Genomic DNA, 57,671 nt, shown 5'->3' with positions numbered 1-57,671 from the left:
CGTCGCTCCCGAGGCGAGCAGGGCCGCGTGGACGTGTGCCGCCAGCAGGGCCGGCGTGGGATGGTCGAAGACGACGCTCGGGGCGAGCCGTACCCCGGTGAGCGCGCTGAGGCGGTTGCGGGCCTGCACGGCGGTCAGGGAGTCGAAGCCGAGGTCGGTGAAGGCGCGGTCGGTGGGGAGCGCGACGGCGTCCGGGTAGCCAAGGACGGTGGCGATCTCCGTGCGGATCAGATCGGCCAGCCGTGCTTCGCGTTCCGGCTCCGGGACGGCGGTGAGCCGTTCGGGCCAGGCGCCGGGTGGCTGCGAGGCAGGGACGGTGCCCTGCGCCAGTGGGTGGCTGCTTTGTCCGGTCCGGGGTGCGGGGGCCGGCAGCAGGTCGGCGAGGAGCGGGGACGCGTCGGAGCGCGTCGCGGCGCGGTCCAGCGGGACCGGCATCAGGACGGGTTCCGGTGTCCGCAGCGCCGTGTCCAGGAGGGCGATGCCCTCGCGTTCGGTGACGGGCAGAAGCCCTCCCTCGGCGATCCGGCCGGGCGCGACCCGGCCGGCCATCCCGGCCTCTCCCGCCGTGGTCCACGCTCCCCAGGCCAGCGCCTGCGCGGGCAGTCCGCGGGCCGCGCGGTGCCGGGCGAGCGCGTCGAGGAACCCGTTCGCGGCGGCGTAGTTCGACTGACCGGGCCGGCCGAGCACCCCGGCCGCCGAGGAGTAGAGCACGAAGGCGGACAGGTCGAGGTCGCGTGTCGCCTCGTGGAGGTACCAGGCGCCGTCGGCCTTCGGCGCGAGCACCGCCGCGAGCCGCTCGGGTGTCATGGTGTCCACCACGCCGTCGTCGAGCGCACCGGCGAGGTGGAAGACCGCAGTGAGGGCCGGCCGGCAGGATGCGACCAGGGCGTGTACGGCGTCGCGGTCGCCCATGTCACAGGCGGACACGCGCACCTCGGCCGGTACGTCGGCGACCCAGTCGGGAGCACGGCCGCTGCGGTTGGTCAGCAGCAGGTGCCGTACTCCGTGGTCGGCGACCAGATGCCGGACCAGGCTCGCACCGAGCGCGCCGGTGCCGCCCGTGACGAGTACCGTGCCCTCCGCATCGAGTGCGGGCGGCGCTTCGGCGGGCGGGTCGGCGGGCGCCAGCCGCGGTACCAGTACCGTGCCCGAGTCCAGGGCGACCTGCGGTTCACCCGAGCGCAGGGCCGCCGCGAGATCCTTCTCCGAGGCAGGAGTGCCACACCGGTCGGCCAGCACGATCCGGCCGGGGTGCTCGGACTGGGCGCTGCGCACGAGCGCGGCGACCGCCGCCTCGGCCGGGTCCGGGTCGTCGCCGGTCGCGTTGTGGGTGAGCACCAGCAGACGGCCCGGCCGGGTGCCGGAGGTCCAGTCCTGCACCCGTTCCAGCACGGCCGACAGAAGACCGCGTACCCGGTCCGGCATGCCGGTCGCGCCGGTCGCGCCGGGCGGGACGGTGGCCAGGCGGGCCAAATCCAGCACCTCGTGGTCCAGGTCCAGCACCTCATGGCCGGAGTCGGAATCAGAGCCGGAGTCGGTATCGGAATCGGAGCCGGAGTCGATGGAGCCGGCGGCCGGTACTGCGGGTCGCCAGGTCAGGCGGTACGTCTCGGTGGAGGCCGGCATCGCCCGCGTGACGACGGACGTCACCTCCGCGAGCAGGCGCCCCGCCGGATCGCTGAGCGTGACCTGGAACTCGTCCGGGCCGAGCCGCCGTAGCACCGCCCGCGCGGCGGAGGCGCCGGTCGCGTGTACCGTCACGCCGGTGCAGGCGAGCGGGACGCGGGGCGTGGCCGGTGCCGGGCTCTGTGCCTCGGCCAGCGCTGCCGCGTGCAGGGCCGCGTCGAACAGCGCCGGGTGCAGGATGTACGCGGTGGCCGTGGCCGCCTCGCCCGGGGGCAGGGCGAGTTCGGCGTACACCTCGTCGTCCCGCTGCCACAGCGCGGTCACCGCGCGGAAGGCGGGGCCGTAGTGCAGGCCCTGGGAGGCCAGGCGCGGATAGTCGACGGGGACGGGCCGGGCACCCGCGGGGGGCCATGTCCCGCCCGGACCGGCGGGCGGCGGCGATTGCGCCGGAGAAGCGAGCGTGGCCGTGGCGTGCCGCGTCCACTCGGCAGTTCCGTCGGCGGGGCGGGCCCAGACCTCTACCGGCCGTTCGCCGGACGCGTCCGGGGCGTCGGTCACCACCTGTACCCGCATCGGCCGCGCCGGGGGCAGCACGAGCGGCTTGTGGAAGGCCAGCTCAATCAGCCGGACCGGTCCGTCGGTGCCCGTGGCGCTGGCGGCCAGCTCGGCGAGGAGGGTCGCCGGGGCCAGTAGGCGGTCGCCGACGCGGTGGTCGGCCAGCCACCGGTGGCGGGTGGTGGAGAGTACGGCGGTGTGCCGGATCCGGGGGCCGTCGGCGTCGGGCTGCGGGTGCCCGATCAGAGGGTGGCCGGCCGGGACCGGTTGCCGTACGGCGTCCAGCCAGTAGCGCTGCCGCTGGAAGGGGTAGGTCGGCAGCGGGCGGCGGCGGGCACCGCTGTCCGCGTACACCGCCCGCCAGTCCACGTCCACGCCGTGCACGTGCAGCGCGGCCAGCGTCTCCAGCGTCGTACGCGGGTCGGTGCACGAGGTGAACACCGCGCCGGCCTCGACCGGCACGCACTCCTCGGCCGCGGCCGCGAGGGAGGCCGACGGACCGACCGCCATGAACAGGCCGGCGCCGTCCTCGGACACGTGCGCCACCGCGTCGGCGAAACGGACGGTCTCGCGAACCTGCCGTACCCAGTGGTCGGCGGTGGCGAGTGCCTGCGTCTCGGACCGACCGGTCAGCGTCGACACCACCGGGACGGCGGGCGGCCGGTACGTCACCGACTCGGCGACCGCGCGGAACTCGGCCAGCATGGGATCCATCAGCGGCGAGTGGAAGGCGTGACTGACCCGCAGCCGGCGGGCGGGCCGGCCCAGCAGGCCGGCCAGCGCGCTCACCGCTTCCTCGTCGCCGGAGAGCACCACCGAGGAGGGGCCGTTGACCGCGGCGACGGCGATCCGGCCCGGTACGTCCCCGAGCCGGGCCGTCACCTCGGCCAGCGGCGCACGGACCGCGGCCATGGCTCCGCCGCCGGGCAGGGCGGCCATCAGCCGGCCTCGGGCGGCGACCAGCCGCACCGCGTCGGCGCGCGAGAACACCCCGGCGACATGGGCGGCGGCCAGTTCACCGACCGAGTGTCCGGCCAGGTGGTCCGGCCGTACCCCGAACTCGGTGAGCAGCGTGTGCAGGGCGACCTCGAAGGCGAAGAGGGCGGGCTGCGCGTAGTCGGTACGGTGCAGCAGGCCGTCGTCGGGAGCGTCGATCACCTCCAGCAGCGGCCGGTCGAGCCAGGGCGTGAACTCCTCGCACAGGGAGGTGTACGCCGCGTCGAAGGCCGGGAAGGCCGCGCGCAGTTCGCGGCCCATGCGGGACCGCTGGGCGCCCTGCCCCGCGAACAGCAGGGCCGTCTTCGGGCGGGTCCGAGCCGTGCCGCGCAGCACCGCCGGACCGTCGGCGCCGTCGGCGAGGTCGTGCAGTCCGGCGAGCAGGCCCTCGGTGTCGGAAGCGACGACGGCGGCCCGGTGGGACAGCGGCGCCCTGGTCGTCGCCAGCGAGTACGCGACGTCCAGTGTGCCCTCCTCACCGGCCAGCTCGTTCGCCAGGACGGCCGCGTGGGCGCGCAGGCCCGCCTCGTCACCACCGCCGACCAGCCAGGGCGTGACCGGGAACCGGCGACGCTCCGGCACCGGGCCGGGGGCCGGCTCGGAGGGCTCCTCGATGATCACGTGGGCGTTGGTGCCGCCGATCCCGAACGACGAGACCGCCGCACGGCGCGGCCGGTCGCGGCGCGGCCAGGGCCGGGCCCGGTCGAGCAGCCGTACCGCCCCCGAGGACCAGTCGACGTGCGGCGACGGCCGGTCGGCGTACAGCGAGGCGGGCAGCTCGCCGTGACGCATCGCCTCGATCATCTTGATCAGTCCGGCGATACCCGCAGCGGCCTGGGTGTGTCCGAGATTCGACTTCACCGAGCCGAGCCACAGCGGCAGTCGCGGGTCACGGCCTTGCCCGTAGGTCGCCAGCAGGGCGCCGGCCTCGATCGGGTCGCCGAGCGCGGTCCCGGTGCCGTGTCCCTCGACGGCGTCCACATCGGCCGCCTCCAGCCCCGCGTCGGCCAACGCCAGCCTGATGAGGTCGCGTTGGGCCTCGCCGCTGGGAGCGGTCAGGCCGTTCGAGGCGCCGTCGGAGTTGACGGCGGAGCCGCGCAGCACCGCCAGCACCGGATGGCCGTTGCGCCGGGCGTCGGACAGTTTCTCCAGCAGCACCAGGCCGACGCCCTCCGCCCAGGCGGTGCCGTCGGCGCCCGCGGCGAACGACCGGCAGCGGCCGTCCCGGGACAGGCCGCGCTGACGGCTGAACGCGATGAACGGCTGCGGACCGGACAGCACCGTCACCCCGCCCGCCAGTGCGAGGGTGCACTCCCCGGCGCGCAGCGACCTGGCGGCCAGGTCGAGGGCGACCAGCGAGGAGGAACAGGCCGTGTCCAAGGTCATGGTCGGGCCGCGCAGCCCGAGGACGTAGGAGATGCGGCCGGAGGCCACACTGCCGGTGGAGCCGGTGCCGAAGTACGACTCCAGCTCGTGGGGCGGGACGCCGGTGTCGTAGCCGAGGTGCATCAGGCCGACGAAGACGCCGGTGGCCGAGCCGCGCAGAGCCGGTGCGGGGATGCCCGCGCGTTCCAGCGTCTCCCAGGCGACCTCCAGCAGCAGCCGCTGCTGCGGGTCGGTGGCGAGGGCCTCGCGGGGGGACATGCCGAAGAACAGCGGGTCGAAACCGGCCACGTCGTCCAGGAACCCGCCACGGCGGGCGTAGGTGGTGCCGAGCCGGTCGGGATCGGGGTGGTACAGGCAGTCCAGGTCCCAGCCCCGGTCGGTGGGGAAGTCACCGGTGGCGTCCACGCCCCCGGCCGCCAGACGCCACAGGTCCTCGGGTGAGTTCACCCCGCCCGGATAGCGGCAGCCGACGGCGACGATCGCCACCGGCTCCGCCTGCGGGCCGCGCGGGCGGGGTGATGTTCCCTGCGCGGCGGGTACGGCTGTCCCGTACAGCCGGGTGTCCAGGTAGGCGGCGACGGCGGCCGGGTTCGGATGGTCCCAGACCAGCGTGGCGGGCAGGCGCAGGCCGGTACGCAGAGCGAGCCGGTGCCACAGCGTCATCGCGCCCATCGAGGTCAGCCCGAGGTCGGCGAACGCGGCGGCGGGCTCGGCCGGCGTCCCGAGGATCGCCGTGGTCTCCTCGCACACCAGGTCGGTCAGCGCGGCCCGCCGCTCGGCGGGCGTCCGGTCGGTCCCCGGCGAAAGGACCGGGCCGGCGTGATGCCCGGCGAGAGCCTCGCGCAGCAGTGCCCGGCGCGGCTTGCCGGCCCCGGTGCGCGGCACGGCCGGGGTGAACAGGATCTCCTCGGGCACCTTGTGGGCGGAGAGCACCTTCGCACAGGCCCGCAGCAGGCCTCCGGGATCGATGTCCCGGTGCTCCGGTACGACGAACGCCACCGGGACCTCGCCCAGCAGCGGGTGGGCCCGCGCGACCACGGCCGCGTCACGCACCCCGGGCAGGTCGCGCAGGACCCGCTCGACCTCGGCCGGGTCGACGTTCTCGCCGCCGCGCACGATGCGGTCGCCGGCCCGCCCGATGACGGTCAGGCAGCCGTCCTCGTCGAGCCGGCCCAGGTCGCCGGTGCGATACCAGCCGTCGCGCAGGACCTCCGCGGTCTCCTCGGGCCGGTTGTGGTAGCCGAGCATGAGGCCGGGGCCACGCACCCAGATCTCGCCTTCGCTCGCGTCGGTGAGGTCCGCTCCACGCCCGGGCGGGACATCGTCTTCGCCGGCGCCGGTGACGTCCGCCGCGGTCGCGGGCGGGGTGATCCTGACCTCCATACCGGGCAGCGGCACCCCGCTGCCACCGGGCACCCTGGGCCCGTCCGGCGACTCCATGGCGATCTTGCCGCAGGTCTCGGTGCTGCCGTAGCCGTCGAGCAGCGGGGCACCGAACCGCTCCTCGGCCCGCGCCCGCAGCTCGGGGTCGCTGGGCGCCCCGGCGGTGACACAGAACCGCAGTGAGGGGACCGTTCCCAGGCCGGTGTCGAGCAACTGCTGGTAGGTCAGCGGGACACCGGCCAGGACCGTCGGCGCGTACGCCTCCACCAGGCGGGCCAGCGCGGCCGGCTCGGCGTGCGCGGTGATCCGGGCGCTCGCCCCGGCCACCGTGGTGCCCAGCACGCACAGCGAGTGGGCGTAGGTGTGCGTGAGCGGCAGCGGCCACAGCACCCGGTCGGACTCCGACAGACCGAGCCGCGGCAGATAGCAGGCCACCGACGACCACAACGCGGACCGCTGGCTGGAGACCGCGGCCCGCGGCGTGCCGGAGGTCCCGGACGTGTAGAGCAGCCAGGCCGGTTCGTCCAGACCCAGGTCGTCCGGCGGCGCGGCCGAGCATACGGCGGTGAGGGCCTCGTAGCCCGTGGCGCCGGCCGGCAGGGGGCCCTCACCGGTCACCACCAGCCGGATCGCCCGGCCCGCAGTCATCCGGGTGACGCGCGGCAGGTTCCGCCGGTCGGTGACCAGCACGGCCGGATCGCAGTCGGCCAGGAGCGCGGCGAGTTCGGCGTCGGTGCCGCGCGCGCTGAGCGGCACACCGACCGCTGCGGCCCGCACCGTGGCCAGCAGTCCCTCGACCAGTTCCACGGCGTTGCCGAGGCAGAACGCCACCCGCTCGCCCCGGCCGACACCAAGCCCCACCGCCAACCCGCCGGTCCTGCGCTCCAGTTCGGCCCAGCTCACACCGCGCCGGTCGTCGGCGTACGCGACCTTGTCACCGTGCCGTGAGGAGTTCTCGCGCAGCAGCTCCGTCAACGGCCGCACCTCGTACGCTTCTTTCGCACCTGCCACGCTCTTCCCTCCCGCTCAGCCACACAGGTAGGTGGCTTGGGTTCGCCGGTTTCCTTGGCCAGGACAGTCAGACAGCCGGACAGTCCGGTCCCGAGACGCCCCCACTGGCCATACAACGGCATTCAAATCAATAGATGGTGAAGGGGGGCATTGCGTTCTCGGACGGCGGCCGCCGATTCGTTACGACAGTCAGGCCCTCCCGGATCGGCCCCTCCCGGACTCCAGTGGTCGGCCCTGCGTGCCCTGCCTCGCTCGGTGCGCTTCTTCCTCGTCGCGCTGGGTCCGGGCGGGGTGGCACTGCTCGCCGCAGCGCAGACCGATGACGGTTCCCGTTCAGGCCGCGAAGCGCACCGCGGGCACTATGGCGCGGCGTCCGACCCATACCGCACAGGGACCGAGATCACCGAGAGCGAGTACGACGGCGTCGGCAAGCAGAACCAGCGAATCATGGTCGCCGTGTACGGTCTCATCGCTGCGGGCGGCGGCACTTTCACTCTCGTCATCGCTGAGCTGGACGCCGCTTCACGGCTTCCGATGCCACCTGCCGGTGAGCCAACTTGACCGGGGGCGTCCGCCGGGTGATACCGGGGGGCTTCGTTGCCGTGGCCCCATACCAGGAGCGTTCGAGGAGTTCCTTGCCCGGCAGGCATCCCTCGATGCGCAGTCACGTGCCGGCTCGTGCTGCTTCGGTCCGCTCCGGGGGTTGGCCAGCACCGCTGGATTGTGTTGAGCGTCATGCCGAGCTGCCGTGCGACGGACCGCTTGCTGTTCTCTGGCACGCTGCCCACGCCCACCTCATCCACCGCGACGACGTGAACAACCGCACCCGGGCTGTGGAGAGACGGTACTGGCTCGCCACCTCCGCCACGTGCTGCCGTCCCGGAGGCCGGGGGCCGGGGCCGGGGCCGGGAAGGCGCCGAGGCCGTCCCGCCGGCAGGCCGCCGAGCACGGCCACACCGACGCCCTGCACCCCCTGGCGGTAATGGCAGAGGAGGCTGTTGTGGGTTCAGCTCAGGTCTGTGGCGTATGCCGCCTCGCGGACGTCCTGTTGCGGGTGGTGGCGCAGCGTGACGATGGCTGTGCGGCAGGTTTGCGGCCAGTTTTGGCGGGTGCCGAGGGCTGTGGCGAGGCTGACGGCGAGGAGGCCGGCGGTCAGGCCGCCATCGTTGCTGAGGGCAGTGATCGTGGCGAGGACGGCGGTGGGGTCGCTGAGCGGGGTCCCGTACCGGTGTGCCTCCTCCAGATCCTCGGCCACCCGGACCGCGAGGACGGGACGGCCTTCGATCGCGGCGATCAACTCGCGCATGGCGAGCGAGAGTTCGAGCTCGGTGGCCTGCAAGTCGATCGATCGTACGAGGAGGGCGGTGCGCAGGGCCGTGAGCGCTGGTTCCGTGGCCAGTCGCCGGGCCAGGGCCGCACATATCCGGCGGTCTTGGACCGGCGAGTTGAGGAGGGTCTCCAGGCGGCGGCGTGCGGGTAGGTCGCCACCGTGCGGGCCGCCTTGGGGTTCACCGGCCGCGATGAGTTCCAGAAGCCGGTCGACGACGTCGCGCAGCAGGCTGCCGGGTTCCACGCCACCTATGGGGTGGGGCAGGCCGGACTGGGCCAGCTCCGTCAGTCCGTGACGTGCCCGCCAGATACTCAGCGGCGAGGTGAGGTCGGTGTAGACCTTGGCCAGCGTCGTGCCGGCTGCGGGCGTGTACTGTGCCCAGTCGCGGAGGCTGAACAGGGCCTGATCGGCCGTCTGTTGGTCTGCGGTGAAGGGCAGTCGGGCGACGAGCTGTCCGTATCGTGAGCGGTGGGGGGCGGCCAGGTCTGCCGGGTTGAGGTCGAGGAGCGTGCGCCGGGCGGGGTCCGGCCCGTCGGTGGCCGCCGATTCCAGCAGGGCCCACATGTCCTCGCTCGGCAGCAGCGTGGTGGCCAGCGCGACGACGGCGGCTTGTACGTCCGGGTGGACGCCGGGGGTGCGGGCCACGGTGGACAGCAGTGCGGTGGCGGCGGCTGGGGGCAGGTGGCGGGCGGCGAGCCGGGCGGCCGCTTTCCTGACGGTGATCTTCACTGCGCTGTCGCGGGTCAAGACGTCATGGAGCAGGGCCGCCAGCCGCGTGGGGCGGGCGTGGGCGGCGGCGCGGGCGGCGGCGGACCAGGCGGCTGCCGCGCGGTCGTCGCCGGCGTGCTCGAGCAGGGTCCCCAGGGCCGCGGCCGGGTCGTCCGTGTGTGCGGCCGCGTCCAGGGCCGCCGCCGTCAGAGCCGACTCGGCAGGGCGTGGCGTGGACGTGACCGCGTCTTCGGGCCCGGTCGTGGCCGGCGAGGAGGCGGTGTACTGCCGCAGCAGGGACCTCCCGTGCTGCGGCACCGGGGCCACCGCACGCAGCAGCGCGGCCCGTTCGCCGATGCTGCGGCCGGGCTCGGCGATGGCGGTCGCGGCCAGCCGGACCGCGGCCTGCTGCTGCCGGGGCAGCCACCGGTCGGCGTGGCGGAAAGGGGGCAGTGGCCGGGCGGTGCCGGGCACGGGGAAGCGGCCGCCCGGCGGTGGCGTCTCGGTCAGGGCGTGGTCGAGCAGGTCGGTTCGCTGCGCGGCGAGTACGGCGAGCACCTGCGGCAGGAAGACCGCGGACGGCTCCCGTGCCAGCAGGTCCGCCACGCGGTCGCCGCGGGGCACGGGGGCGGCCAGCCAGGCCGCGGCGACCTCACCGAAGTGGCTGTCCGGGCAGGTGCGCAGGGCCTGTTGGAGCCGGTCCTGAAGCTCTGGGACCTGGTGCGCCCGGTGGCCGCAGGACTTGACCAGTGCCAGCAGCGGCCGGACGTCGCCGTGGGCGGCGGCCCGGTCCAGCCACGGGCCGAGGGCCTTGAGCACGGCGCGTATCCCGCTGACGCGCAGCTTGTCGTCCAGGCGGCCGAGTTCCACGGTGGCCGTGTGAGAGGTCAGGGCCTGTATGAGGCGTACGGCAGTGTCCATGGCAGCGCTGCCGAGGGGGCCGGCGTGTGCGTTGGTGGTCGTCGTGCCGGCGGCCGGGGCCTCGTCGGCAGCGGTGGCGAGCAGGGTCACGGCCAGGGTGCGGATGGTGTCCCGGGTGCCGCGCGAGCAGTCCCGGGCGCCCAGGGCGTCGAGGCACAGCCGTTCCAGGGATGCGGAGCCGGTGCGGCCTGAGGCCGACGCGTCGGCCTCGAGGGCTGCCGCGAGCAGGGACGCCGGCAGGTCGGCGAGGGCGGACAGGGCCTCCCCGCGTACGGGGTCGCGCTCGTTGGTCAGCCGGTCGGCGCCCAGCGCGAGAACCTCGGCGACCTGCTGCGGATCTCGGGTGTGTCCGGCGTTGGCGGCCAGCTGGTTCCAGATCGTTCCGCGCTCCTCGGCGTCACCGGAATGGAGGGCGGCCAGCAGTTCGGCGCGGGCCTCGGCGGGCGGCAGCAGGGCGAGCAGGCCCCACAGGTCCCAGCCGGAGTGGCGTCCGGCACGAAGTGTCTCGATCGCGGCGCGGGCACGGACGCGCCGCTCGGCGGCCGGCAGCAGAGCGAGCACCCCTTCGTGAGCGCGGACGTTGGGGCGTGCTTCGCCCGCGGTGACGACGGCGTCCAGGAAGCCGGGCCGGCGCGCTGGTGGCATCGAGCGCAGCAAGGAGTTGAAGGCCGTCCGGTGGAACCACCGGGCTCCGAGGCTGGGCAGAGACGGCGGATCTGCCGTCACCAGCTGGCGCATGACCGCCCTGCCGGGTGTCCGTTCCCACCGTGCTGCCGCCCGGCCGGGGTCGGCGAGCCAGCGAGTGACGCGCTCGGCGTCCACGGCGACGAGGTCGCCCAGCCGGTCGTGCACCGGGCCCGGCAGGTCGTCGGGGCCGTACCGCTCCAGCATGTCGAGCACGCGCCCCGGCGCGGCGGGCAGGGCGGCGGCGATTCCGGTGGCGTGCCGCTGCCACCAACGATTACGCAACCGCTTGGGGAGAGAGCCGAGTTCACGCTCCATGTGGTCGAGGACGGCGACGGGATGGCGCCTGGCCAGCGTGCTCCAGTCCTCGTACGCGAGCGCCCCGGCGAGTTCGGGCAGCAGCCGCGCGGTGAACTGTGCGGAGCAGCCCGGCAGCAGGCGGGCCGCGTCCACGTCTCCGTACTCGGCGCGTACACGCGGCACCAGCCGCTCGGCGAGTGCGGGCCGCCGCCCGTCGCGCAGCAGTCGTGCGAGGTCGGCACGGACCACGGCGGGCGCGTCGTCGTAGGCGGCCTCGACAGCGCAGTCCGGCACCGGCAGCCGCCGGGCACCGCGCAGCGCATACCGGCGAACCACCGGGTCCGGGTCGCCGAGACGGGCCTCCAGGTATCCCTGCTCCCCGGCGGCAAGGGCCGCCAGCGCGGCGAGGCGCCGCTCGTACGGGCCGAGCACATCCAAAGCGCTGAGCAGCGGCCGAAGTTCGCCTCGGGCGGCAAGCCGGTGAGCGGTGACGGCGGTGCAGCGGAGCCGGGCGGCGTGCGGCAGGGATTCGAGGGCGGCGAGCAGCTGCTCGGCAGTGGAGATCATCACGGGCATTGTGCCTGACGGCGTCACCCGCCCCCATCCATAACCGGACGCCCGCCGCCCGCAGTGCTCCTTCCCCCTGGAGCTTTTTGTTGTTCGGGCGGGTTTGGGCAGTTTCGTGCTCGTTCGTTGCCGTGGACTGTCGTTGCCGGGCCGGTGAACGCGTGTGAGGGCCTGGTGTGGTGGGTCAGTGTGTCGTGCTGGTGAGGAGTGTCTCGATCGTCGAGTGGGGGTTCCAGTCGGCTTCGAGGCCTGCCAGCCGTGCGGCGGCTTGGTGCCAGGCCGCCGGGCTGGTGCCGAGTCCGGTGTGTACGAGGTGGGTGAGGAGGGTGCGGGCTTCGGCGGTCTGTGGTGGGGCGTCGGTGCGGCGGGCGGCGGCACCTAGGTAGGTGAGGAGCCGTGCGGCCGGGGCCGCGAGGCGGATCAGGTCTGTGCCGTTCAGGAGGCCGGCTGTGAGGAGCCCGTCGAGCTGGGTGGTCGGCGCGTGGTGGAAATTGCCGGCGAGTCCGTGCCGGGCCCGTTCCCGGGTGAGCCGTGCGCTGCCGGACAGGCCGTCGGGGCCCGGCTCGGGCAGCAGGGCCGCGTGTCGCAGCCGTACCTCTTCGGGGACGCCGTCCAGGCGGATGATGTCCTGCCAGTAGGGGAGGGGTTCTTGGACGTGGGCGGCCTTGAGAGCGGTCCAATCCACGCCCTCGCCGGGCGGGAGGGATTCGATGAGGTCGCGGGCGTGCGGGGCGTGGCGGGCGCGCCGCAGCTTGCGGATGAGTTTTTCCGGCGCCAGTTCGCGGTCGAGCCGGGCGCGCAGGACGGCGGCGGGGTCGGCGGACGCCAGGGCCTTGGCGCAGACGGTGGTGGCCGAGCGTCCCAGTACACCCCGCCCGGCGAGCCGCGTGAGCCGGTCGGCACCGCCGTGCTCGAACAACGTCAGGCAGCCCAGCAGCTGGTGCCCGAGACCGAGCCGTGGGGCCTCTTTTGCCAGCAGCTCTTCCACGAGGTCGGGTTCGGCGGAGCACAGCCACATCAGGCCGCCGGCGGGCCGGGCGGAGCCCTGGGTACGCCAGTCGGCCAGTACCCGGGCGCCCAGGGACGGCTGCCCGGTGCCGGGCCGGGAGCGGGTCACGATCCGGTGGACGGCGGGCCGCGGGTTCCAGTGCCGCAGCAGGGCGAGGTCGACGTCCGGGTCTTCGAGGTCGACGAGGCGCTCGACCGCGCCGCTGTGGTGCATCCAGCGGGACTGGGCGGCCAGGACGCGCAGCGCGTTGGGGTCGCGGTCGGTGAGGAGCCGGTCGAGGACGGGGCGTGGTGTGCGGTCGTGGCGCAGCAGGTATGCGGCGAGCAGCCACGGGCCGTCGGGGCCGAGCCGGGGCACTACGGAGTCGACCACCTCGGTGCCGGCGAGGCAGAGCAGGGTGCCCTCCGGCCAGGCCCACAGGTGGTCGCCGCGTTCCAGCAGCTGGATCGCCTCGTCGGGGCTGCCGGGCCTGGGCCTGCCGATGGACGTACCAGCGGCTGCCGCCGGACCGGCACCGGCCTGTGCGCGCTCCAGCAGCTGCGCCCAGGCCAGCCCTTCCGAGACGGCTTCGGACGCTGTCACGATCGCGGCCAGGCGGAGCCAGGCGTCGGGGTCGGTGCCGAGTTCCGCGTGCAGCCGGCGGGCGAGGGCGGCCCGCCACGCGTCGGCGAACGCGAGCCGCCGCCAGTCGTAGGGCAGCAGGAGCAGGCGCCGGGCGGGCAGCAGGGTGAGCAGCTCCTCGGCGGGCAGCACACCCTGTACGTAGGCGCGCTCGAAGTGCTGCGCGCCGGATCCGTACGTCTCGGGGAGCTGCGCACGCACCTGCGAGAGGCTGGGCGCCTCATAGGCGAAGCCGTTCTTGGCGGCGGGGATCCCGTGGGCTGCGCAGGCGTCGGCGAACCAGCGGGGGGTGGCGAGGCCGGGCGCGGTCGCCTGCTCGTACTCGCTCAGCGCGCGCAGCACCTCGGGGTCTTCCGGCCGGGGCGCACCGTCGGGGGCGAGGGAGTACAGCAGGTCGAGCGCGGCCAGAGCGTGCGTCTGCTGGGGTCGGTGGGGTGTTGGCCGGGATGGGGGTGCTGAGGTGAGCGTTTCGGGCTCGGTGGTGTCCTCGGCAGGGAGCTTCGGCTGGGCGGCGTCCACGGCCGACGTCTCGGACTGGGCAGGTGGCTTGGGCTGGGTAGGCGGTTTCGGCTCGGCTGGCTGTTCGGGCACGGTGGCGGCTTCAGCCGTGGCCGGGCGGCCCGCATCGGCAGCCGGCCGCACGGCTGTTGTCCGCTGCCCGGGCAGCGGCGCGTCGTGCGCCGCCCCGCCCGGCGCCCGTTCACCCTGGCTCCTGCTCGTCAACGGCCGGGGCGGCAACACGGCGGCTCGCGGTTCGCCCTCGGCGGCAGCCTCGTCCGGGGCCTTCCCCGCCTCGGCGATCAGCTCCGCAACCGTCCCCCCGTGCCCGGGCAGCAGGGCATCGAGCGCGGCCCAGGCCCGCGCCCGCTCTCCCAAGTGCGCCTGTGTCAAGGCCTGCAGCTTCGCGGCTGCCGCCGCGCCCAGCAGATCCCGTTCGGCGAGGCGGGCGAGCGCGGCCAGAGCGTGAACGGCGGGGCGCGCGGTGCCGATCAGCTCGACCGGGTCGAGGAGTCCCGCAGCCGCCATCCCCTGCGCCCAGGCGGCGGCGCTGTCATCGAGTTCCTCCTGGGCGAGGCGCCGCGCGGGCGGGGTGATGTTCCCTGCGCGGCGGCCCCCGGCCCGCCACGGCTCGTTGAGGACACTCAGCCGGAACATGTGGCGCTGCGCATCGCTCGCCGCCTCGTGGCGGGCCAGCTCCTCGCAGGCCTTGGGCATGAACGGGGTCGCGGCGTGGGCCGCGGCGAGGGCGTCTAGATCATGGGCGTACGGCTCGGACAGCAGGTCGCGCAGGGTACTGGTGCCCCGTGCGCCGGCGAGCAGCGCGGGCAGCCGGGCGGGGTCCTCGTACGGCTCGCCCTGCGCGCGCAGCCGGCGAGGCCCGTCGCCGTCCGGGGCGGCCAGGGCCTCGGTCACCGTGTCCACGACGGCCCGGCTCAGCAAGGGCGCTGTGGCGGGGTCGTCGAGCAGGGCGCGTACGGCGTCCGGGCCGGTCCGTTCCCAGATTCTGAGCAGGGCGTACTGCTGGGCGACGTGGCGCACGCCCCACCGCAGTGCTGCGGCCACGAGCTGCGGGTCGCCCGAGCCGAGCAGCGGGGCGAGCCAGGTGCGCGGGGCCTGGCCGTGCGGCGCCGTCAGCTCGGCGCGCAGCGTGTCGTCGAGTGCCACGGTGTCCAGGCGCTGCGCGATGGTGCGCCGCAGGGACTGGGTGGTGCGCGGGTTGCGGTAGACGGCGGCGGCGACCATGGCATCGCCGACCGCGACCAGCCGGGCCAGGACGCGGGTGTCGAGCCGGGGATGGCGGGCGAGGGCTGCCCGGGTGCGGGTGTCGCCGTGTTCGACGACGGTGGCGACGAGGGCGGGCGCGGGCACGGTCCCGCCGGCCAGCAGTTCCGTGGTCACCCGCTCGGGCAGGGCGGCGAACGCGGCCGCGGCATGCCGCGGCTCCGTGTGCTCGAGGAGCAGGCCGAGTGTGTCGTGGACACTGCGGGGCGCGGGCGCACGAAGCGTGCCGCCGGACGCCGCGGGCCCGGCAGGCTCCGGCGGGGCGGCGAGCAGTTCGGGCAGACTGCCACGGTGTTCGGCCAGCGCGTCGTACAGCCAGCACCAGCGGGCCGCGTCCGCACCGAGGTGGCACCCCGTCAACTCCCTGAGGTACGTGGCGGCCTCATCGTCGGCTCCACCTGCAGCGGCGACCCTGGCCGCCACCGAGCGCGCGGGCCGCGCCCCCTGAACCGCCTGCAGAGCGCCACCACCGCGCGGCCCTGCGCCCTCCGTGTCCCGGCCGGCCCGGATCACCATCTCGCGCAGCAGCCGCTCCGCCGCCCCCACCAGCGTCTTCGTCATGGCCGCCATGCTAGACACCGACCTGACCGCCCCCGTCGTCGCACCAGCACCCACCTCGCCCGCCCCGCCGGGCGCGAGCAGTGACACTTGCGGCGGCTGCCCGCGTTGGGTGGGCCGGGGGCCGAAGGAGTGCGGGTACGGGCGCGGGTCCCCGCACGTCCCCTCGAACGCCCCCGGCACGCCGACGCAGGGCATCACTTGCCCGGCGCCGTGCCCCGGCACCAACTGCTTCCGCCTGACTCGCGTCTGACTGGTCTGCACCCTTGACTGGTACAGACCAAAGCGGTTGAGTGTGCCTCCACACCCCCCACCACGGCCGCCCCCACCCCATATCCGGCCCACCGGTACGTGCGGTGCGGGCCCCGCTTGCGCCCCGCCGAAGGGAACGGACGGCCGTGCCACGCAAAGGAGTTGATTCCAGTGTCGAGACGCCGCCTCTCCGCCGTCCTGGCCGCTCTCACCCTCGCCGGCACCGCCCCGGTGCTGCTCCCGGCCGCCGACGCCGCTGCCGCGGCGTGCTCCAGCTACCCCAACTGGGTGGCCGGCAAGTCGTACAACGCCGGCGACATCGTCCGCTACACCGACGGCAAGGCCTACATCGCCGAGCACGCCAACCCCGGCTATGACCCGGTCATCAGCACCTGGTACTGGGAGCCGTACGCCTGCGACAGCGGCCCGGGCACTCCCAACGGGCGCTTCATCGTGACGGAGGCGCAGTTCAACCAGATGTTCCCCAACCGGAACTCCTTCTACAGCTACAGCGGCCTCACCGCGGCCCTGAGCGCCTACCCCGGCTTCGCCAACACCGGCAGCGACACGGTGAAGAAGCAGGAGGCCGCGGCCTTCCTCGCCAACGTCAGCCACGAGACCGGCGGTCTGGTGCACGTGGTGGAGCAGAACACCGCCAACTACCCGCACTACTGCGACTGGAGCCAGCCCTACGGCTGTCCGGCCGGCCAGGCCGCCTACTACGGACGCGGCCCGATCCAGCTGAGCTGGAACTTCAACTACAAGGCCGCGGGCGACGCGCTCGGCATCGACCTGCTGAACAACCCCTGGTTGGTGCAGAACGACTCGGCCGTCGCCTGGAAGACGGCCCTGTGGTACTGGAACACCCAGACCGGCCCCGGCAGCATGACCCCGCACAACGCCATGGTGAACGGCGCCGGTTTCGGCCAGACGATCCGCAGCATCAACGGCTCCCTGGAGTGCGACGGCAAGAACCCGGCGCAGGTGCAGAGCCGCGTGAACAACTACCAGCGGTTCACGCAGATCCTCGCAACGCCTCCCGGCGGCAACCTCTACTGCTGACGGCGGGACTTTGCGGACACGACCTAGGGGGTGTCTCGTCGGCGCATCGGGGACCGACGACAACGCGGCGAGGCGCGGTGCCAGGCGCCGCGAGCCCGGCATGATCGGCGAGACGTCCCCTAGGGCAGAGACGCGCCGGAATGCCAAGCCCCTGCCCAGTCCGGCCACGGGCATCCGGCGCGTGCCGTGAAGGTGAGGGCTTGGTCGGGTGAACGATGCCTGGCCAAAGTCATCCATCTGTCCAGCCAGCCGCAACTGCTGCTCGCCGTAGTGGCTGGCCGTCGCCCCCCCGTTCCGGCACCCGGAGCAGGGGGGGACTACTCCGCCCCTGCGCGAACGGCCGCCGGCCGCACGGATGGACGTGCGGCGAGCCACCCCGCTCTCTGCTCCGCATGAAGGCGCCTGGCATCGGCTGCCCGTGTAGCGCGCGGCGACTTACCATGGTTGACACCGGTGTGTGCATGGATGTGAGGGGGGCACGCCGTGGCCGTCTATGAACTCAGCAACCGCCTGGTCGTCGGTATCGCCTCCAGCGCACTGTTCGACCTGGCGGAGGCGGATGCCGTCTTCCGTGATCAGGGAGAGGAGGCCTACCGCGCCTACCAGGAGGAGCACCTGGACGACACGCTGGACAAAGGCATCGCCTTCCCCTTCATCCGCAGACTGCTGTCCCTGAACGACCTCTCACCCGACGACCCTCTGGTCGAGGTCATCGTCCTGTCCCGCAACGATCCTGACACCGGGCTGCGGGTCATGCGATCCATCCAGGCCCACGGCCTGTCGATCAGCCGGGCCATCTTCATGCAGGGCCGCTCGCCCTACCGCTTCATGCCCGCTTTGAACATGTCCCTGTTCCTGTCCGCGAACGAGACGGATGTCCGCGAGGCCGTCGCCCTCGGGCTGCCCGCCGGCCGCGTCCTCGGCCCTGCCGCGGCCGACGAGGACGATGACCGGGACCTGCGGATCGCCTTCGACTTCGACGGGGTCCTCGCCGACGACGCCTCGGAGCGGATCTACCAGAGCGACGGCATCAAGGGCTTCCTCTCCCACGAGACGACGAACGCCGCCACCCCGCACGACCCAGGACCACTACGGGACTTCCTCGCCGGCATCAACCGGCTCCAGCAACGCGAAGAAGAACAGCGGGCCAGGGACCCGGACTACAAGATCCGCGTCCACGTCTCCCTCGTCACCGCCCGCAACGCCCCCGCTCACGAACGCCCGGTGCGCAGCCTGAAGAACTGGGGCGTGACCGTCAACGACGCCTTCTTCCTCGGTGGGATAGACAAGAGCACGATCATCGAGGTCCTCAGGCCCCACATCTTCTTCGACGACCAGGTCGGCCACCTGACCGGCACCGCCCGCAGTACACCCAGCGTGCACGTCCCCTTCGGAAAGTTGAACGAACAGGGCCGCCCGGCACCAGAGCAAGCGCAGCAATGAGCCCCGTGCCGGACAACGCTGGCGCCGACGACGAGGCCGGCACGGTGACCGGGACATGCCGACAGCCATCGTGTCCGTGGCCACGTCACCGAATGAGAGGACTTCTTCTCCCGGCGCGCTGCGAGAGGATGAGCTGCTGCCCAGGAAGCGGCTGCGACTCGCCCCGAGCGGGGGCGCCGCGCTTACGGCCGAAATGCCGTCGATCTGCTTGAGCAGCGACCGGGCTTCGACGGTGCGGCGGTGTTCCGGGCCGAAGGATGGCAGGCAGGCGTGGTTAGACGGTACGCACGCCGAGTGCGACCGGGTCGGCGACAGCCGGGCGGACTTCTCGCACAAGCACCGCCGACACGGCGTGAACGTGCAGGTCGTCGCCGATCCCGAGGGCAAGCTGCTGTGGATCTCGCCCGCACTGTTCTGACGTACTCACGACCTGACCGCAGCCCGCACCCACCGCATCATCCGGATCTGCGAACGCCAGGGCGTTCCCGTCCTGGCAGACCGCGCCTACATCGGCGCCAGCCCCTGGATGACCACGCCGATCAGACGACTCCCGCACCAGGAACTCAACCCGTCCCAGCGGACGGTCAACCGGGCCCTGCCAGCGGCACGAGCACCCGTTGAACGAAGCGTCGCAAGACTGAAGTTCTGGCGCATCTTCCGCGAGCCCGCTGCAGTCCCAACCGCATGACGGTCATCGCCAAAGCCGTCCTCACCCTGGAGAGCCAACGCTGAAAACGTGCGGTGAAGGAATCAGGCCAGCCTCCTACCTATGGCTTCACGTCGAGACGCACGAGCGCGCCGATCTCAACGAGTTGGTCCGGCAGTGCCAAGTCGGAAATGCCCATGACCGTGGTTCGGCCCTGCAGTTCGAAGTCGCCTGCGCCCAGGAAGTTGCCGTGACGGTGATGGGACAGCTGCCCTGACACGTAAACCGTGTCACCGACCTGGGTGGCCTGACTGTACCCGTACAACGACTCCCACGGCATACCAAAACCAAATGCCTTCGCCTGAGAACTCATGAGTCACTCCTTTGAAACAGTGCGCGGGACCGTCGGTTGCAGACACTCCGTGCACGCAGAAGTTACAGGTTCATACAAACGATGCTTGTCTGACAGCGAAGTGAAGTGTTCTCTGCGTGACAAAAATGGCTGCAGTGAGCTCTTTGACAGCGACCACTGATCGGGTGACAGACTGGCGTCCCGCAGAGCACGAGGCTCCTGTGACGTTCAGAGAGGTGTTCGACGTCTCAACTAATCGGCGCAGGACCTCGTTGGCTTACCCTGCCGCACTCGACCTGCCGCACGCCCTGGTCGAGTGGGTGTCCATGCACCGGCCGCACCCACGACCTGACAGCGGCCCGAACCCACCACATCATGCGGATCTGCGAAGGCCAGGGCGGCCCCGACCTCGCCGACCGCGCCTACATCGGCGCCTGCCCCCTGGGGGACCACATCGATCAGGCGGCTTCCCCATCAGAACCTCACCACGACCCAGCAGACGATCAACCGGGTCCTGTCAGCGGCACGAGCACCGGTGGAACGAAGCTTCGCGCGACTGAAGTCCTGGCGCATCTTCCGCAAAGCCCGCTGCAGTCCCAACCGCATGAACGTCATCGCCGCAGCAGTCCTCACCCTAAGGGCTGTCCCGTAAATGATCTTCTGGTCGTCTCGGGCATGGTTGGCCGCCGTGCGACCCGCTTGCCTACCCGGCGAGGGCGAGGTTGTGCATCCGGGCAATGCCGAGCATGGCGTGGTGGACGCCCTCGCCCTTGAGACGGCAGTCGCGGAGGATCTTCCACGTCTTCATGCGGGCGAATACGTGCTCGACGCGGGCCCGGACCTGCCGGTGGGACTTGTTGTGCTCCTCTTTCGAGGCCGGGAGTTCGGTCTGGCTGCGCTGGCGGCGGTGTGGGATGACGAGTCCGGTGCCCGGGTAGCCGCCGTCGGCGATCGTCAGGGTCTTGCCGACAGCGGCCTTGGCGCCGGACTCCTCCCATGCCTTGCAGTCGTTGCGGTTGCCGGCGAGCGGCCTGCCGACCACGACGACCAGGCGGGTGACAGCATCGATGACGACCTGGTGGTTGGTGGAGTACCGGTAGTTCTTCGACCGCTCGGCGATGGTGTGGTCCCGGGTGGGGACCAGGGTGCCGTCCACAATGAGCACGGTGCCCTTGGCGAACCGCCTGCGGGGCCGCAGAGCAAGCGCGGGACCGAGGTGGTCGATAATCCGGTCGGCCGCGGACTTCGAGATACCGAAAAGCGGCGCGAGTTGGCGCATCGTCAAATTCGTCCGCCAGTAGGCCGACACGAGCAGTACCCGGTCCTCCAGCGAAAGGGACCACGGTCGGCCCTTGCGGACCGGATCCGCACCTTCGCGGCGGAGAGCGGTCACCAGCTTCCTGAAGGAACGCGGGCTCAGCCCGCTGAACGGGGCTGTCCAATACGGCTCCGACGCCGTGATCACACCAGCCACCACAAGATCGTTCCACGATGCCCGGCACAACAGCGCGATCCTCTGTCTCCCCGCCCAGCGCCGGCCACGCCGCATCCTGTAGCAACGCCCACGTTCAGTCTCTACAGTCACCGCATGGCCACCGAAGACCAGCACCCATGGAACCCCAACATCGCCGCGATGCTCACCAACCAGACGAGCGCGTGCAAGCCAGCACGCGAGGCCATCGCCGCCGGCGCCGAGGTAAAGGTCTGGGACAGGGAGGTGCCCCAGTGGATGGTCGCCGGCATCGCCGCAACGAGGTTGAGACGGTCGTTGAAGCGCGGCCTGCAAGAGATCATCGGCCTCGACGAGACCGTTGAGATCCTCGCACGGCACCGCGGCGAGAACCTCCGTACCGGGACCATCGACTCAGCAGACCGGCTCTGGTTCTTCAATCTGTACTTCGACGCCACCGGGACCGAGCTCTTGGCATGCAGCGGTGTCAAACGCCCTCGGCGGCCCAGCACGAAGGACTCGTTCGAGCCCTGAGCTGATCCGCATCCGCCCTCTGCCCGACCGCGGCTGCCACTACCTGCAGAACCTCAGCTTCGAGAAGCAGGTCATGGAGGCAGGCATGCCGAAGAAATCTCAACTGCGTTCAGGCATTACGGGACAAGCCTTAGAGCGTCAACGCTGAAAGAGCTCAGTGTCTGAATTTCGGTCGAATCAGTGCGCGGCGTCATTGGGGAGCGCGATCGCAACGCGGCGAGCGTGCGGGCGCCAGAATTCGCACCTGACCGGGTTCAGACACTCAGGCCGCACGAGAGCGGCGTTTCTTCAGATGTGCGAACGCGTGCTCGCACACCACCTGCTCCGCAGTGAGCAGCTTGTTGACCTGTCTCTGCGCCGGGTGACCGGTCGGTTCATGGCCGCCTTTTAGCCGCGCGGTGGGCGAGGAGACTCAGGGCCACCGGGCTCAGCCGAGTGAGTGGCCTGACCCTGCTTGCGAGCTGTCACTGGTGGTCCCATACTCATAATTGCAATGTTTTCTCGCACCCCAGATAGGGAGAGCGCGCTATGCCTATGACGATCAAGCTGCAGGTTGTTGAGATCGTCGGCAATTTTACTTCCGCGGTTCCCGTAATGACCATCACAGGCAGCCTTGTCGGGGCGTCCGATTCTGCCAAGCGGGACATCTTGGAGTTCCCGAGCGGAGGCATCACTGTTCGCAAGGGGGTGCCTGTAAAAGTCTCCGAATTGGTTTCGGAATCCCAGATGACGGAAAGCTTCACGATCGGAACCTCGCTCGATCCTCCTTTTATTTCGAGAACCATGCGCTACGGTGGGACTCTGCAGTCCATCGATACTGACGACACTTTCGGTGAGGTGTTCAGAGAGCTGACAAATCTGACGGCACCCACGGTCGGCCTACCGGCGCGAGAGCGGGTCCTTACGTTCATCGGCGGCAATGAATCGATTGCCGTGCACTTCACAGAGGAAACTACCAACGCATTTTGAGCGCCAGACGTGCCTGGATGTTGACCCGGCGTGAACTTGCCGCCGTTGGCGATGTCCGCCAGACCGGCTCGCCTCGACAGTGTGCATACCTCGTCGAGATAGTGGGCCAGCCGTACGAACGCCTGGGGCGAGGCCGGCACCGCCTCCCGCTCTCGGGGCCCTTCGACATCACGTAGATCCGCTGGCTGGCCCAATCCACGCCGCCGCCGAGCTGCTCGGCGGCGAGGGCACCGCTGGAGACGTAGAACTCCAGCAGGGGCCCGTTCGGCCGACTGCTGTGGGCCTCGCCAGACCTTCCCGGAGCCGTCCACGACGTTCGCGCGGCCCGGGAACACGGCATCATCGACCGCTGGCCGCAGCCCGGCATCCCCTGCTGGGCCGACACGGCCTACCAAGGTGCCAAGGGCACGGTCCGCGTCGCCTACCGCCGCCGACACCAGACCATTTCAGCAGGCAAGAAGGCGGTCAACAGGCTCACTACGCTGACCAGGCAACGGCCGAACCGGTGAACCTGAAACCACGTCAACCCGCCCTGACCAGCTAGCTAGTTAGCCACTCCCAGACAGCGGGGGCAACCTCACGGCATGCACTGCCTGGATATGTGCGCTATGACTTATCAATACGCTGTGCGACACGGGGCTATGGGAGGATTGACATGGCAGATGCAGCTTTCGCCAAGCTGTTGCGGCTGGAGGCGAAAAGGATTCAGGACCCGGATGGTGCGGACGAGATCCTCGTCGGCAGAGGTGACGGCGGTACCTTTGAAAAGGTACGAATGCGAAAAGGGGACGTGTTTGAGTTCGACGAGCGGTTCGTGCCGTTCGTTAACCAAGCGCCGATTGACGTTGTTCTGCATGAAGTGAATGAGGTAACTAACCAGTCCAGGTTCATTGGGGGGGCGAAGATCATCCCCTCCGAGGTAGGCCTTGGAGAACGAACGCAGGCAATCGGCGCGCTGTCTTTGTCTCTGTACGAGCTGACATATAAAGTCCTTTGACGACGCGCTATCGGCCACTGAGCCTTTGCCATCCTCAGTTCGAGCAGGCCCAGATGCAGGGTGAGTACGGCCTGCCTGGCGAGCTTGGTGATCCGGGAAAGGGCCGGCCAGTGCCCTAATCGTGTTGACCGCCCCCGGCAGGCAGTGCTGGAGTCGGCACGTGGACAGCATCCCCGCCAACCGGCGGTTCTGGAACCAGATCAGCAGCGCCTACCAGCACGAGCACGACCCGCAAATCGGCGCCGCGCCCCGGCTGTGGGGCATGTACTCCATCCCCGACGCGCACCTGCACGCTCTGGGCGACGTCGCCGGCAAACGCGTCCTCGAACTCGGCTGCGGCGCCGGCCAGTGGTCCAGGGCGCTCGCCGCCGAGGGCGCCACCGTGGTCGGGCTCGACCTGTCCGAAGCCCAACTCGCCGCCGCGGCTCGCGCGATGGGAGCCGTCCGCTACCCGCTGGTGCAAGGCGCCGCCGAACAACTGCCCTTCGCCGCCGGCAGCTTCGACCTGGTGTTCTGCGACTTCGGGGGGCTTAGCTGGGCGCCCCCGCACGTGGCCGTCCCGCAGGCCGCACGCGTCTTGGGCCGAGGCGGGCGCCTGGTGTTCAACGTCGCCAGCCCGTGGTTCGAAACTTGCTACGACGAAGCCGCCGGCCGCGTGACCACGACGCTGCAGAAGGACTACTTCGGGCTGGACACCATCGCCGAAGACGACGGCGCGACCAGCTATCAGCTCACCTACGGCGACTGGGTCAAGGTCCTGCGCGGCGCGGGTCTCATCATCGACGACCTCATCGAGCCGCGGCCCGAACCCGGAACACCCAACGGTTACAACGAAACCGACCCACCCGACTGGGCACACCGCTGGCCGGCGGAACTGCTCTGGGTAACCCACAAACCGTAAGTTCCGCCGCGCCGGGACGTGAAGGCATCCCCCTCGGAGGGCAGGCCTTGGGCCTGTCCGGCTGATCACGGGGGAGCCAGAGCCAGAGCCAGAGCCGGGTCGAGGCGAGGCGAGGCGAGGCGAGGGTGACGGTCCCGTGGAAGACGTAGGCGCGTTTGTCGAAGCGTGTGGCTACGGCCCGGAAGTTCTTCAACACGTTGATCGTCCGCTCCACTTCGTTCCTGCGTTTGCAGATCGTCTTGTCGAAGTCGGCGATCCGTCCGCCCACGACGAAGACCTGCGCACCCTCGCGTATCAGCTGATGGACGCCGCAGGCCTTCAGCGTGGCCGTCTCACCGGTATCGCCTGCGCGGTGAAGACATCGTCGACGCCGGCCGGGTGGCCCAGCAGATCAGCCTTGTGCCTGTTCAGCCGTTCCGTTCGCCGAGCCACCAGGCCGGCGGCCACTTGGGGCCGGCAGGCGCGGCGGAAATCGGCGGCTGGTCCGATGGCGTAAGGGCCGAACTTGTCGCGGATGCGGACCATGGCAAGCTCGGCGAGCAGCCGGTCCTCCCGGGCGTCGCAAGTTCTGCCCGCCTTCCGTACTCCGCTGCGCCCTGTGGTCGCTCTTTCGAGGCAATGACCCCATCCAGGGATGACGGAGACCGTTGTCGATGAAGCGGAATCTCTCCCCCCGGTGTCGCGGTGCGCGGCGAGGGGGTGCCGCGGCAGCGGATTGCCGCAGGAAGGGAACTGACATGGCAGACATCGTGCAGATCCGGGCGAAGATCGAGACCGCCGATGTGGAAGATGCCGGATCGAGCAGCAACGTCCATCTCGACATCGCGGGCCGAGAGTTCAACCTGGACCCGGACGGCGACGACTTCGAGGCCGGCGCCAACCAGATCTTCGTGCTCGGCAAGCAGAGGAGTCCAGCGGCAGCGGCGACTTCACCGTGGCACCCGTGCTCAACCCGGACGAGAACGACCCCCGCAAGCCGCAGCTGGACACCGAGGACCTCGACGTCTACCCCGTCTACCTACGGGTGGTCGACGCTGGCACCGCCCCCAACTGGTGCCTGGAGCGCGCCCGCGTCACCGTCGTCGCCTCGGAGGGCAGCCGGTACCACTTCGACAACCTGCGCCTGGACAAGGTGGCGGACAACCGCAGGATCTGGCTCGGCGAGGAGTACGGCCAGCATCTGTACCAGCGCCGCGTCGCGCAGTCGTGAGGCTGCCACTGCAGTACTGCGCTTGCCACGGGCAAACCTGAGTTGCTGCTCCCAGCGTCGTCGGCTCGCCGCGGTCAGGGGCGCTGGCTGATGCCGTACTCGCAGGCGAACCGGCTGGCCTCGCCGGCCGATCCGGTCAGCGCGTGCAGCCACAGTCCGTAGGCCACCGACTCCATCTGTTCCCAGGACAGGTGGAGTCGGTGGCCACCGTGTGCCGATGTGGTCGCGCCCGGAAACGCTCGGCCAAGGCCCGGTCGCTGCCAGCCACACCGCACGGAACGCGGTTCCACCCGGGAGCGGACGTGAGTGCCCGGCTGCTCCCGAGGCGTGCTCGGGCCCTCTGCTCGCGCATCCGCGGGGACGGACATTCATGACGCGATGACCAGTTCAAGAACTGGCATGGTCATCGCCTCACGCTCCCGCGCCCCCCACGGGCTCCGCCCGGTCTCGCCGTTCTCGTCCTGGTGACGCCCGAACAGGACGCGGACCTCGGCCACCCCCGCAGCCCCGCTCACCGCCCCTTCGGCTTCTGTCGGTGTTACCGGCGACCGGAGCGAGAACCGCTCGCCCAGGCCTTCGGGCGGGCTTGTCCCTGTTTCCGCTCCAGTCGTTAGCTGCCGTAGAAGTCCGTTACGCCGTCAGCCGTGCGGTGCGGCGGTTGCGTGCCTTCCAGCACGACGTGTGCCAGTGCCACCGGGCGTCCGCACCGTTGCTCGCGGGCCATGTCACCACGTGCGGAATGTCAGAGGAGATCACCTGGTCGCAACCGGGACAGCGCAAAGCCTCGTTCTCGGCGCTCGTGCCGGCCACATGACGCACGATCCAATCCTCGCCGTTCCAGTTGACGTGCGACTCTCCGGCCCGCCTGCTGCGGAGCTGGCTCCGGGTGTACATGGACCTGTAGACGATGAACACGACGAACGCGCCGGTCACGGCCGCCACCAGGGCCTCCGGCCACCCCCACAGAGCCACCCAGTCCTCCAGTCGCTCCGTGAGATCACCACCGGCGGCAGGGAGCACGGGGAATGTGCCGGTGCGGACCCACGCCACGGTGAAGAGGGACAGCACCACTGCCAGAACAGCCCCGAGCGTCACCCGCAGCGCGACGACCGCGCGGGAGACGTGGGTGGCGACGGTCCCTGGTGCTGCCCCCATCACCTCGGCCGTTTCCGCCTGGGTCAGTCCCAGCACCTTGTTGCACCACACCGACGTGCGCTGCTTCGGCGGCAGGGAGCCCAGCGCGGCCTTGATCTCCAGCCGTAGGTCGGCCGTGCCGCACGGGTCGACGGTTCCGGCAGTCTCCAGCCGGATGTCCGCGTCCAGGGACGCGTACGCCTGACCGCCGTGGTAGCGCAGTGCCGCGTGCCGAACCTCGTTCCTGATGGCAGTGAAGACGTACGGGCGCAGATTCCCGATCGGCTCGGTGTGCGCCAGCACGGACGTGAGGGCGTTTTGCACGACGTCCTCGGGGGCCGCCGAAGACAGCGGGACTCCGTAGAGACGCAGCCGCTTCCGGGCGTAGCCCACCATCTGCGCATATCGTTCGACGACCAGTGCCCCCAGCGCCTCGGCGTGCCCTGGCTCTCCTGCCTTCTGCTCAGCCACACCCACCCCGCTTCCCCGTACCGCCTCCACGGCCCTCCCGGTCACCCGACGCGGCCTTGGCGCGCATCAGTGAGGCCTTCCCCGCCGCGCGGTTGCGGAACGCGATGCTCTTCAACACGCAGCTCAGCGCCGGCGCGAAGAGCAGCACCAGGAACAACCCCGCCTCGACGCCCGTCACATCCACCGGACCTCCTTCAGTCTGCGGCCTGTCAACGCCTCACGGTGAGGCAGCGGCCGTACATCCACCCGACAGTCTTGGCGGCACCGGATTCTTTACAGGAGGCGAGAAAACTTGTGGCGACCTCGCAGGCCTCTGCACGGCGCGGCCCGGTTGATCGGATGCGGTGTGGGGGAGTGCAGGCTCCCGCAGAGGGACCCGTGCGGCGCGGAGGCCGTGTCCGCGTTCTCGAAGGACTGGTCGCCGAAGCCGTCGTCGCGGTCCATGGCTCGCCGGCCGGCAGCCGGGCTTCGCTTCGACCCCAGCTCTGAGTTCGGCCCCCACCGATATCGGACCAGCGGCCGTCTTCCGTCACGCCTCCTGGCCGATCGTCATCGCCCCAGTCGCGAGGGCCATACGTCCTTGAGCGACAGCTGGGCAGGCCTCCGCGCCGCCCGGTGCCGCGGGGCGTTCGCGACAGCGGCCAGCACAGCAGATCGACTGACCCGCTCCACCCGTACGAGGCGGGGCGCAGGCCCGGCCGATGGAGGATCCGCGCGAGGCAGGGAGGGAAGACGCGGCGTAGGGCTGCCACGCTCAGTCGAAGCGGCAGTTTCCCGCCCAGCCCCAGGAGATCAGCCCTCCAGGAGTGGGGTGGAAGCGGTAGGGGATGTGCTGGCAGTTGCCGTCACACGCTGCCCGCTCCCGGCGTTCCGCGAAAGCCAGACGGATCCGATGCATCCGTTCCAGCAGTGGGCTCGAGCCGCGAGGGTGGAGGACGACGAGTTCGTCTGAGAGGACCCCAGAGCCGTAGGCATCGAGGAACGCGTTGAAGTCATCGGGCAGGGCCGCGCCTACGTACTGCTCGACTTCGGCCCAGTCGTCCGGGCCCGGCTGCCGGCCGGGAGGCGTTCCCAGCAGGCTCTTGAGTTGGTCCAACGAGGACACGGCGCGCTCCATGGCTGATCTGAAGAATGTGCCTGGGCACCGTAGACGTGCGCGCCCCATGGACCGCACCCCGCTTCCTGCACGACGCCGCGGAGTCCTGCCATTGGCTCGGCTCACCCGGTGGGGCATCGAACGGCCTGGTCCGCAGCTGGAGGCCTGCGAGTATTCCAGTTTCCGGCGGGGCTGAGCCCGGGGGCGTTGCCTGGAACGGTCAAGGACAACCGAGGGGCTGATGGCGGGTGATGGGACGGCTGTGCAGGTGAAGTTCTCTCGCCGCTACTCCAGCAGGCGTTCCGCGTCCTCCGGCACCCAGGGGAAGGGGACGTCGGGCCATCGCGTGGAGACCCACGCAGCGAGATCGACGGTGAGAACGGCATCGATGAAGACCTGGGGCGGTCGGTAGCCGTGGGCGGTGATGTAGTGAGTGATCAAGAAGGGGGCGGCATAGGCGATGCCGGGCTCGCCCGGGATCCGTATCTCCCCGTTCCCTTCCGGAGCATCGTCCTCAGGACACAGGTCACACGTGTGCACCCCGAGGCAGACGTTCATCCACTGGACCCGCTGAACAGCCTTCAGCTTCTCCACGAATGCCGTGGGAACCGTTCCTGTCGAGTACGGCTTGCCGGCTTCCAGCCAGCCGATGTTCAGGCGGTTGTACGCCGGGCGGTACCAGAGCCCGTAGAAGCCCGACTCCCTGTCCATGAACGAATCGTCGTCCTGGTAGTCGTACTGGGTGAGATCTTCGCAGAACACCCGCTCATCATCGCCGCACCGCCTCGTTGACGCCCCCGCGATTACACGACCTCTCGGACACGATCCAGCCCTGGATGTCTCAATGCGCCGCACCGTAGGGTGCCGCGCTCAGCCGTCCGGCTGCCAGGGACGGCAGGGCTGAAGCAAGGACCGGACCGAGCCAGGTGTCCATCGGCCTCCCCGCGCCCGGTCCACCGCGGGGGAGGGGCGGCCTGGTGCCGGGACGCGCCGGTGCCCGTGCTCTCCGGCGGGTGGTGTGTTCGGGCGGTGTGTGCGCGTTGTGCGCGCCGTGCGCTGACATGCGGGGTGGAGTGGGTGTGAACACGCGCGCGTGTTGTCCCTGCTGTCGGTCACGGGCGTCGCGTCCTGTGAGGACTGTCCGCTCTCGCCTGGTCATTCCCCGGCCAGGCGAGAGTTTCTACCTTCGGTCGCCAGGACCGGAGCAGCACGTGCTATCCAATCCGTGACGCGGAAGGGCGCCCAGGGGGAATCCTGGGCGCCCGGCCAGATCGAATCCCGGCCGTAGCCAGTGGGACAGGGCGGAGAAAATTCAGGCCTTTGTCCCCGGAGGCGGGGGTCGGGTCAGACGGGCACGGCCCCGACTGACCCGATGAAGGGTCAGCCCGCCCAGACCTCGGCGTCGTCGGCCGGAACAGTGGTGGCCAGGCCCAGTTCCTTGCGGGCGGCGACTGACTTGTTCGGGTCGATCCCGGTGAACGCCGGGTCGTAGGCGGTGTAGAACGCGTCGGCGTCGGCGGCGTTGGCGGCGTTCTTCCAGTTGCCGACCGCCTGCGTCAGCGTCGAGCGGAGCTTGCCGACCTCGGTGCCCTCCATGTCGGCCAGGCCCTTGACGTGTGCGTCGAGGGCGGCCGCGACGGCCTTGGCCTGCGCCTTGTAGCCGGCCAGGTCGTCCTCGACGGCGTCCTTCTCGGGCTGGTTCGCCCACAGGGCCTCGTAGACCGCGTTCGAACCCTTGAGGTAAGTGATTTGCTCGGGCTTGAAGGACTTCGCGGTGTTCAACGAGCCGCTGAACTTGCCCTTCTCCGCCGTGTAGGTGCAGCTGACCGCGCGGTCACCCGTCGCCCAGCTCTCCTTGGTCGGCGTGTAGTAGAAGAGGGCGGCGTCCTTGGGGAGCGCCCAGGTGTCCGGCGCGTACTTCTGCGCCTCGACGGGGCAGCGGGTGTCCGCGATCGTCGTGATCTCGTCGTCGCCGGGATACTCCTGGCCCTTGTCGATCGCGAACTCGCCGACGACCTGGCCTTCGTGTGCCTCGGTGCAGGGTACGACCTCGACGGTGAACGCCGTTCCCTCGGCCTTGCTGTTCGGGTTGTAGCAGTCACCGATGTCCAGCGAGAACACCGACTGCTGGCGCGCCGCCTTCTTCGCGGTGTCCTTGGCGTTGTCGACGGCGTCGGAGACCTCAGAGCATCCCACCGCGCCGATCGCGAGCAGGGCGGCAACGGCGGACATGCCGCGAAGGTTACGGTGTGGAACACGGACTGTCATGACGTGTACATCCTCTTACGTAATTTCTATGAGCTCATGCGGCTCGTACGGGGTCTCTGACTCGCGACGGGCCGCGAGGGTTGTATCCGGGCTGCTCACGGCTGGGAGTCCGGTCACCTCGGGATGCACGCGGAGCCAGGGGTGGGCAGTCGACCGCCCACCGCGACCGGTGCACTCGCCACGGGAACCGGGGTCGTCCAGATCGAGGGTCCACCTCTTCGTCGACCGCTCCGGCCTGCCTGGTGACGATCCGGGAGTGGTGGGCGAGCCGCTCCTCGACGCTTCGGGGCGGTGCGCCGGGGCGGGCGGTGTTGGGGGAGGGGTGTCGATGAACTGCTGCCATCCCTCCCCAGGGCGTCGGCGGCAGGGCTTCGCCCGGACCACTGCCGCAGCGAGCCGGACACACACCGCGCTGCAGCCCGCATCACCGCAACCGCCGTCGGTACCTGGCGTGCTGTCCTGGGCCGACGGGGCTGCGCTGGTCCCTCTCGCCCCGGGGACGGTGACGGGCCTGGTGTCACTGCCGACGCCGGCCGGTCGACGCTGGCCCTGAACATCGCTCTCCACCACGCCCAGGCCGGCACCGACACCCTGTTCACCTCAGGGGAGATCACCTTTCGCTCCTTGCAGCAGAAGGTTCTCGCCGCCCGGTACGGCGTAGATCTCAACCGACAGGAACCGCCCGGTGGCTGGGCCGCCTTCAAGGCCACGGTGCTCTCCGAGACGAAGGACCTGCCCCTGACTCTGCACGGCGCACGCGGGAGGAGCAGCGCACGCGACAGCCTCCGCCGCGCCCTGCTGGCAGCCGCGGGCACCAACCGCAAGCTCGGACTGTGGATTGTTGACTCCGTATGGCACTTCAGCGACCTCACCGACGACGGTCCGGACACCGCCGCGGCCATGGCGAAGCTCCACTTGCTGGCTTCGGAGTACGACCTGGCCGTTCTGGTCACGTCGAGGGTGGTCACCGAGCAGCCGGACGAGCCCGTCACCGCCACGCACCTGCCGGCCGGGATGGCCGAGCACAGCGACCAGGTCCTTGTCCTTGACCGGCCAGGCGTCTACTGGACCCACACCCCCTCGACGGCGGGCACCCTGCGCCAGCTCACCGGTCCCGCGCCGGGCCGCACGATCGACCTCGAACTCCAGCTTGATCGCCGCCGCTTCGTTCCGGCATGACAGACCACCCCGTACGCTGACCGCGGCGAAGCTCGGACCATACGTGGCCCGGGCCCTCGCTTGAGCACGCAGAAGGAACCGTCCCGTTTCCGGACCTGGGACGGGTCGGCCATGAGCCCGCACCACGGAACAGCGATGCAGATCGTGGCCCTGACGGGGGGAGCGCTGAATACTTCGCGTGCTCATCGCCGACCGCGGTCAGCGGGAGGCTCCCTGGGGCCACAGGACGCGTACCGCGATTCCCTGCCGCTGGGCGTGGGCGACGACATCGGCGGTGCCGCCGTAGGCCCAGGAGGACCGCTTCAGCGAACCAGGAGTCGGGGCCGTCTGCGATGCAGGAGACACTGACCCAGCTCGCTCGGGTCGTACTCCTTGCCGCCCTGTGTCTTCTGCCGAGCCGGCAGCCGGGACAGCCCTCCTGCGACACGACCCCGGCGGTTGGCGCTCCCACGTCGTTCGAGTCGGCGTCCGAGGAGACACCGAGAACTGGGTAGATCGGCCGGCCATCACGGCGGTATCCGACCAGCACAGCCGGTGAGGGAAGGGGGCGGCGTGTCATACCTGAACCGTCCAACGGTCTCCAGCGCGCCCGCGCTGCCCACAGCCGAGTCAACGCTCTCAGATGGGACCGTTTTCTCGTGGAGCCGTATAGCCCACCGTGATTCATGGAGATGAGGCTGTCGGCTCAGCGACAAGCCCGGCTTCAACCGCTGGCTGTTTCACGCGCATAGCCAGAGGAAGCAGTCCTGCGGCGCAGAAGACGGCACCGGTCGCGACGTAGAGGGCCAGTGGTGTCCAGCCCACGTCCAGCAGCCGGCCCGCCGCAGAGGGCGCGATGATGGCGCCCACGCGTCCGACACTGATCGCCGCTCCCACGCCTGTGGCCCGCAGCGATGTCGCGTAGACACTCGGTGTGAGCGCGTAGAGGCCGGCGATGCACCCGTTCACCGCGACGCCGATGACCGCACCGATACAGAAGCCCAGCACAAGGGTGTCGGTAGAGGCTGCGAACCAGCGCGGTGTTGTTGTAGCCGACGAGCGGCAGGTCCTCCGGGATCCGCAGCCCGAGTTCGTGGGCCGCCCGGCAGATGCCCAGCGCGGCGACATCCGCGCCGGTCATCACGGCGGTCGGCGGTCGGTCGGCCGTCAGCAGCGTCATCCCCGCCTTGAAGCCTCCGTCGTCGGAGTAGGCGGTGTGATGGACACGTGCGTACTCCGCGATCCCGTGCCGCTCCATCGCGGTCAGATAGCCCTCGCTCAGCACTGCTTCAGGGGTGCTCTACCGCCGAGCCGGCTTCCACCTGCTCCGGAAGATGATCCTGCTGCAGTAGCGCCTCGCCGTGGATATCGGGATACGACTCCCGGTACCTTTCCACAGGCTGTCCTCCCGGTGAAGGCAGGCAGCCACGTCCGGCTACACGACGTGTAGGCCAGGGAGAGGCGGCAGCGACGTCATGCTTTGGCGCCGGCCATGCCACTGGTGACGACGATCGCGGCCACGTCGCCACCCTTGGTGCGGCCCAACCACACGACGCCACCCGATTCGGCCCCGAACGTGACCAGATCGGCTTGTTGCGACTCGTCGCGTACCCGCTCGCAACCGTCGGCCAGCTGTTCGGTGTCACGCGGTGCCGGAATGCCGTCTACGAACGTGCGAAACGGCGCGGACAAGGTGGTCCACGCGCCTGCGTCGGCGAAGCAGCCAACATTCGCGTCGGAGAAGAAACGGGGCTCATCGCCCGGTTGAAGCTGATCAATGTCCTCGTCGACACCCAGGCCCATTTCCCACCCGACCACAGGGTCGTCGCTGATGCACAGGCGCGTCGCGGCACACTCAACGCCATCGAAGTGCTCGCCAAAGAACTCGTAGGGGCCCGCCGTCCACGCGATCTCCACTCGGTACACGCCCGGGGGAATGCTCACCACCAGCTCACGCGGGGGCCTCGTCGGCAGCCCTTTCTCGTATCTCCAGACGTCGTCGTCGTCCCACGGCGCATCGACGACGAGCCGGCCGCTGGGAACGCGGATGGTGGTCAGCTCCTCGACCCCTGTCACGACTACCGGCGTTGTCGGATCGTCGTACACCGTCCCCAGATGCGCACCGGGCGTGAAAGCCGCCTCCAGGTACCAGGTGGCCTCAGGCCCGGCTGCCAGCCGAGCGTCCCCGACCCATTCCATGTCTTACCCCTCCTCACCGCCCGGCCGGGCGGTCAAACCGAAAGCTACGTGGGGCCGCTGACATCGGCACTTCGTGCATCGTCACGATCCGTGATCGCAACCCAAGATCTGTGCCAGAACCGAGCTACGACGTCGTTTGTCAATGAGCTCGGAAGGCACCCCGGTGGCGGGCAGGTCGGTGTTCACGAGTTCGGGAGGCACGTGCCGGTGACCCGAGGGGTACGTGTACCGGTGCACAGTAACCTCACCTCAGGCCGCCGTGAAAGACCCCGGCCGAGCCCCCCGGCCTGCCCGCCCGGGGCCATCCACGAGTTTTCAGCGGCCTCGTTTCGGTGGTTCGCAAGCGCGTCGCGGGTAGTGGGCTTCCGCGGTTCCAGGACAACTGCCTTGTACACCGTCGACCAGGCGGCCAGCACTCTGCTGGCCGCCAACCAGAAGGCCAGCGGCCTTCGGTGCCCAAAGCCATGACGCCTCGCCGGACCAGCCGACGGGGCGTCATAGATCGAGGCTAACTGTCCAGCCAAGCGCCAACCGACATGATTCCCCCGCCGATGATGCCTCCGAACAGGGCTCCCAGGCCGGCGCCGGGGAGGGCACCGATTCCGCCGGCGCCTGCTCCGACTTCCGCGCCGATCAGACCACCGAAGCCTGCACCTTCAACTGCACCCTCACCGTCGGCGGACGCAACGCCCTTTGCCATTCTCTGTACCTGGGCGCCCCCCTTTCCTGACGTCTCATTTGCGTGCTCGGCGCTCGCGGAGATTACCCCGGCGATCATTTGTGCAACCGGGTTGACCTGCTCGTCACTGAATGCTGTGTCGTAGATTCGACGGGTCTTGCTGGCGACCTCCGCCGTGGATCCCGCGCTCCGAACGATCTCGAGCATTTTGGCGATTCCCTCCGCCTCCCCTTCGGTGATCACCTTCAGCCGCTGCAGCGTTTCCAGGTGCATCTGGGTTCTCTCGCGCCGGGGAAGCCCCTTGTCCACCATCTCCTGGACGAGTTTGTTGTGAAGCTGTCCAGCCGAGCGCGCCCAAGCTCTGAAGAACTCGGGAGGGATGGTGCCTCCTCCCTCAGGTACGTTCCCGCCGTCTGGAGTTGGCATTCCGGGCCACCAAATGATTCCAACAGTGACGTTGAACGGAGGCCGTGTGGCCCGGGTTGCACCAGCGCGCTCGAGGGCGCGCGCTGTGGCCTCAACCACATCTCCGAGATCGACTCGTCCAGAGCCTTCACTTGCCATGGGAAGTCCCTTCTGCATCCGGGCTCGCTACCCGCTGTTGTTCGTCCGAAGGCCCCCAGGTTGTAGTGACTACCTGAGGGCAGCGCAAACACGCATCCTTCCCCTCTTGATGCCACCACCGGCATTCTGATCTCACTTGGCACGGCGGAAGCTGGCTAACGACTGGAGGAAGAATCTGCGTCACGCGACGCGCCAGCGTGCAATTCGCACCATCAAAGTTCTGACACCTGTCGCCAGCGCACGGTGCTGCGAATCGAAACACTTCCGTGGGACGGAAGGATGCGGCCATGTCGATCAGCTGAGGATTCGGCGGCTGCAATTCAGTGAGGTAAAGCACTCGAGGCTCGTCAACGGTGCCAGCGACCACCCCCAGCACCTTACTTTCCTCCATATCGTGCTGAGCACTAGGGCAGAGCCGGGTCTTATCTGTCATACCAATCAATTCCCCGGAGGTTGGGTGCTGTGGTGGCTGGGACGGCACACGAACACAAGGCGGACAAAGTAACCCTCGCGGTCCGAACTAATGCCAGCAACCGGGAGGACCCCCATGGGTGAACGGTGAGTGCACCAAATGAGGCGGGGCGTAGCTGACCTCGATGTTTCACCGCGATGGCCAGTTGATCTCGTGCTCGTGTGGCCCTCCAGCCACCCTCCGGACCGTGCGTGACTCCCGAACTCATCGACATTGCTCAAGGCGCGGCGCTGCGTGGTGACGCCCGAAGCCGTCGACAAACGACTCCTGATCTCGCGTACAAAGCCACCACGCCCATCCCGCGTGGCCGGGGCCGGTGTCTGCGATCCGCTCCCCGGCTGGTTCGAACCCTGGGGCGGGCCGGGCGCATACCCGCCACCGCCCGCCTGTCCGTCCGCCGCGTCCACGACCGCACCGATGCACCGCCCACGTACTGGCAGGCCGCCGGCAGCCTGACCACCGACGAGGCTGCTGATCACACCTCCTCGACCGCTCCGTCCCACGCGACGCGCCCGGGCGGGGCCACCGGCCCGCCCGGGGGAGTGGGGTGTTGCGGGTGTTGCCGTGGACGAGCCGCCACTTCTACCACCCCCGCGCAGTTCCGCGACGGCGTGCCCCACTGGGTACAGTTTTTGGCCGAGCGGGTCCTCCCCGATCAGCCTCCGCCCCGCCTCGCGCCGCGTGTTCTCCCTCCCCGACCAGGCGAAGCCCAAGACCCTGTAACCACCTGCCGCGACGGCGCGCCCTGGTGTCCGATCTTCGGCCCGGACCAATCCGCTTTCAACGCCGACCACGCCCTGCAGACCGACCTAGACAAGCCGGTCATCATCGTCACGCTGGAGTTTGACCGTCCGGCCATCCTGCTCATCGACGGCGTCCACCGCATGTACCGCGCGATGATCGAAGGCCGGGAGACGCTGCCCGCGCACACCTTGACCGCTGCCGAGACCGCGACGATCCGCGAGAGCTGACCACCGCCGCCCGCGACCGTACGAGGCCCACCCTCCGGGTGGGCCTTTCGCGTTCGCGCCGCCCGCCGCCCGCCGCCCGCCGCCCGCCGCCGTCACCCACCCCGACCCTGTAGCCGGACGACTGAGCGGGTTGGGCTGGGTTGCTGTGCTAGCCAGCTCGGCGCCGACAGTCCAACCAACGGTGACCGCTCCCGCCGCCTCCGGCTGCCCCACACCCCTACCGCCGACCGGAGGCCCAGGCATGCCGAATCCCGAGCCCGTTGCACGCATCCGCAGCGCAATCCTCACCCATCCCGCCCACTACGATCCCGCCGCCTGGCACGGCGGAATCACCCTGCTCCGCCCCGATACCCCTCCCCGAAACGCCGCCCCGCTGCGCCGGACGACCCTGAGTGTCGCCGGGTACGCCGCCCACTTCACCGGCCACACGCTCGAAGTCGTCGACGACCCCGCCGACCAGGGCAGTTGCAACATGCGGACCCTCGCCTACAAGCCCGGCAGCGAGTCCGTGCCGGTCTGGATCGTCGCTCAGCGGGAGGAACGCCTGCTTGAGCAGGCCGGTGACGTCGTCGGCCTTGCTGTCGTCGAGTGGGCCGACCGGGGTGAAGGGGGCCTGGTAGAGGGCCCTGCCGTCCGCGTTGCGGACTTCGTACAGCTCACCGTCGCTGGTGTCGGCGGTGATGGCCGCCGCGTCGGGGAGGCCTCGTGGAGGAGGCGGGCGGCGTGGTGGACGGTATTGCGGTGGAGGATCCGGCGGGCGCGGGTAGCCGCGTGCGGTGCGTCGCTGGTGGCGTGGGAGAGGGCTGCGGTCGCGGGGTCGGTTGGGAGGGCGCGGGCCGAGTGGTCGGTAGCCGGGACCGGCGGGCGGGCAGGGAGGCCCGTGAGCAACTCGCTCGGCATCTGGGGCGGCTGGTGGCCGAGGACAGGATGTCGTTCCAGGCGCTCCAGACGGTCGTCCGCGCCGGCCCCAGCTCGGATCTGGCGCTCGCCTGCACCGCGCTCGCGGCGGGGAAGCCGGCGCCGTCGTTCAGGGCGTGGGCCGCGTGCGCCGAAAGCCACCCCGCGTACCGCCAGGCGTTCCCCTCACATGATCGCCGGAGACGGATTGAAAGGCCAGGTCAGCTCCAGGAGCAGCACGGCCCTCCGGGCCGGCATGACCAGACTCCTCACCGGACGGCCGGAGAGAACCGATGGACGCCTGACGAAGGAGAACCTCTGGTGAGAAGCCCAGGTCAGCCGAGCCATCATGAACAGGGCCCGGGACATTCTGGCTGAATGGGACGCCCACGTTGCACGGCACGGGATGACGATCCCGCGCGACGCTGACCTGCGCAGGAAACTGACCACGAAGACCCAGCAGTGCACTCTCCTGGAGAGACAGCTCCAAGCGGCGGCCGTTGCCATCGCAGCCCCCACCACGACAACGAAGCCCTCCGAGATGAACTCAGCGAGCGGGCCGCAACCGTCGTCTTCGGCATCGGCCCCCAGCGCAGGAGGCCGAGATGACCCACTGCCGTTTTGAGGGTCCGCACCGTGCGGGGCATGCGACGGGCCTGTGGCCTCAACCGGACGGCAGGTCGTCGGGCACGGGAGGCCGCGAGGCCGGGCCTCGCCCTTCGGCGGCTGTCAGTGAGCGTGTCCGTCGGTGTGGGCCGGCGGCGTGGCAGCCGACGTGGGCGGGGAGGTGACCGGCTCCGTGGTCGTGTCGGTGGAGGGGGCTGGGGCCGGTGCGTGGTCGTCGGCCGCAGGCTCCTCGACAGTGCCGTGACCGTGGCCGTGGCCGCCTGGGGTCGTCTCCATCGAGGCTGCGACCTCGCGCAGCCCGAAAAATGCGAGGGCCGCCACCGCGACGACGGTCAGACCCAGCACGCTGAAGACGCGCTGCCAGGGAGTGTCGGCGTCCTTGATCACGTAGGCGACGAAGGAGACGACGATGCCGACGGGGACGAGGACGGCGCCGCGGGCGGGGAAGTCGTCGAAGTGCTGAAGGCCGCCGCTGAGCATGCCGATGCCGAAGGAGAGCAGCAGCGAGGAGCCGATCACCACGAGCATGCGAGGCAGGCCGGGCCTCTCGCGGGTGAGGAGGAACTCGTTGAGGATGGTGGCGCCGAGGAAGACGAGCGCGCCATAGGCGGCGATGCGGGTGTAGCGGTCGGGGTCGAGCGGATGGTGGACGACGGCACCGCTGATGAGACCGGCGCCGACGAAGTAGCCGACATAGCCAAGGTAGCGGGCGGCCAGCGAGCGCTTCCGGGAAGACTTGGCCTTGCGCCGGGCGGCCCGCCCCATGGGCGTAGCGTCGAGCCTGCTGTCGGTCGCGTCGAGAAGCTGGACGGAGGTCATGTGTGCGAGTTCCTCGGGGTGCTGCGAGCGTGACTCATCGCCCGGCGGGTGCCGTGTACAGGCGACCGGGGTTGACGATGAGAATGGGGGCTAGATCGGGATAAACAACCCGGATCTACACCTGCTGCACCACTGAGCTGAGGGAATCAAGCAACGGTGGGAGGCCGGAGGACCATGTCACGGTCCACGGCTGGGGCTTGCTCTCCCCCGACGCGGGAGTCTGACGTGCAAGGGGATCGGGGTGCGGACCGGGCAGCTCACAGCCGTGGTACGGGTGGGGTGAGGCGCACTCCTCGGCAGGATGGGAGTCCCCGTGGCCGTCGCCGTCCCGATCGAGTGCCCCGCCCTTGTGGTGTTGGCCGTCGCCGGTGCTGATGGGCGCCGGCTGGGCTGCCACGGCGCCGCCGGTGACGTGCGCGGAGGCACTGTCTGCTCCGGCAGCGTGGGTGTAGAGGAAGGCGAACAGCAGAGCGGCCAGCCACAGCAAACGCAGCGGTCCGGCCGTTCGCCGGGACCGCGGCGCCCTGAAGGGAGTCCGAGCCGTCACCACGTCGTGACTCTATCCGGCGCCCGGGACGCACTGTCCAGCGGCCCCGTTGTCGATCACGCCAATCAGCGGTCTCGGCGAGCTCAGAGTCCCGAACGCAGGCCGTCGAATGGGCACGGCAGAAGGCCGACGGCGGAGCGCGGGTCGAGACGCGGCGGCGATGGCGGGATCCGAAGCCTGCTCGGCAGGGCGGCACCGGCTGAGGCGCGGCGACGTCATACTTCCGCTTCCACGCGCCGCCGCCCTCTGGGTGTCGCAGCCAGTCCGGGTGACCCGCTACGGGCGCTCTTGCCGGCGCGGGCAGAACCCAGTGTCCGCCTTGCCCGGCGCGGTGCGCATCGTGGTGCCTCCGGTCAGCCGAGGGCGCCGAGGAGTTCGTTGCACGCCTGTTCGCAGGAGCGGCAGGCTTCTGCGCACACGCGGCAGTGTTCGTGCATGTCCGCGTGGGAGGCGCATTCGTCGCCGCACGCCTGGCAGGCTGTGGCGCACGCGGTGAGGATCGCGCGGGTGATGTTGGCGTCGTAGCCGGTGTGGCGGGAGAGTACTGCGGCGGTGGCGTTGCAGATGTCGGCGCAGTCCATGTCGGTGCGGATGCACTTGGTCAGGTCGCCGACCATGCCCTCGGACAGGCAGGCGTCCGCGCACGCCGTACACGCCTGAGCGCAGGCGATGCACTGCTCGATGCAGCGGGTGAGCTTCTCGCGGTCCACTTCACCGAGGTCGGCGGGGTAGGTGGCGAGCATGTCCTTGACGGTGCTGGACATCGTTGCCTCCTTCGCCCTGGGGCCGGCCGACCGGGCAGTCCGCCTCACGAGTCCCGGGTCCTCCTTCCAGCTAACGCTCCCCGGCGCCATCGCGCCCGGCCGCGACGCCGCCGCGACCGGGAGGTCCTCCCTGCCGACTGCATGGACACGGTCGCCTGCACGCGCCGGGGTCAGTTGGTGCCGAGCATCTCCCGCATGTGCGTGATCTCCGCCTTCTGGGCGGTGATGATGTCGTCGGCGAGTTCCTTGGCGGGGCCGTAGGCGCCTTCCCTCTTCTCGGTCTCGGCCATGGTGATGGCGCCTTCGTGGTGCTTGATCATCTGGGTCAGGAACATGGTGTCGAAGGCTTTGCCGGAAGCGCCTCGCATGTCGTTCATCTGCTGGTCGTTCATCATGCCGGGCATGGACGAGGCGTCGCCGTGGTCCATCCCGTCCATGCCGTCCATGCCCCGGGGAATTTCTTCACCCCAGGCCGTCAGCCAGGCGGACATGGTCGCGATCTCCGGCTCCTGGGCCTTCTTGATCTCCTCGGCAAGGGCCTTGACGTCGCTGGAGGAGGCCCGGGTCTCGGCCATGTCGGCCATCATGACGGCCTGGCGGTGGTGCGGGATCATGCCCTGCGCGAAGTCGACGTCCGCCTGGTTGTGCTCGCCTGCCGGGACCGAGACGGACGTGGTAGGGCTGGGAGAGGTGGCGGCAGAGCCGTTGCCGTCGTCTCCACAGCCGGCCAGGAAGAACGCGGAGGCGGCGACGGCTGCGGCGGCCAGGGCGGTACGGCGGTGCAGGGCGCGGGTGGTCTTCATGGGGGCTGGCTCCTCTGGGTCGAAGGGGATCAGGAGATACCTGTACGCGCTGCGCAACTCCTGTCGGCGGGTGCCACGCCGCCGAGACGTCCGCTGGTCATGACGGCCGCCTGGTGCGGGCCGGGGTGATGGCGTGGCGGAACAGCGCGGCGGCGGCGAGAGTGAGTCCGGCCAGCCAGGCCAGGGCGATGAGCAGGGGGCCGGTTTCGTCGAAGCCCGGGGTGACGGCGGCGTCGATGAGGACGCGGGTGGAGCCGTAGCCGGGCAGGGCGTGCGCCCAGGTGGGCGGGTCGGGGTGGAGCATGGGGCTCTGTTCGATGCCCAGGTCGATGAAGGGCAGCAGGAAAGCGATCAGCACCCCGCCGACCCGGCCGAAGAGCGGGCCGAGAAGGACACCGATAAGGCCATAGGTGAGGGCGATGAGCACGTTCGCGGCGATGTAGAGGCCCCATTGGCGGGCGTCGAAGACGGTCGCGGTCACCGCGAGGGAGGCGGCGGTGGCCAGGAGCGCGCCGAGGACGACGACGGTCAGGCGGGAGGCGAGCAGCCTGCCGGGGCGGAACCCGGCGATGGCGAGCCGCTGGTCGCCTGTGCTGGCGTTGAGGATCGTGAAGAGTCCGGCGAGAGTGGCAAGGGAGGCGGTGGCGATCGGTGCCATGGTGCCGCCGTGGATGTCGGGCAGCCACGCCTGCTGGACGGTGGTGCGCCCGCCTTCGCGGACGGTCAGGGACGTGGACTGCTCGGGGGTGGTGGCCACCGCGAGGAGGACGAAGACCGTCGGCACCGCGATGAGCAGCACCCACAGCACCCGGTTGCGGCCGGCCTCCCGCAGCCCCGCGCGCACCCCCGCGGTCAGTTGGGCCCTCGCCGAGCCGGGCCTGGCACGGCGTCGGGCACGGGCCGTGCGGCTGGTGGCGGTGATCACCGTCCAGCTCACCGCGACGGCTGCCGCCGTCCAGGCCAGGGCCCAGCCGAGATCCCCGGGTCGGCCGCCGTGGCCGGAGGGCACGTCGAGCATCCACAGCGTCACGAAGTGCGTCGGGAGCACCCGGGTCGCCGCGCGGTCCGCAGCACCCAGGACGGGGCCGAAGAAGACGTCCAGGATCCACACGAACAGCACGAGCACGGTGCCGTTGACGGGGCTGGCCACCGTCGCGCCGATCAGCGCCCCGATGGCCAGGTAGATCACCGCGTACATGAGCGTTCCGGCCAGCACCCGCCATGGATCATCGCCGAGGCCGGTCCGCAGCTGGAGGGCCAGCAGAGCTGCCGCCGCGGCAGTCACCGCCAGGGCCAGGCCGGCGCCCATACGTGCGGCCACCAGCCGGCGGGGCGCCAGCCCCGAGATGATCAGCCGGCGATCAGCCGAGCGAGAGGCGCGCATCTGGAAGTACATGGCGATCGCGGCGATGAATCCCGCGGCCCAGCCGGCGGTGGCTGTCTGTACGGCGGGCCCGCCGGTGCCGCCGAGCAGCTCGGCCGCGTCCGCCAGCGGGCGTGCGGCCACCACCACGAACACCACCGGCACCAGCACGAGGACGAGGAGGTTCACCGGCGTCCGGGCGGACTCGAGGAGGAAACGGCGAGTGAACGGCAGGACGGTCATCGGTGCACCGCCCTGCCCTCCCGCAGTTCCACGATGCGGTCGAAGCGTTCTTGATCCGTGACGAAGTGGCTGATGATCAGCACCGAGCGGCCCGCCGTGCGGCGCTCGGCGACCAGGTCCCAGAACCTCAGGTAGGTGTCGAAGTCGAAGCCGGCGTATGGCTCGTCCAGCAGCAGCACCTCGGGATCGGCGAGGAGTGCCAGGCCCAGGTTCAGCTTGGCGAGGGTTCCGCCGGACAGCTGGTCCGCGCGGGTGCCGGCGTAGCGCTCGAAGCCGAGGGCGGCGTAGATCGCGCGGCGCGAACGTCGTTCCGCCTCGCCGGTCATGGCGTAGGCGTGGCCGAACAGCTCGAAGTGCTCGTCGCAGGTGAGGCGTTCGTAGACGACCGGATCCTGCGGGCAGTAGCCCATCCGGCCGGTGTGGGTGACCGTTCCGGCGTCGGCGGTGAGCGCCCCGACAAGGATCTTCATCAGCGTGCTCTTGCCGGAGCCGTTCTCCCCGACGATGCCGACCACCTCGCCCGGGGCCAGGGTGAGGTCCACGCCCCGCAGCACCGGCGTGGTGCGGCGCGCCGGCCACGGGCCACGTCGGTACGCCTTCTCGATGCCGGCCGCCTCCAGCAGCGGGCGGGCGGTTCGCGGTTCGTCCCCGGAGCGGGGCTGGGGTTCGTTCACGTTGTCACCTCCCCGGGCTCGGGTGGGCCGGTTGCGTCGGGTCACAGGCCGGGGGCGCCCCAGAGCGGGAACCAGCGGCTCAGGTCCTGCTCGATGCGCAGGTCGTCTTTGAGTACGGTCTTGACCCAAAGTTCCAGCGGGTTGTCGCGTGTGTTGGCGAGCAGCGGGGCGAACGGGTGGAAGGTGTCGCGCTTGGAGAGGTAGACGAGCGCGAGCGGGCGCAGTTCGGCGTCGTGGAAGGCGACCAGGGAACAGAGGAGGTGCGGGCCGAAGTCGCTGTCCTGCAGGGAGGTGTTGACCGCGTGGAGGTCGCTCACGAGGGCGGGCAGGTCGTCCGGTGGACGGCGGGAGAGCAGCCAGGAGTATCCGTAGGTGTCGCGGCTGAACTCCACCGGGGAGCCGCCTCGTTCGGAGTCGGCGGTGAGGAGGGCTCGGACCTCTTGCTGGACGTGAGCGAAGGCGCCGCCTTCGATCGCTGCGAAGTACGCCGATCCCATGCCGGTCGGGGTGAAGCCGATGGCCGCCTGGAGGTGATCGCAGCCGGGGGCAGGGCGAAGAGCTGGTCCAGGTCGGGCCGGATCGGCTTGCTCCGGCCGAACAGCACATCCCAGAAACCCATGGGCCAGCGTCTCCTTCGCTCAGTGCCTGCCTGGTTCGCCGCCCGTCGCCAAGCTCTGCGGAGAGCTCCGCGAGCGACTCCAGCCGGCTTTCCAGGGTGGGGTGGGTGGAGAACAGGTTCGCCACCGCGGTGCCGGGCCCGAGTGCGGGGGTGAAGAAGAACGCGTTGAACGCCTGGGCGGTGCGCAGGTCCTCGGTTGGGATGCGGGCGATGTTGCCGCTGACCTTGGTCAGTGCCGAGGCCAGGGCGGATGGCTTGGCGGTCAGCATGGCCGCGGCCCGGTCGACGGCCGGCTCGCGGTGGCGGGACAGGGCCCGGATGAGAAGGAAGCTGACGGCGTGGACGAGGGCCGAGACGGCCGTCACGGCCAGGAAGACGGCGGCGGTGTTCTGGTCCCGCTGGCTGCGCCCGCCGAACAGCTGGGAGCAGTAGGCGAAGCGGACGATCAGCCCGGCGATGACGCCCAGGAACGAGATGGTGATCACCGCCACGTCGCGGTGGGCGACGTGGGAGAGTTCGTGGGCGAGGACGCCTTCGAGTTCCTCGGTCTCCAGACGGCGCATGAGACCGGTGGTCACGCAGACCACGGCGTGGTCGGTGTCGACGCCGGTGGCAAAGGCGTTGGGCAGGTCCATGTCGGAGACCGCGACCCGCGGCTTGGGCATGTCCGCGCTCGCGCACAGCCGGTCCACGACCCCGTGCAGCCGCGGCTGCTCCTCGGGCGTGACGAGCCGGCCGCGCATGGCGTACAGGGCGATGCGGTCGGAGTACCAGTACTGGGCGCCCAGCAGGGCCGCGGCGATGACGACTACGAGGACGACGGACTTGAGCAGCACGATCAGCGCGGCGATGAACGCCACGTAGAGCAGTCCGAGCAGGAACATGGTGACCGCCGTGCGGGCGGTCAGCTGTCGGTCGGGCTCGAATCGGCTGCGCATCGCCATCACCCCGTCAGTCTGGGATCAGGCCCTCGTCGGACAGCAACTCGCGTACCTGCGGCAGGCTGGTCGTCTCGTCGGGCAGCACCAGATCCGATGGAGTGATCCGCTCCTCGGGCAGCGGTGTGCCGAGGCTGCGTACGGCGTCCAGCAGCGCCGACAGGGCGGTGGCGAAGGCCGTCTCGTCACCGGCGTCGGCGGCTTTCTGCAGGGCGGTGTCCAGGTGGTTGAGCCGGTCGAGGTGCTCGTCGGCGATGTCGTACTGGCCCTCGCCGAGAATCCGCATGATCATGACTTCTCCTCCTGTTCCGGCCGTCCTTCCCTTGCTTCCACCGCCTGCGGAGCGGACCCGCTCGGCAACTGTGCCTTCATCCTGGCCAGTTCGAGCTCCACGTCCTGGTCCGCGGTGACGCGCTCCAGTTCGGCCTGGATGTCGTCCCGGCCGGCCGGCAGGGTGGCGTCGTCCAGTGCACCGGAGGCGATCAGTTCGTCCAGGGCGCCGGCGCGTGCCTGCAGCTGCTCGGTCTTGTCCTGGGCGCGCTGCATGGCCAGGCCCACGTCGCCCATCTCCTCGCCGATGCCGGTCACGGCCTCGGTGATCCGGGTCTGGGCCTCGGCTGCGGTGTAGCTGGCCTTGATGGTCTCCTTGCGGGTCCGGAAGGCGTCCACCTTGCCTTCCAGGCGCTGTGCGGCGAGCGTGCTTGTCCTCCTGCTCCTTCAGCGACGTGTGCTCGGCTTGGAGGTCTGTGATCTGCGCGGCCACAGCGGTACGGCGGGTGAGCGCCTCGCGGGCCAGGTCCTCGCGCCCGGCGGCCAGCGCCTGCTCGGCCTGGCCCTGCAGTTTGTCGGTGGACTGCTGGAGTCGGCTGAGCTGGAGTTCGACCCGCTTGCGGCTGGTCGCCACGTCGGCCACCCCGCGCCGCACGCGTTGCAGCATCTGCAGCTGCTGCTCGTAGGAGTAGTCCAGGACCTCGCGCGGGTCCTCGGCCTTGTCCAGCGCCTTGTTCGCCTTGATCGGGAACAGGGTGGTGATGCGTTGGGTGATGCTGGTCATGGTGACCTCCTTGCTCGCCGGCTATCCGTCGGGTTCGCGGGTTCAGCCCCCGGCCGCGCGGCTGCGCCACCGGCTCGCCCGCTGCTCACCGGCAGCCGAGCACCACTTCCATTGTCCGGGCGTGGGTCCCGCGTGGCAGTTTGATCGTGTGCCGTGCGGCCTTGTGCTGGTCACGGTCTGCTCCCGGAATCAGGTGGAGAAAGAGAGAAGCACCCGGCGGTGCCGGGTGCCGTGAGGCAGGTGTGACGCAGCCGCAGGATCACTGGAGCACACCTTGCACCGCGCAGCCCGCTGCCGCGCGACCCTGAGCTCGCCTCCGAGCCGCATTACCGCCCATGCGGCGGCCACCGCCGAGCAGTGACACCGGCAGTCCGTGGCGGACACGGGCTGCCGGTGCACCGGTGCTCCGGCAGGCGTACAGGGTGTCCTGCTCCTCGAGCCGTCCTCGGTCAGCCGTCCGGCTGACCCCGCAGCTTCTTCGAAAGGCATGTCTCACGATGACCACGGCCGACCACGCCGAGCCCGCATCCGTTGTCACCCCGGTCGATCACCGCAGAGAGGTCGCGTCGGAGACCGCCCGGTTCGTCGCAGCGGTCAGGGACGCCGACCTGGCGACCGCGGTGCCCAGCTGCCCCGGCTGGACGCTCGCCGACCTCGTCAAGCACACGGGCAGTGTCCAGCGATGGTTCCGGCCCTGCTGCGGGCGCGCATCCAGGAACCCCCGCGCACACGTGAGGTGGACCTGCGGCTCCCCGAACAGCAGAACGGATACGCCGACTGGCTGGCCGAGAGCGCGACCGTGGCCGCGGACGCCTTCGCAGCCATCGACCCGGACTTTCCCATGTGGGCGTGGGGCGTCGACCAGCACGCCCGCTTCTGGGCACGCCGCATGCTCTTCGAGACCTTGCTGCACCGGGCCGACGCCGAGCTCGCACTCGGCCTCCGGCCCGTCATCGACCGTCCGGTCGCCGTCGACGGGATCGACGAGTTCCTGGTCAACCTGCCCTTCGCGACCTTCTTCGCCCCCAAGGTGGCCGACCTGCGCGGCCCCGACAGGACCATCCGCTTCCGCACGACCGACGGAGACGACGCCTGGCTGGTCCGCCTGCGGCCCGACGGCTTCGGCCTGGACACGTCCCGTCCGGCCTCGGACACCGCTGATGCGACCGTCCGGGGAACCGCGGCCGATCTGCTCCTGCTCGTTTACGGCCGCCTGCCCTACGAGGCAGAGGCCCTCGCTCACGACGGGGACGAGGACCTGCTGGCTCACTGGTTCGCCAACTCGGCCTTCTGAGGCACGACGGGCTCCGACAAGGGCCCGCCTCAGCCAAGCTTGAGGAGGCCGGCGTCGACGACCGCGCGGCCGAAGGGGCTCGCGAGTTCGGCGAGACGCTCACAGCCGGCGTCACCCAGAGGCGCGTAGGCGGGAAGGGCGACGATCTGCAGCAGAACCTCGACGGAGCGGCACGGATCGGAATCGGGGGCGTACTGCACACCAGCGCCGCCGACACCCGCCGCCAACCCGCCGAACGCTTCGGGATCGGCGCTTGACCGCGCACCCCGAGCGACGGCATGAACATGGTGTCGCATTCAAGTAAAGTGCCCTGGATGGAGACCACCGGGCCCGAGGAGATCGACAGCGAGCAGGCGCCGCCCATGGCACCCCTCTCGCAGCTTCGTGAGCCGCCTGCGACGAAGCGTGGAGCACGGACACGGGCCGCATTGGTGCAAGCCGCGCTGAAGGTGTTCGAACGGGACGGCTACCTCGACACCCGCCTGACCGACATCACCAAAGAGGCTCGATGCGCGGCAGGATCCTTCTACACCTACTTCGCCAACAAGGAAGAGGTGCTTGCCGCCGTCCTCCTGGAGGCGCAGGAGGACATGATGCACCCCGGCATGGGCCGGGTGCAGGATGCCGACGATCCCTGTGCGGTCCTCGAAGCGAGCAATCGCGCGTATCTGGAGGCATACAGAAGGAACGCGAAGCTGATGGGCCTGCTCGAGCAGGTCGCGCAAGTGGAGCCGGACTTCCGCGAGTTCCGGAGCCGGCGCGCCGACGCGTTCATCCGCCGCAATGCCCGCGGCATCGCCGAACTGCAGGCGCGAGGTGTCGCAGACCGTGGGGTCGATCCGATGATGGCCTCCCGAGCGCTGTCGGGCATGGTCAGCGTCATGGCCTACAACGCCTTCGTGCTCGGCGAACGGCAGGAAGGGGCCACGCCTGTGGACTTCGAGGAACTGGTGTCCACGGTCACCCGCCTCTGGGCGAACGCCCTCCGGTTCCCCGGCCACCGCTGACCCGGCGGCCGGACCGCCCTGGGGGGTGTCTCGTCGATCAGGCCGGATCAGGGAGCGGCGCCTGGTGCCGTGCGTCGCAAGGCGGAGGAGGGAGCCGATGCGATGGGGGTGCTCGAGCGGAGCCGAGAGCTTGGGGGAATCGGGGACCGACGACAACGCGACGAGGCGCGGCGCCAGACGCCGCGAGCCCGGCATGATCGGCGAGACGTCCCCCAGGCCTTCCGGTGTCGGAAGCGCGATGCCCGCCACGCCGTGCCACTCCGTGGGCGAGACCGCGGCGCCACCGGATTCAATAGGCTTGCATGGCAGCAGCAGGTCAGCGTGCTTCGGGGAACGCCTGAGCCGACCGGACGCCGCTGCGCCGGTCCCCGGGCGTCACGGGACCTGAGGCAGGACATCGGCGACCGAGGACAAGGTGGTGTCCAGCGGTGGAGAAGCGGATGACGGAGCTCAGCGAAAGCCACGACGATCCGTTCGCCCAGCACCTCGCCGCCCTGGCGGTTCTCGACGACCGGGGCGTCGTGGTCGGATGGAACCGGCGGGCCCAGGAACTGCTCGGTCATCCTGACACCGACGTGATCGGTCGTTCGGCACTCGGCGTCCTTGTGGATCCTGGCGATCTGCCGGCTGTCCGAGAGGCCGCGGCGGGCGCCAGGAGAGCCGGCGGCTGGTTCGGGGTGCTCAACGTGCGGCACCGCGACGGCCGGCTCGTGGAAGTGGGTCTCAGGGCCCACGCGCTCTGGCGCGACGGCCGGGTCCGCGAGTGGTTGCTCGCCGGGGCGCTCGCGGATGACGTCCTAGTGGCAAAGGGACCGCGCGGTTCTCGACGGCTTGTACCGCCGGTGCCCGATCGGCCTGGTCGTCCACGGCCCCGACCTGAGACTTCTCCGGGTCAACCGGGCCATCGAACGCTTCAGCGGCGTCCCGGCAGCGGACTTCCGGGGGCTGCCCACCGGCTGTTTCCTCCTCCCTGACGACGCGCGCAAGGCCGTGGACCGTGTGCGCCAGGTGATGGAGACCCGAAAGCCGTTGATCTACTCCGAGCAGTTCACTCGCCTGGAGCAGGATCCGGCACGCGAGCGGGTCGCGCTGGTCTCGTCCTTCCCGATGGAGGATCCCTCCGGCCGCATCCTGGGTGTCGCCGAGATGATCGAGGACATCACCGAACGTCATCGCGCCCAGCGCCGGCTCGCGCTCCTCGACGAGGCCGGCGGCCGTATCGGCACCACCCTCGACGTGGCCGAGACGGCCCGGGAACTCGCCGAGGTGATGGTGCCGCACCTCGCCGACCACGCGTCAGTGGACCTGCTCCAGCCGGTGACGCGCGGTGAGGAACTGGCGCGGCCCCTGGCAGGGCCGGTGGTACGCGTGGGAACCAGCGGCATCGGTGCCCAAGCCGTCCCGCCCCACCCCGAGCCGGTGGAGTTCGCGCCTGACACTCCCCAGGCCAGATGCCTGACCGAAGGACGGCCCGTCCTGGAAGCGGTGCTCCCGCCCGACTGGTTCTCCGCCGAAGGGCACCAGGGGGCCCGTGCTCCGGAGCTGGGCGCTCACTCGTTGATCGTGGTCCCTGTCGCCGCCCGTGGCCTGGTGCTCGGAGTGATGACCCTGTGGCGTTCGCGCCGTCCCGATCCCTTCGAGGCGGACGATCTCACCCTCGCCCAGGAACTCGCCGCGCGCGCCGCCGTCGCCATCGACAACGCCCGGCGCTTCACCCAGCAGCAGCAGACCGCGCTCACCCTGCAGAGCAGCCTTCTGCTGCGGGAAGTGCCGGACCAGTCGGCCGTCGAGGTGGCCCTGCGGTACCTGCCGGCCAGCGCGGCCTCCGGCCTGGGCGGCGACTGGTTCGACGTCATTCCCCTGTCCGGTGCCCGGGTCGCCCTCGTCGTGGGCGACGTGGTGGGACGCGGCATCCACGCAGCCGCCACCATGGGGCGGCTGCGTACCGCCGTACACACGCTCGCCAGCCTCGACCTGGAGCCGGACGAGGTCCTGTCCCGTCTCGACGACCTGGTCAACCTCCTGGCGGCCGAACAGGAGGCAGTCGGCGAACCGCCCGTGGGCGAGCAGGTCGTCGGCGCCACCTGCCTGTACGCCGTGTACGACCCGGTCTCCGGGCGGTGCTCCATGGCCCGCGCCGGCCACCCGCCGCCCGTGGTGACCGCGCCGGACGGACAGGTGTCTCTGCTGGACCTGCCCGCCGGCCCACCGCTCGGCCTGGGCGGCCTGCCGTTCGAGGCACGGGACGTCGAACTGGCCGAGGGAAGCTTGCTGTGCCTCTACACCAACGGACTGATCGGCGAACGTCACATCGATGCAGACGCCGGCCTGACCAAGTTGCGCGCAGCGCTCACCCGCCCCACCGACGCGCTGGAACGCACATGCCAGGCGGTGGTCGACTCGCTCGTGCCATCGCGCCCCAGCGACGACGTCGCCCTGCTGATCGCCCGTACGCGCATGCTGCAACCGGACGATGTCGCCTCCTGGTGTCTGCCGCTGGAGCCTGCCAGCGCCGCTCGGGCCCGGGACCTGACCTCCGCGAAGCTGACCGAATGGGGACTGGAGCACTTGGCGTTCAGCACCGCGTTGATCGCCAGCGAACTGGTCACCAACGTCTACCGCTACGCCGGCGGTCCCGCGACCCTGCGGCTGATCCGTGAACGGTGCCTGGTGTGCGAGGTCGGCGACGCCAGCCACACCTCACCCCACCTGCGCCGCGCCCGCACCACCGACGAGGGCGGGCGCGGCTTGTTCCTGGTGGCCCAGATGACCGAACGCTGGGGCACCCGGTACACCCGCGAGGGCAAGATCGTGTGGACCGAGCAACCACTGGCCGGCATGTTCGCCTGACGCACCTGACGCACCTGACGCACCTGACGCACCTGACGCACCTGACGCACCTGACGCACCGGCACCGTCACCGTCACCGGACAACGGGCGCCGACCGCCCGACCGAGACGGCTCACTCGGCTGCGGCGAGCAGCCGTGCCTCGCTCTCCTCATACAGCCGCCGGGTCTCGACGCTGTCGGCGGTGCGGCGCCGGTGGTCCAGACGGCTGCCCAGCCAGCCCGCCAGGTAGCCGAACGGGATGGAGACCAGTCCGGTGGACTGCATGGGGAACCAGTGGAAGTCGGCGTCCGGGAAGAGGGCGGACGGCGTGCCCGAGACGGCCTCGGAGAAGACCATCAGCACCAGCGCGCAGGCCGCGCCGCCGTAGAGGGTGGCGACCAGGCCGGTGCGCGTGAACCCCCGCCAGAACAGGGAGTAGGTGAGCGCCGGTGCCACCGCCGATGCCCCGATGCAGATGGCCAGAGTGGTCAGCACGCCGACGTCCCAGTTCTGGACCAGGGTGGCGAGCCCGATGGCGACGATTCCCACGGCCACGCTCGTCCACGCCGCCACCGTCATCTCCGTGCGCGGATCCGCCTGCCCCCGCCGTCTCACGTGGGCGAACAGGTCATGGGCGAGCGACGAGGCCGCGGCCAGGGTCATTCCCGCGACCGAGGACAGCAGGGTGATGAACACCATGCCCGCCACGGCCGAGTAGAGAATCGTCGTGCCCGTGGAGCCGGGTGCTCCGCCGAGCATCTGCGACAGCATGAGCATCGACGTCCTGCCTTCCGGGTCGGCCGCGATGATGGACTGCGACCCCACCAGCGCTGCCGCACCCGTCCCCATGACGATCACGAGCAGGCAGAACGTGGTGACCGTGGCGACCGCCCAGGACATGGAGCGACGTACGGCGGGCACGTCCTGCGCCGAGTACAGACGCATGGTGATGTGGGGCAGGCAGGACACCGAGGACCACGGTGATCTGGAACCCGATGAAGTCCAGCCGCTCACCGGCCGAGGTGCCCAGTTGAAGGCCTTGCTGGAGGAAGGCGGGGCCCGCGCCGCTGCCCTGCTGGGCGGCCCTGAGCACGGCGCTGGGGCTCCAGTCGAAACGGTTCAGGACCAGGGCGGCGACGGCGAGGCTGGTGGCGAGCAGAAACACGATCTTGACCATCTGGACGAGCGCGGTGCCTCTCATGCCGCCGAGCGCCGCGTAAATGATCATCAGGCTGCCGACGATGACGATGCTGCCCGTCCTGGCGCCCGCCAGGTGCGGGAGGTCCAGGATGAAGGTGAGCAGCGACCCGGCCCCGGAGAGCTGTACGACCAGGAAGGGCACTGTCGCCGAAAGCGTCACCACGCAGGCGGCGACACGCACGGCCCGCCCGGGCATGTTGCGGGCCAGGACGTCACCCATGGTGAACCGGCCGGCGTTGCGCAAGGGTTCGGCCAGCAGGAACATCAGCAGCAGGAACATCAGCAGCACCAGGGACAAGGCGGTGCTGACCGCGAGGACGTAGCCGTCGTATCCGGTGAGCGCGACGATGCCGGTGGTGCTCAGCACGGTGGCCGCGGAGATGTAGTCGCCCGCGATGGCCAGGCCGTTCTTGAACGGGGTGAGCGAGCGGTAGCCGGTGTAGAAGTTGGCCAGGTCGTCGCGGTCCGGGCCCGCCATCACGCACATCAGCAGCGTGAGGGTGACCAGCACGGTGAACAGGAGAAGGACGGTGGCCTGCGTCCCGGAGCTGAAGTCGTTCATCTCGCCGCACCGGTGTTCCCGCCGGCGGCGACCGCCTGCTCCCTCACGGCGCGGGCCAGCGGATCCACCGACCGTTGCGCGCTGCGTCCGTACCAGAAGACCGCCGCGAAGGTCACGACGAGTTGGAGGACGCCCAGGGCCATGCCCAGGCTCAGCTCCCCGGCGATCTCGGACCCCATCAGGCCCGGGGCGGCGCAGGCACGAGCACGATGTACACCACGAAGGAGCCGAGTGCCGCGAGCGTGGAGGTCCGGCGAAGGAGGCGGTAGGCCGAGCGGAGGGCGGCGAGGTCGGCGCTGTGCCGATGAGTCTCGTGCGCGTACGGCTCGTTCTGCGCGTACGGCTCGTGCCAGGGGGAGCGACCGTCCGGGGCGTACCCGGGAGGGACGTCGTATCCGTATGACGAACGATCGGTGTGCGTCAGGGACCAACCCGGTGACGCTGATGGCGGATACCGGTTCTCGTCGGGGTATGTCATCGACTGGCCTTCCACTACGGCTCGGATCCGTGGAGATGAACGGGGAGTGGCTCAGCGGCGCACCATACCGACTGGTCGGCATGGCTGTAAGTAGGCGGTGGATCACGTTTCGGGGTCGATGCGGATGCGGCGCTCCGGACCGGGAAGCCGAGTGGTCCTGGGTGCCCTGAGGGGATCACGCTCTGAGAGGATCAAGGCATGGCGTACGCACCTATGCAGATCAATGCCCTCATCGTCGATGCCGCTGACCCCGAACGGCTTGCCGCGTTCTGGTCCGAGCTGCTCGGCAGGCCGGTCGTCGGCCGCATGGGACCGTACGTATGGCTGCGGCGCGAGAACGGCCTGGGGCTGGGCTTTCAGCGGACCGGCGAGCCCAAGTCGGCCAAGAACCGTATGCACTTCGACATCACCTCACCCGACCCGGCCGCCGAACAGCAGCGTGTCGAGGCGCTGGGTGGGTGCCGGTTGGAGGAGTACGCCGCCGGCGGGTTCCTGGTGATGGCCGACCCCGAAGGCAACGAGTTCTGCGTCATCCCCGAGGGCCCTTTCGAACTCGATGACGAAGGGCGCGCTGACTACCTCGCCTGACGTGCCGCGCGCCCGCCGCGTCGGCCATGAGAACCCGCTGTCCGGTTGCCGGAACACGGTGACAGACATCCGGGGTGCCGAAGACTCCGGAGTTCCCCGACCTGCTGCGCATGATCGGCGAACGGTCGACCGCCTTCCGTGCAGCGGTCGCCGCCGCACCCGGCACGACGCCCCCCCACCGCTACCTCGACCTTGCTCCGCGTCCGGGAGCCGGAGGAGTAGAACATGAGCATCCACCTGCACTTTCGCGCCGTCGCGGAGTCCGAGGTCCGCGACGACCACACCTGGCTCGCGGCGTTCATGTCCGAGGCTTGGGACAACCACCCCGACGAGGTCGCAGCGGGTATCGCCGGCTCGATCGACAAGGTCTGGAACTCCGTCAACGACCTCTACGCCGTAGCCGATGACCTCGACGCACACGCGCACGCGCACGCACGCGCCGACGCCGACAAGGCATGGACACTGCCGATCTACGGCGGCCGCCCCGTGCCGCACAGCGCCGACGCCGACCCCTCCGACCCGCCCATGATGATTCTGGAGCCGCCTGGGGTGTCACGGGCCGCGGACTTCCTTGCGGCTGTCTCCTTCGACGACTTGTGGAAGCGCGCCGGTGCCAAGCTGGGCGGCTGGGACGAGGCGCAGGCCAGGCTGGAGTTCCTCAACCATCACAGGGGCCTGCGGGGGTTCTACGGGCGGGCGGCTTCGGCGGGGCACGCCGTGGTCAAAGTGGTGTGGGCTTGAGAAGCGGCCGGCGTGGTCGCGTGCCGGGCGCGGTCACGGCATACTGACGCCTCATCCATTCAACAAAATGTTTAAGGAGGATGAGTTGGCAGCCTGCTTCAGAACAGTCACCGTGGTGGACGAGGCGCACCAGGCCCAAGCGGAGGCCCTCAGGAGCGCCTTCCAGGAGGCGATCGCACCCGCCACAGTCAATTACGACTTCGCGCGCATACGCGATGCCGCCGCCGTGCTCCCCGACAGCGACACCGTCAAGGTGATCCGCGGTTGGAAGCTGCAGGAGGAGGCACCGCTCGTGGTCATGGTGCTCTCCCTCAAGGAGGCGGTCCGTCAGGCGCTCCCCGCGGAGGCGGCTCAGGCGTCGTTCTGGGACACCATCGAACGCGACCTCGTGGACGCGTTCACCGGTCTCGCCGCGCAGGAGGGCGAACCAGGGCTGGCCTACTACGAGGAGCAGCCGGACCGCACCAGCTACTACCGCGATCTGTTCTTCGCACTCCAGGACCGCACCAGCTACTACCGACATGGAAGCCGGCGCGTACCTGTACGGTGTCGCCTTCTGCGCCGACGTCACCGTGGGCCTCGGCAAGGACCGTGTGGGGACCCTGGGCGTCGCCGACACCGCACCCTTCGCCGTACAGCTCAACGCGATCGTCGTACGCCAGAAACTCGCGAACGCGGCCTGACAGTCGGACAACGCCCGTCGCTTCCGTTCGCAGCCGTGCCCGGCGCGTCGTGCGTCCGGCTCCCAGGATCAGTCACAGCCCGCCGTCCCGGGCCGTGAGATCGCACAGCCCCTCGCGGCGAGGTCAGGGCGACCGGATCGCTGGACCGGATCGCTACGGGAGCAGTTCCAGGGTGACGTGCGGGGACAGCGCGCGCAGAAAGTCCGGGCCGTCGAACATCTCGCCTGCGGCGGCGACGCCGACCGTGCGGGTGCGGCCGGTGAGAACGCGGTCGAGGGCCTCCACGACGAGAGGGGCCGTGACGGCGTAGATGTCCTGGCCGTGGGCTGTCGCGCGGCGTTCGGTGCCGCCCGAGCGCACGACCGCGTCGATGAGGAAGGTCTGGTCGGACCGCCCGTTCTCGTCGGCCGCGATCGGGGTCGGCGTGTCCGGGGACGCGATGTCACGTACGGCCCGGACCGTCATATAGGTGGTCACGTCCGGGATGGACAGGTGGCTGGACACGGTCACCGCGTCGGCCATCGTGAACTCCCCGATCACCGGCTGGGGACCCATCGGTTCGGGGAAGCGCCACTCGAGGGTCGGCGGGGCGTCGGTGCGGTACTCCCACTGGCCGTTCGCGAAGCGCAGGCGCCGCTCGCCGCGTCGTTCCCGCGAGACCGCACCCGAACGCCGTGTCCCGGCGGTGGGGTGCCAGCTGCTCAGGCCGTAGGCGATGTGTGCCTCGTCGGCCTTGGCCCAGTCACCCATGGCCGCGGTGGCCAGCAGGTCGCCCAGACCGCCGAAGAAGGCCATCGCCGGAACGATCACCGCGCCTGCCTCCCGTGCCCGGTCGGCGAAGTGCGCGAAGGTGTCGATGTTGGCCTCGAGTTCGGCCGCCACATCCAGGTACGGGATCCCGGCCCGCAGGGCGGCCTCGATCACGGGAGCCGTCGTAGAGGCGAACGGTCCGGCACAGTTGATCACGGCTGCGGTGCCGGCCAGCGCACGGTCGAGCGAGTCCGGGTCGTCGACCGACGCCGTACGGGCCTCCAGCCCGGCCCCGGAGGCCAGCGCCTCCAGTTTGCCCGCATCGCGGCCGGACAGCACCGGGACGAACCCGCGCTCGACCAGCTCCGCCACGACGAACCGCCCGGTGTGTCCGTACGCTCCGAACACCACCACTGTCTGGCCCGATCCCATACGCCCGCTCCCCGTACTCGCCCGTACTCGTCCGCACTCGTCTGTGCCTGGACGACCCGCCGCCGATCCCTGTCGACCCGCGGCGCTCTGTCACGGAGATCCTGACGCGGAGCAACACCCCCACACGAGTGTCTGCAACGACATGACCCATACACTTCCGGACATGCCCACCGTCGCGTTGGCCATCACCGATGGCATGCTGCACCTCGAACTTTCCCTGGCATGCGAAGTGTTCGGCGCCGACCTGACCCACATAGTGGACCCCTGGTACCGCTTTTCGCTCTGCGGACCGAGCCCCGTACGACTCGGCCGCTTTCACCTGGAACCCGACCACGGGCTCGACCACCTGGCCCTCGCCGACACCGTGATCGTCCCGGGCTGGGCCGACACCGACCAGGACCCGCCGGCCGAACTCGTCGACGCGGTACGCGCAGCCCACGAGGCGGGCGCGCGCGTGGCCTCCCTGTGCACGGGCGCCTTCGTCCTGGCCGCCGCCGGACTGCTGGACGGCAAGCGCGCCACCACGCACTGGGCCCACACCCGGGAACTGGCCAGGCGCCACCCGAAGGTCACGGTGGACCCGGACGTCCTCTACGTCGACAACGGCAGCGTGCTCACCTCCGCCGGCAAGGCCGCCGCCATGGACCTGTGCCTGCACCTGGTACGCCTCGACCACGGCTCGTCCATCGCCAACAAGATCGCCCGGCGCCTGGTCGTACCACCCCACCGGGACGGCGGCCAGGCCCAGTTCATCGCCACCCCCGTCCCCGAGCCGGGCAACCATCCGCTCGCGGACCTCTTCCCCTGGGTGATGGGGCGGCTGAACGAGCCCCTCACCGTCGAGGACCTGGCCCGCCAGGCGCAGATGAGCTCACGCCACCTGGGCCGCCACTTCAAGCAGGTGACCGGCACCACCCCGCTGCAGTGGCTCCACACCCAGCGCATCCGCTACGCGCAGGAGCTGCTGGAGACCACCGACGACACCGTCGATACCATCGCCACGGCCACGGGCATGGGCACCGCCACCACCCTGCGCCGCCACTTCGCCCGCACGGTGGGCGTCCCACCGGACACCTACCGCCGCACCTTTCGCTCCCAGACCCGCTTTCACCACTGACAACGCCCCTTTCGAGCTGCTCACGTGCCGCTCGTCGCGTTGTCGTCACTCTCCCCCACGCTCGAACGAGCTCCCGCGCGGGGCACGTCGCGTTGTCGTCACTCTCCCCCACACTCGAACGAGCTCCCGCGGGGGCATCCCCATCGCTCCGCATCGGCTCCCTCCTCCGCCTTGCGATGCACGGCACCAGACGCCGCTCCCTGATCCGGCCTGATCGACGAGACACCCCCTAGGCTCCGTGTCGTGGAGACGTTCTGGATCATCGCGGTGGCCGTTCTGTGGGGTGTCGGGACCGGCCTGCTCATACCGCGTGCCGCCTACCGGCTTTCGGTGACGCCGGAGGAGCCCTGGCGGAAGACCTGCCCGGAGGGACACC

Annotated in this window: 40 protein-coding genes and 13 pseudogenes (1 of these 53 running past the window's edge); 22 read left to right on the top strand and 31 right to left on the bottom strand. The window is 70.3% G+C overall.

All coding sequences use genetic code 11. The features are described from left to right. On the bottom strand, positions 1–6,957 hold the 5' portion of the coding sequence (locus ACSU6L_RS00265) for an SDR family NAD(P)-dependent oxidoreductase (protein WP_437052282.1). 891 nt of this gene lie to the left of the window's left edge; the window shows 6,957 of its 7,848 coding nt (coding positions 1–6,957); the start codon lies at positions 6,955–6,957; the stop codon falls past the left edge of the window. A 255-nt stretch (positions 6,958–7,212) separates the two neighbouring features. Between ACSU6L_RS00265 and ACSU6L_RS00260 the strand changes: the two genes are divergently transcribed. Then, positions 7,213–7,518 (top strand): hypothetical protein, encoded by a 306-nt coding sequence (locus ACSU6L_RS00260; RefSeq protein WP_437052280.1) that lies wholly within the window; start codon positions 7,213–7,215, stop codon positions 7,516–7,518. A 445-nt stretch (positions 7,519–7,963) separates the two neighbouring features. On the opposite strand, the gene ACSU6L_RS00255 is transcribed toward ACSU6L_RS00260, so the two are convergent. Both ACSU6L_RS00255 and ACSU6L_RS00250 read right to left on the bottom strand, forming a co-directional pair. Next, positions 7,964–11,467 (bottom strand): hypothetical protein, encoded by a 3,504-nt coding sequence (locus ACSU6L_RS00255; protein ID WP_437052278.1) that lies wholly within the window; start codon positions 11,465–11,467, stop codon positions 7,964–7,966. 184 nt (positions 11,468–11,651) lie between these two features. Further along, entirely contained in the window at positions 11,652–15,440 is a 3,789-nt protein-coding gene (locus ACSU6L_RS00250) for a hypothetical protein (protein ID WP_437052276.1), read from the bottom strand. Between the two features lie 420 nt (positions 15,441–15,860). Between ACSU6L_RS00250 and ACSU6L_RS00245 the strand changes: the two genes are divergently transcribed. The 3 genes and pseudogenes from ACSU6L_RS00245 to ACSU6L_RS00235 all read left to right on the top strand — a co-directional run. Continuing rightward, complete coding sequence (locus tag ACSU6L_RS00245; RefSeq protein WP_437052274.1) at positions 15,861–16,751, top strand: glycoside hydrolase family 19 protein; 891 nt, start codon at positions 15,861–15,863, stop codon at positions 16,749–16,751. A 483-nt stretch (positions 16,752–17,234) separates the two neighbouring features. Next, the gene (locus ACSU6L_RS00240; protein WP_365518797.1) at positions 17,235–18,194 is read left to right on the top strand and encodes a 5'-nucleotidase; all 960 of its coding nucleotides are present in this window, start codon (positions 17,235–17,237) and stop codon (positions 18,192–18,194) included. 274 nt (positions 18,195–18,468) lie between these two features. Next, positions 18,469–18,926 (top strand): annotated as a pseudogene (locus ACSU6L_RS00235) (transposase family protein); the annotation flags it as partial. Positions 18,927–18,961: 35 nt separating this feature from the next. On the opposite strand, the gene ACSU6L_RS00230 reads toward ACSU6L_RS00235, so the two are convergent. Further along, positions 18,962–19,213: a RidA family protein gene (locus ACSU6L_RS00230; RefSeq protein WP_437052271.1), complete on the bottom strand. Its 252-nt coding sequence runs from the start codon at positions 19,211–19,213 to the stop codon at positions 18,962–18,964. A 312-nt stretch (positions 19,214–19,525) separates the two neighbouring features. Here ACSU6L_RS00230 and ACSU6L_RS00225 point away from each other — a divergent pair. Continuing rightward, positions 19,526–19,844, top strand: a pseudogene (locus ACSU6L_RS00225) (transposase family protein); the annotation flags it as partial. A gap of 51 nt (positions 19,845–19,895) precedes the next feature. Here ACSU6L_RS00225 and ACSU6L_RS00220 read toward each other — a convergent pair. After that, the gene (locus ACSU6L_RS00220; protein ID WP_437052269.1) at positions 19,896–20,666 is read right to left on the bottom strand and encodes a transposase; all 771 of its coding nucleotides are present in this window, start codon (positions 20,664–20,666) and stop codon (positions 19,896–19,898) included. Positions 20,667–20,780: 114 nt separating this feature from the next. Here ACSU6L_RS00220 and ACSU6L_RS00215 point away from each other — a divergent pair, with 114 nt between their 5' ends. The 5 genes and pseudogenes from ACSU6L_RS00215 to ACSU6L_RS00195 all read left to right on the top strand — a co-directional run bounded on the left by ACSU6L_RS00215 (position 20,781) and on the right by ACSU6L_RS00195 (position 24,043). Then, positions 20,781–21,176: a hypothetical protein gene (locus ACSU6L_RS00215; protein WP_437052267.1), complete on the top strand. Its 396-nt coding sequence runs from the start codon at positions 20,781–20,783 to the stop codon at positions 21,174–21,176. A 534-nt stretch (positions 21,177–21,710) separates the two neighbouring features. Then, a complete protein-coding gene (locus ACSU6L_RS00210) occupies positions 21,711–22,145 on the top strand; it encodes a hypothetical protein (protein ID WP_437052265.1) in 435 nt (144 codons plus the stop codon). A gap of 260 nt (positions 22,146–22,405) precedes the next feature. Further along, positions 22,406–22,654: pseudogene (locus ACSU6L_RS00205) on the top strand (transposase family protein); the annotation flags it as partial. Positions 22,655–22,800: 146 nt separating this feature from the next. Beyond that, positions 22,801–23,142 (top strand): hypothetical protein, encoded by a 342-nt coding sequence (locus ACSU6L_RS00200; protein ID WP_437052263.1) that lies wholly within the window; start codon positions 22,801–22,803, stop codon positions 23,140–23,142. Between the two features lie 160 nt (positions 23,143–23,302). Further along, positions 23,303–24,043, top strand: a complete 741-nt coding sequence (locus tag ACSU6L_RS00195; protein WP_437052261.1) for a class I SAM-dependent methyltransferase — start codon at positions 23,303–23,305, stop codon at positions 24,041–24,043. Positions 24,044–24,149: 106 nt separating this feature from the next. Here the strand turns inward: ACSU6L_RS00195 and ACSU6L_RS00190 are convergent. Continuing rightward, a pseudogene (locus ACSU6L_RS00190) lies at positions 24,150–24,308 on the bottom strand (IS5/IS1182 family transposase); the annotation flags it as partial. Between the two features lie 53 nt (positions 24,309–24,361). Next, entirely contained in the window at positions 24,362–24,568 is a 207-nt protein-coding gene (locus ACSU6L_RS00185; protein ID WP_437052259.1) for a hypothetical protein, read from the bottom strand. Between the two features lie 418 nt (positions 24,569–24,986). On the opposite strand from ACSU6L_RS00185, the gene ACSU6L_RS00180 reads away from it, so the two are divergent. Continuing rightward, positions 24,987–25,253 (top strand): hypothetical protein, encoded by a 267-nt coding sequence (locus ACSU6L_RS00180; protein WP_437052257.1) that lies wholly within the window; start codon positions 24,987–24,989, stop codon positions 25,251–25,253. Positions 25,254–25,327: 74 nt separating this feature from the next. On the opposite strand, the gene ACSU6L_RS00175 is transcribed toward ACSU6L_RS00180, so the two are convergent. From ACSU6L_RS00175 to ACSU6L_RS00150, 6 genes are all read right to left on the bottom strand, one after another. Continuing rightward, positions 25,328–25,621, bottom strand: a complete 294-nt coding sequence (locus ACSU6L_RS00175) for a DUF6417 family protein (protein ID WP_437052255.1) — start codon at positions 25,619–25,621, stop codon at positions 25,328–25,330. A 262-nt stretch (positions 25,622–25,883) separates the two neighbouring features. Then, positions 25,884–26,858, bottom strand: coding sequence for an RNA polymerase sigma factor (locus tag ACSU6L_RS00170; RefSeq protein ID WP_437052253.1), 975 nt, complete (start codon positions 26,856–26,858; stop codon positions 25,884–25,886). Continuing rightward, positions 26,851–27,042, bottom strand: a complete 192-nt coding sequence (locus tag ACSU6L_RS00165; RefSeq protein WP_437052251.1) for a hypothetical protein — start codon at positions 27,040–27,042, stop codon at positions 26,851–26,853. Before ACSU6L_RS00165 ends, ACSU6L_RS00170 begins: the two co-directional genes overlap by 8 nt. Positions 27,043–27,612: 570 nt before the next feature. After that, positions 27,613–27,963 carry a hypothetical protein gene (locus tag ACSU6L_RS00160; protein WP_437052249.1) on the bottom strand — a complete coding sequence of 117 codons (351 nt, stop codon included), beginning with the start codon at positions 27,961–27,963 and terminating at the stop codon, positions 27,613–27,615. A gap of 276 nt (positions 27,964–28,239) precedes the next feature. Beyond that, positions 28,240–28,809 carry a hypothetical protein gene (locus ACSU6L_RS00155; protein ID WP_437052247.1) on the bottom strand — a complete coding sequence of 190 codons (570 nt, stop codon included), beginning with the start codon at positions 28,807–28,809 and terminating at the stop codon, positions 28,240–28,242. A 525-nt stretch (positions 28,810–29,334) separates the two neighbouring features. Beyond that, positions 29,335–30,222, bottom strand: a complete 888-nt coding sequence (locus ACSU6L_RS00150; protein WP_437052245.1) for a septum formation family protein — start codon at positions 30,220–30,222, stop codon at positions 29,335–29,337. A 624-nt stretch (positions 30,223–30,846) separates the two neighbouring features. Between ACSU6L_RS00150 and ACSU6L_RS00145 the strand changes: the two genes are divergently transcribed. Then, entirely contained in the window at positions 30,847–31,401 is a 555-nt protein-coding gene (locus ACSU6L_RS00145; protein WP_437052243.1) for a hypothetical protein, read from the top strand. 663 nt (positions 31,402–32,064) lie between these two features. On the opposite strand, the gene ACSU6L_RS00140 is transcribed toward ACSU6L_RS00145, so the two are convergent. The 4 genes and pseudogenes from ACSU6L_RS00140 to ACSU6L_RS00125 form a co-directional block, all read right to left on the bottom strand. Further along, positions 32,065–32,388 (bottom strand): hypothetical protein, encoded by a 324-nt coding sequence (locus ACSU6L_RS00140; protein ID WP_437065239.1) that lies wholly within the window; start codon positions 32,386–32,388, stop codon positions 32,065–32,067. Between the two features lie 25 nt (positions 32,389–32,413). Then, positions 32,414–32,665 (bottom strand): annotated as a pseudogene (locus tag ACSU6L_RS00135) (substrate-binding domain-containing protein); the annotation flags it as partial. Between the two features lie 188 nt (positions 32,666–32,853). Beyond that, the gene (locus ACSU6L_RS00130) at positions 32,854–33,579 is read right to left on the bottom strand and encodes a DUF4241 domain-containing protein (protein WP_437052241.1); all 726 of its coding nucleotides are present in this window, start codon (positions 33,577–33,579) and stop codon (positions 32,854–32,856) included. 508 nt (positions 33,580–34,087) lie between these two features. After that, positions 34,088–34,570 carry a hypothetical protein gene (locus ACSU6L_RS00125; RefSeq protein WP_437052239.1) on the bottom strand — a complete coding sequence of 161 codons (483 nt, stop codon included), beginning with the start codon at positions 34,568–34,570 and terminating at the stop codon, positions 34,088–34,090. A gap of 1,356 nt (positions 34,571–35,926) precedes the next feature. Here ACSU6L_RS00125 and ACSU6L_RS00120 point away from each other — a divergent pair. Next, positions 35,927–36,265, top strand: coding sequence for a hypothetical protein (locus ACSU6L_RS00120; RefSeq protein ID WP_437052237.1), 339 nt, complete (start codon positions 35,927–35,929; stop codon positions 36,263–36,265). Positions 36,266–37,891: 1,626 nt separating this feature from the next. On the opposite strand, the gene ACSU6L_RS00115 is transcribed toward ACSU6L_RS00120, so the two are convergent. From ACSU6L_RS00115 to ACSU6L_RS00075, 9 genes and pseudogenes are all read right to left on the bottom strand, one after another. Continuing rightward, positions 37,892–38,608, bottom strand: a complete 717-nt coding sequence (locus tag ACSU6L_RS00115; RefSeq protein ID WP_437052235.1) for a hypothetical protein — start codon at positions 38,606–38,608, stop codon at positions 37,892–37,894. Between the two features lie 900 nt (positions 38,609–39,508). Further along, positions 39,509–39,919, bottom strand: coding sequence for a four-helix bundle copper-binding protein (locus tag ACSU6L_RS00110; RefSeq protein WP_437052233.1), 411 nt, complete (start codon positions 39,917–39,919; stop codon positions 39,509–39,511). Positions 39,920–40,089: 170 nt separating this feature from the next. Then, positions 40,090–40,722 carry a DUF305 domain-containing protein gene (locus ACSU6L_RS00105; protein ID WP_437052231.1) on the bottom strand — a complete coding sequence of 211 codons (633 nt, stop codon included), beginning with the start codon at positions 40,720–40,722 and terminating at the stop codon, positions 40,090–40,092. A gap of 97 nt (positions 40,723–40,819) precedes the next feature. Next, positions 40,820–42,328 (bottom strand): ABC transporter permease, encoded by a 1,509-nt coding sequence (locus tag ACSU6L_RS00100; protein ID WP_437052229.1) that lies wholly within the window; start codon positions 42,326–42,328, stop codon positions 40,820–40,822. Beyond that, positions 42,325–43,002: an ATP-binding cassette domain-containing protein gene (locus ACSU6L_RS00095; protein ID WP_437052227.1), complete on the bottom strand. Its 678-nt coding sequence runs from the start codon at positions 43,000–43,002 to the stop codon at positions 42,325–42,327. Before ACSU6L_RS00095 ends, ACSU6L_RS00100 begins: the two co-directional genes overlap by 4 nt. A 41-nt stretch (positions 43,003–43,043) precedes the next feature. Beyond that, a pseudogene (pspAB, locus tag ACSU6L_RS00090) lies at positions 43,044–43,621 on the bottom strand (PspA-associated protein PspAB). Positions 43,622–43,665: 44 nt separating this feature from the next. Then, positions 43,666–44,559 (bottom strand): annotated as a pseudogene (gene htpX / locus ACSU6L_RS00085) (zinc metalloprotease HtpX); the annotation flags it as partial. Between the two features lie 13 nt (positions 44,560–44,572). Then, the gene (pspAA, locus tag ACSU6L_RS00080; RefSeq protein WP_437052225.1) at positions 44,573–44,851 is read right to left on the bottom strand and encodes a PspA-associated protein PspAA; all 279 of its coding nucleotides are present in this window, start codon (positions 44,849–44,851) and stop codon (positions 44,573–44,575) included. Continuing rightward, positions 44,848–45,613, bottom strand: a pseudogene (locus ACSU6L_RS00075) (PspA/IM30 family protein). The gene pspAA and the pseudogene ACSU6L_RS00075 overlap by 4 nt, the downstream one beginning before the upstream one ends. A gap of 335 nt (positions 45,614–45,948) precedes the next feature. Here ACSU6L_RS00075 and ACSU6L_RS00070 point away from each other — a divergent pair. After that, positions 45,949–46,907, top strand: a pseudogene (locus ACSU6L_RS00070) (maleylpyruvate isomerase family mycothiol-dependent enzyme). A 29-nt stretch (positions 46,908–46,936) separates the two neighbouring features. Here the strand turns inward: ACSU6L_RS00070 and ACSU6L_RS00065 are convergent. Beyond that, a complete protein-coding gene (locus tag ACSU6L_RS00065) occupies positions 46,937–47,203 on the bottom strand; it encodes a hypothetical protein (protein WP_437052223.1) in 267 nt (88 codons plus the stop codon). An 18-nt stretch (positions 47,204–47,221) separates the two neighbouring features. On the opposite strand from ACSU6L_RS00065, the gene ACSU6L_RS00060 reads away from it, so the two are divergent. After that, the gene (locus ACSU6L_RS00060) at positions 47,222–47,914 is read left to right on the top strand and encodes a TetR/AcrR family transcriptional regulator (RefSeq protein WP_437052221.1); all 693 of its coding nucleotides are present in this window, start codon (positions 47,222–47,224) and stop codon (positions 47,912–47,914) included. Between the two features lie 440 nt (positions 47,915–48,354). Next, positions 48,355–50,764, top strand: a pseudogene (locus ACSU6L_RS00055) (SpoIIE family protein phosphatase). A 112-nt stretch (positions 50,765–50,876) separates the two neighbouring features. Here the strand turns inward: ACSU6L_RS00055 and ACSU6L_RS00050 are convergent. The 3 genes and pseudogenes from ACSU6L_RS00050 to ACSU6L_RS00040 form a co-directional block, all read right to left on the bottom strand. After that, positions 50,877–52,506 (bottom strand): annotated as a pseudogene (locus tag ACSU6L_RS00050) (cation acetate symporter). Further along, positions 52,503–52,685 (bottom strand): DUF485 domain-containing protein, encoded by a 183-nt coding sequence (locus tag ACSU6L_RS00045; protein ID WP_437052219.1) that lies wholly within the window; start codon positions 52,683–52,685, stop codon positions 52,503–52,505. The pseudogene ACSU6L_RS00050 and the gene ACSU6L_RS00045 overlap by 4 nt, the downstream one beginning before the upstream one ends. Next, positions 52,685–52,984: a hypothetical protein gene (locus ACSU6L_RS00040; protein ID WP_437052217.1), complete on the bottom strand. Its 300-nt coding sequence runs from the start codon at positions 52,982–52,984 to the stop codon at positions 52,685–52,687. Before ACSU6L_RS00040 ends, ACSU6L_RS00045 begins: the two co-directional genes overlap by 1 nt. Before the next feature lie 198 nt (positions 52,985–53,182). Between ACSU6L_RS00040 and ACSU6L_RS00035 the strand changes: the two genes are divergently transcribed. The 4 genes and pseudogenes from ACSU6L_RS00035 (at position 53,183) to ACSU6L_RS00020 (ending at position 54,996) form a co-directional block, all read left to right on the top strand. Beyond that, a complete protein-coding gene (locus tag ACSU6L_RS00035) occupies positions 53,183–53,572 on the top strand; it encodes a VOC family protein (protein WP_437052215.1) in 390 nt (129 codons plus the stop codon). A gap of 225 nt (positions 53,573–53,797) precedes the next feature. After that, positions 53,798–54,313 (top strand): DUF1877 family protein, encoded by a 516-nt coding sequence (locus ACSU6L_RS00030; protein ID WP_437052213.1) that lies wholly within the window; start codon positions 53,798–53,800, stop codon positions 54,311–54,313. A gap of 67 nt (positions 54,314–54,380) precedes the next feature. Continuing rightward, a pseudogene (locus ACSU6L_RS00025) lies at positions 54,381–54,758 on the top strand (Type-2Aa cytolytic delta-endotoxin); the annotation flags it as partial. Between the two features lie 76 nt (positions 54,759–54,834). Further along, on the top strand, positions 54,835–54,996 hold the full coding sequence (locus ACSU6L_RS00020) for a hypothetical protein (RefSeq protein ID WP_437065237.1): 162 nt from the start codon (positions 54,835–54,837) through the stop codon (positions 54,994–54,996). Between the two features lie 153 nt (positions 54,997–55,149). Here the strand turns inward: ACSU6L_RS00020 and ACSU6L_RS00015 are convergent, their stop codons facing one another. Continuing rightward, the gene (locus ACSU6L_RS00015; RefSeq protein ID WP_437052211.1) at positions 55,150–56,178 is read right to left on the bottom strand and encodes a saccharopine dehydrogenase family protein; all 1,029 of its coding nucleotides are present in this window, start codon (positions 56,176–56,178) and stop codon (positions 55,150–55,152) included. A 163-nt stretch (positions 56,179–56,341) separates the two neighbouring features. Here ACSU6L_RS00015 and ACSU6L_RS00010 point away from each other — a divergent pair, with 163 nt between their 5' ends. After that, positions 56,342–57,295 carry a helix-turn-helix domain-containing protein gene (locus ACSU6L_RS00010; protein ID WP_437052210.1) on the top strand — a complete coding sequence of 318 codons (954 nt, stop codon included), beginning with the start codon at positions 56,342–56,344 and terminating at the stop codon, positions 57,293–57,295. 258 nt (positions 57,296–57,553) lie between these two features. After that, positions 57,554–57,671 (top strand): annotated as a pseudogene (locus ACSU6L_RS00005) (prepilin peptidase); the annotation flags it as partial.

Source organism: Streptomyces sp. enrichment culture (assembly GCF_964272855.1).
Lineage (GTDB): Bacteria > Actinomycetota > Actinomycetes > Streptomycetales > Streptomycetaceae > Streptomyces.
The sequence above is the reverse complement of the archived record's forward strand: the minus strand, read 5'-3'. Positions and strand labels throughout refer to the sequence as shown.

Excerpts from the sequence above, each read along its gene's own strand:
- ACSU6L_RS00110 (WP_437052233.1), bottom strand. The coding sequence starts at position 39,919 with ATGTCCAGCACCGTCAAGGACATGCTCGCCACCTACCCCGCCGACCTC.
- ACSU6L_RS00020 (WP_437065237.1), top strand. The coding sequence starts at position 54,835 with ATGGAAGCCGGCGCGTACCTGTACGGTGTCGCCTTCTGCGCCGACGTC.
- ACSU6L_RS00115 (WP_437052235.1), bottom strand. The coding sequence starts at position 38,608 with ATGACCTCCGTCCAGCTTCTCGACGCGACCGACAGCAGGCTCGACGCT.
- ACSU6L_RS00185 (WP_437052259.1), bottom strand. The coding sequence starts at position 24,568 with ATGGTCCGCATCCGCGACAAGTTCGGCCCTTACGCCATCGGACCAGCC.
- ACSU6L_RS00100 (WP_437052229.1), bottom strand. The coding sequence starts at position 42,328 with ATGACCGTCCTGCCGTTCACTCGCCGTTTCCTCCTCGAGTCCGCCCGG.
- ACSU6L_RS00015 (WP_437052211.1), bottom strand. The coding sequence starts at position 56,178 with ATGGGATCGGGCCAGACAGTGGTGGTGTTCGGAGCGTACGGACACACC.
- ACSU6L_RS00150 (WP_437052245.1), bottom strand. The coding sequence starts at position 30,222 with ATGACAGTCCGTGTTCCACACCGTAACCTTCGCGGCATGTCCGCCGTT.
- ACSU6L_RS00250 (WP_437052276.1), bottom strand. The coding sequence starts at position 15,440 with ATGACGAAGACGCTGGTGGGGGCGGCGGAGCGGCTGCTGCGCGAGATG.
- ACSU6L_RS00040 (WP_437052217.1), bottom strand. The coding sequence starts at position 52,984 with ATGACATACCCCGACGAGAACCGGTATCCGCCATCAGCGTCACCGGGT.
- ACSU6L_RS00255 (WP_437052278.1), bottom strand. The coding sequence starts at position 11,467 with ATGATCTCCACTGCCGAGCAGCTGCTCGCCGCCCTCGAATCCCTGCCG.
- ACSU6L_RS00105 (WP_437052231.1), bottom strand. The coding sequence starts at position 40,722 with ATGAAGACCACCCGCGCCCTGCACCGCCGTACCGCCCTGGCCGCCGCA.
- ACSU6L_RS00060 (WP_437052221.1), top strand. The coding sequence starts at position 47,222 with ATGGAGACCACCGGGCCCGAGGAGATCGACAGCGAGCAGGCGCCGCCC.
- ACSU6L_RS00010 (WP_437052210.1), top strand. The coding sequence starts at position 56,342 with ATGCCCACCGTCGCGTTGGCCATCACCGATGGCATGCTGCACCTCGAA.
- ACSU6L_RS00030 (WP_437052213.1), top strand. The coding sequence starts at position 53,798 with ATGAGCATCCACCTGCACTTTCGCGCCGTCGCGGAGTCCGAGGTCCGC.
- ACSU6L_RS00210 (WP_437052265.1), top strand. The coding sequence starts at position 21,711 with ATGACGATCAAGCTGCAGGTTGTTGAGATCGTCGGCAATTTTACTTCC.
- pspAA (WP_437052225.1), bottom strand. The coding sequence starts at position 44,851 with ATGATCATGCGGATTCTCGGCGAGGGCCAGTACGACATCGCCGACGAG.
- ACSU6L_RS00230 (WP_437052271.1), bottom strand. The coding sequence starts at position 19,213 with ATGAGTTCTCAGGCGAAGGCATTTGGTTTTGGTATGCCGTGGGAGTCG.
- ACSU6L_RS00175 (WP_437052255.1), bottom strand. The coding sequence starts at position 25,621 with ATGTCCGTCCCCGCGGATGCGCGAGCAGAGGGCCCGAGCACGCCTCGG.
- ACSU6L_RS00035 (WP_437052215.1), top strand. The coding sequence starts at position 53,183 with ATGGCGTACGCACCTATGCAGATCAATGCCCTCATCGTCGATGCCGCT.
- ACSU6L_RS00130 (WP_437052241.1), bottom strand. The coding sequence starts at position 33,579 with ATGGAATGGGTCGGGGACGCTCGGCTGGCAGCCGGGCCTGAGGCCACC.
- ACSU6L_RS00125 (WP_437052239.1), bottom strand. The coding sequence starts at position 34,570 with ATGGTGGACAAGGGGCTTCCCCGGCGCGAGAGAACCCAGATGCACCTG.
- ACSU6L_RS00065 (WP_437052223.1), bottom strand. The coding sequence starts at position 47,203 with ATGCGACACCATGTTCATGCCGTCGCTCGGGGTGCGCGGTCAAGCGCC.
- ACSU6L_RS00215 (WP_437052267.1), top strand. The coding sequence starts at position 20,781 with ATGGCCACCGAAGACCAGCACCCATGGAACCCCAACATCGCCGCGATG.
- ACSU6L_RS00200 (WP_437052263.1), top strand. The coding sequence starts at position 22,801 with ATGGCAGATGCAGCTTTCGCCAAGCTGTTGCGGCTGGAGGCGAAAAGG.
- ACSU6L_RS00045 (WP_437052219.1), bottom strand. The coding sequence starts at position 52,685 with ATGGGGTCCGAGATCGCCGGGGAGCTGAGCCTGGGCATGGCCCTGGGC.